This window comes from Herbiconiux sp. 320_LB (assembly GCF_059691755.1).
In genome coordinates, this window is the sequence record NZ_JCAWAD010000002.1 from 141,562 (window position 1) to 198,332 (window position 56,771).

Consider the following 56,771-nt stretch of genomic DNA (forward strand, 5'->3'; position numbering starts at 1 on the left):
CGTAGGTGCCCGTGGTCATCCACTTACCGTCTTCGACAACGGCGGCGGTGGTGCCGGGAACGCGGTCACCCGCGGGGGTGAGCACGTTGACGGTCGAACCGTCGGTTCCGGTACCGGTGAAGATCACCGTGCGGGAGTCGACGGTCTGACCATTGGTCGGGCTCGTCACCGAGAAGTTGTTCGACGGAACGACGGCGGGGAGGCTGAAGGTGACGGACTGCTCGCCACGGCCGGCGCCACCGGTGACCTGGTTGACGTTCACGGTCTGGCTGATCGCAGCGTCGTCGGCGTAGGTGCCCGTGGTCATCCACTTACCGTCTTCGACAACGGCGGCGGTGGTGCCGGGAACGCGGTCACCCGCGGGGGTGAGCACATTGACGGTCGAACCATCCGTGCCGGTACCGGTGAACATCACCGTGCGGGAGTCGACGGTCTGACCGTCGGTCGGGCTCGTCACCGTGAAGTTGTACGACGCGGGGAGGGAGAAGTTGACGGTGCGCTGCGGGATGCCGCTGCCGCCGTAGATGCCACCGACCACGATGGTCTGAGCGACCGACGCGTCCTCCGCGTACTCGGGGAGGGTGAGCGAGTAGGGGGTCGGCTGCCCGAAGGTGCCGCCCGGGTTGACGCGCGAGAGCACGGTGGTGCCGTCGGCCGCATAGACGATGACGGTCGCTCCGCCGAAGACGGATCCCGTCACCGTGACGGTGCGGGAGGCGACGGTCGTCCCCTCGCCCGGTGCCGTGACCGTGAGGCCGGCCTCAGCCGCGTTGGCGGCGGTGGCGGAGACCATGAGGCCGCCGAGTGCGAGCGCGGCGATCGCCGGCACAGCCAGCAATTTCCGCCATGAGAAACGTGTGTTCACAAGATTCCTTCTGCATCGAAGGAATGTCGTACTGCACACACGACACCCCGACCCGAGACACCGATCTGTTGACCAGTGCTAACTAGATCGAATCTAACAGGATGTTCCAAGGCGGCAAGACCATTGGTCTACAAATGACGAGGGCGTCACAGCGGGGCCGCGCATCCGGTCGTAGTTGGGGACGGGCGCGGAACGCACCGCGGCCGCACCCAACGGAAGGTTGACCATGTCCAGGATCGTCGTCATCGGAGGCACGGGCCTCATCGGCTCCAAGGTCGTCGCGAAGCTCACCGAGCACGGGCACGAGGCGATCGCCGCGTCACCGAACACCGGCGTGAACACCCTCACCGGCAAGGGTCTCGCCGAGGTGCTCGCCGGCGCCGACACCGTGCTCGACGTCTCGAACTCGCCGTCGTTCGCCGACGACGACGTGATGCGGTTCTTCACCACCGCGACCACCAACATCCTCGCCGCCGCCGAGGCCGCCGGGGTCGGGCACTACGTCGCCCTCTCGGTGGTCGGTGCCGAGCGGATGCCCGACAGCGGCTACCTGCGGGCGAAGGTCGCGCAGGAGAAGCTGATCCGCGAGTCGACGCTGCCGTGGTCGATCGTGCGGGCCACCCAGTTCTACGAGTTCGCCCGGGGCATCGCCGACAGCGCGACCATCGACGGCGAGGTGCGGCTGCCCAACGCGCCGGTGCAGCCGATGGCGGCCGAGGATGTCGCGACCGCGGTCGCGCGCACCACCGCGGGCGAACCCCTGAACCGCATCGTCGAGATCGGCGGGCCGGAGAGGTTCGGGCTCGACGAGTTCGTGCGCACGGGGATGACGTTCCGGGGGGACAAGCGCTCGGTGGTGACGGATCCCGAGGCGCCGTACTTCGGTGGGCACCCGGGTGCCGACACGTTGGTGCCGGGGGCCGACGCGACGCTGTCGACGCTGAGCTTCGAGGAGTGGCTGCGGGCGAACCCGGTGCCGGTGGGGCGGTAGGGGGTTCGTCGTCTCGCGGCTGGCGGCCAGCGTTTGGCGTGTGCCGAATGAAGTCGTGTCCGGTGGCGAGGTCAGCCCTCGGCATCGGGTGCCTCGACGCTTCGGCGCGCGGCCGGTCGCCGGCCGTGGGCGGATCCCTACCGGCCGGGCCCTCCAGTGTCGTCATCAGAATCGAGATCGGTCTTGACGCGTCTCTTGGGTGTGCCCGGGAGCATCAATTTGGCTCCGTTCTTCGTTGAACGGAGGGCACGGATCTCGTCGCGGCCACCGGCGATCCCGACAACGATCGCGACCAGAGCCCCGATGCCGATGAGCCATCCCATGACGCGGACAGTACGCCTTCTCCGTCTACCCGTACAGCTGACGCCGTGTGCCTCAGGCCTCAGCGCTCGCGGAGCGCTCCCTCCGGGGTGAGCTCGAGCGTCAGCGTCAGGCCGAGACGCGCGAGGAAACGGTCGTCGTGGCTGACCACGATCAGCGCACCCCGGTAGGCGGTCAGCGCGTCGACCAGCTGGTCGACACTCGTGACGTCGAGGTTGTTCGTCGGCTCGTCGAGGATCAGCAGCTGCACCGGCGGGTCGGCGAGCAGCTGACGGGCGAGCAGAACGCGGAACCGCTCACCGCCGCTCAGGGTCGCGACCGGGCGGTCGACCGCGTCGCCCTTGATCAGCAGCCGACCCAGACGATTGCGGATGATCGAGTCGGCGACGTTCGGCGCCACCGCCCGCACGTTCTCCAGGGCACCCGCGGTCTCGTCGATCCCGGAGAGTCGTTGGGCGAGGTAGCCGACCCGGTCGGTGTGCAGCACTCCCCCGGCTCGGGCGGGCTCGGCGCGCCCCGGGTCGCCGGCAGCTGGGCCGGGACCCGCGTCACCGCTCGCGACGAGAGCCTCGAGCAGCGTCGTCTTGCCCACGCCGTTCGCGCCGACGATCGCGATGCGCTCGGGGCCCTGGATGAGGTGGGTGCGGTCGGTGCCATGCAGCTCGGCGATGCGGCGGCCCACCGGCACGTCGGGATCCGGGAGCTCGAGCGTGATCCGCTGGTCGGGGCGGATGCGCGCGTTCGCCTCCTCGCGCGCCGCCTGAGCCGCGCTCATCCGGTCGTCGAGTCCGGTGCGGAGCTTGCCGGCCGACACCTCCGCGCGCGACGCGAGCCCGTTCATCAGGATCTTCGAGCCCCTCTTGTTCTCGTTCGCCGTCTTCGCGTTCTTCGCGCGCCGGGCCAGCCGCGACTCCGCCTCGGCGCGCTGCCGCTGCTCGGACTTGACCGCGTGCTGGGCAGCCGCGGCATCCTGAACCGCATCGGCCTGCTGCCGGTCGAGAGCGGCCCGCCACTCGCTGTACGGGCCGCCGAAGGTGGTGAGTCGGCCGCGGTAGAGCTCGGTCGTCTGGTCCATGCGCTCGAGCAGGTCGAGGTCGTGACTGACCACGACGAGGGTGCCCGGCCAGTCGTCGAGCAGCCGGGCCAGGCGGTCACGGGTGGCGCGGTCGAGGTTGTTCGTGGGTTCGTCGAGCAGCGTGATCGGGTGCTCGCGCACGCGCAGACCCGTGATCGTGATCAACATGGCCTCGCCGCCCGAGAGCGCGCTCGCCGGGCGGTCGAGGTCGGCGGCCGAGAAGCCGATCGCGTCGAGGGCGATCTCGGCCCGCGACTCGATGTCCCAGTCGTCGCCGATCGTGTCGAAGAGGGCTTCGGAGACGTCGCCGCCCTCGAGGGCGCGGAGCGCATCCCGCACCCCTCGGATGCCGAGGAGGTCGGTCACGGTCGCCGAGTCGTCCCAGGTGATCGACTGGCGGAGGTAGCCGACGTCGCCCGTGGTCGTGACGGTGCCGGATGCGGGGAGCAGGTCGCGCGCGACGAGGCGCAGCAGGGTGGACTTGCCGGCGCCGTTGTCGCCGACGAGGCCGGTGCGGCCCGGAGAGAAGCCTCCGGAGACATCGGACAGGACGGTCGTGCCGTCGGGCCAGGAGAAGGAGACGTGCGAAAGGACGATGGCGGATGTGCCGGTGGACATGCGAGAACCTCGACGAGAGAAGCGGACGATGAACAGCGTTCGGCCGCGCGGGGGCTGGATCAGCCTCCGGTGACCGGGACTACGCTTTGTCGATCTCGTCAGTCAGCACGCCTCGACTTTACCAGGGCCGCTTTTTCTGCACGAGTCGGACGGTGCGAACCCGATGACCATCGGCCGCTCTGCACCAGAGCCTTACGACCACTAACCCGCCGTCGGCGACCGGGGCGCTCGGGTCAGGGGGTGTTCCAGTGGCGGATCTTGGCGGGTGAGGCGACTACCCAGAGGGCCGTGATGGCGCCGGCGGGTTCGGTGGCGGTGTGGGCGGTGGTGGTGTCGACCGCGATGACGGCGATCGCGCGGTCGCCCTCGCGCGCGACCAGGCCCGCGCATCCGTTCACCGAGTGCTCGACGAAGGTGAGGGCCGGGGCGCCGGCGGTCGGACCAGCGAAGAGGCGGAGGAGGAGCGCGGAGGTGTCCTCGATGCCATGGGCAGTAGCCTCAGCAGCGATCCCGGGTGGGACGGCGGAGGAAGCGGCGGGCCCGCCGGGGGCGGAGGGAGCGGCGGGGTGGCCGGCGTCGAGGACGAGGGTGATCGCGGGGTCGAGGAGCGCCTCGATCGCCGCCGGGTCGCCCGCCTCGAAGGCCCGCTGCAACGCCCGCACCAGGTCGCGGTGCCGCGTCACGCGGGAGCCGGAGCCGTGCGGGTGAGCTTTGCGGGGCTCATCATCCACAGCACCTGCCGGATGCCGTCGCCGCCGGCCGTGACGGTGAGGGCGGTCGTGACGACGCCGTCCTCCTCGAGGAGTACCGCGGGCTGGCCGTTCAGCTCGGCCCAGGCGATCGACTTGCCGCGCCAGAAATGGCCCGAGAACGCGGCGATGAACTGGGCGACCCGGTGGCGGCCGAGGATCGGGACGCGGGCCGCGAGCTTCACGCCGTTGCCGTCGGAGTAGCTGACGACATCCGTCACGAACAGTTCCTCGAGCGCCGCGATGTCCCCCTCCTGCGCCGCCTGCAGGAACGCCGCCAGCAGCCGACGCTGCTCGGCCGACTCGACCGCGGCGCGCTTCTCACCGGCCAGGTGCTTGCGGGCGCGGCTGACCAGCTGGCGGGTGGCCGGCTCCTTCAGCTGCACGATCTGCGCGATCTGCGGGTAGGGGTAGTCGAAGGCCTCGCGCAGCACGTAGGCGGCGCGCTCGGTGGGGGTGAGCTTCTCGAGCAGCAGCAGCATCGCGAAATTCAGGGCCTCGCCGCGTTCGGCGCCGAGCGCGGGGTCGTCATCGGTGTTGACCGGCTCGGGCAGCCAGGGGCCGATGTAGGTCTCCCGGCGGGAGCGGGCCGACTGCAGCACGTTGATGGCCAGGCGCGTGGTCGCGGTCGCGAGGAACGCGGGCGGGTCGAGCACGACGCTGCGGTCGCAGGTCTGCCAGCGGAGCCAGACGTCCTGCACGATGTCCTCGGCCTCGGAGACGGTGCCGAGCATCCGGTACGCGATGCCGAAGAGGCGGCGGCGCACCGCGGAGAAGAGCTCGGTGGCCTCGGCGAGGTCGTCGGCCGGGGGTCGCTCGTCGATTGCGGGGTGCTCCTTCGCGTCGGGGTGGTCGGGGTGGCAGTGGTCTAGCCGGGCAGGGTTGCCGCGGTGGGGGCGGTCCGGCCGGGCGCGCTGGCCGGTGTGGCCGGCGTCGGCGGGGCCGTCGGGGTGGCCGGGGTCGACGGCGCTGCCGGCGCCGGCAGCGTGGCTCCACCGTAGGCCTGGTCGGGCATCCGTGTCCCGGGCACCGTGCGACATGGGTCTCCTTCTCGCCGAGGTCGCCGCCTGCGACCGCTCGACAGCTCTGACCGGATGCCCGGCCGATCTGTGACCGGATGTCACGGATCCGCGCCCCACCCGGTCGTAGCTGTCGTGACGCAGCCCGTCGGGCCGCGCGAGACGGAAGGGCCGCCATGAGAATCGTCGTCGTCGGAGGAACCGGACTGATCGGGTCGAAGGTGGTGGCCCGGCTGCAGGATGCGGGGCACGAGGTGACCGCGGCCGCTCGCCGCACCGGCGTGAACTCGTACACGGGAGAGGGCCTCGCCGAGGCGCTCGACGGAGCCGAGACGGTGGTCGACCTCTCGAACTCGTCGTACACCGACCAGGCCGGGGCGCTCGAGTTCTTCTACGCCTCCACGCTCAACCTCCTCACCTACGGCCGGGCCGCGGGCGTCGGCCATCACGTGGCGCTCTCGGTCGTCGGCACCGATCGCCTGGCGCAGACCGAACGCGGCTACTTCTTCGCGAAGGATGCGCAGGAGACCCTGATCCGGCGGTCGTCGATGCCGTACTCGCTCGTGCACGCGACCCAGTTCTTCGAGTTCGTGCGGAGCATCGCCGACGCCTCCACGCAGCACGGGCAGGTGCGGCTCGCCGAGGCATCGGTGCAGCCGATCGCGGGCGACGACGTGGCGGATGCGGTGACGACCACGGCGCTCGGGGAACCGACCGGCACGACCCGCGAGTACGCCGGGCCCGAGGTCTTCGCGCTGCGCGACCTCGTGCGGCTGGAGCTGCGGGCCCGGCAGGATCCGCGCGAGGTCGCGATCGAGACCGACCCGCTGGCCCGGTACTTCGGCACCACCCTCGCGCCGGACGAACTGCTCCCCGGCCCCGACGCGTTCCGCTTCCCGACGCGGTTCGAGGAGTGGCTGGGGGGCCGCCGGGCGGCGGAGAGCGTCGCCCTGAGGTGAGCTCGGCGCGATCGCGCCGGCCGGATCGGGTCCGGGCCGCCCCGCCCACCATCCTTTTCTGTACACCTGTCCAGAAGTGGCGTAGGGTCGCAGCATGAGCGCTGCCGCCGGATCCAACGACGAGCTCCGCCGCGGCCTCCAGGAGTCGCTCGATCCCCGGCCCTCCCGCACCCGCGCCCGCCTGGCCGACGCGGTGCACCAGCTCTCGGCCTCGGGCGAGGAGATCAGTGTCGCCGCGATCGCGCGCACCGCCGGCATCAGCCGGGCCAGCTTCTACGCCCACTACGCGAGCCTCCACGAGCTGGCCGACAGCCTGCGCCGCGACGCGTTCGCCCAGATCGCCGACCTCTACCAGCACGACCACCGCGCCGACGCGATGCACGCCTCCCAGGAACGCCTGGTCGCGCACTTCGCCGACAACCGCGCCCTCTACTCCGCGCTCGGCGCGCTCCCGGTCAGCAAGGATGCGTACCTCGCGGCCGTGCGCGCGATGGCCGCGGTGATCGAGGCGGCCCTGCTGACGCATCCCGGCCGCCCGCCCGGCCTCGATCCCGCCGCCACCGCGCGCTACATCGCCGGGGCCGCCTACGGGCTGCTCGACGCCTGGATCGCCGGCGAGATCGCGCTCGACGAGGAGGCGCTGGCCGACCACCTGACCAGCCTGCTGCCGAGCTGGTTCAGCGGCGTGGGCTGACATCCGCCACCGAACCGGCCGTCGAGCCCGCCACCGGCCGCCGAGCCCGCCGCCGACCGCGACCGCGACCACCACCACCGCCACCGCCCCAGGCGCCGCCATCCCCGCCACCGACTTCACCACCGACCCCACGGAGGCCACGAGCCTCACCCCGAGAAAGGAACACCCATGAAAGCCACCCTCGTCCGCGAGATCGGCGCCGGATTCGTCACCGAAGACGTCGAGCTCGCCGAACCGATCGGCCGGGAGGTGCTCGTCGACGTCAAGGCCTCCGGGCTCTGCCACACCGACCTGACCTACTCCCGCAACGATCTAGGCAGCCCGCTGCCGATGCTGCTCGGCCACGAGGTCGCCGGCGTCGTGGCCGCCGTCGGCCCCGACGTCACCGAGCTCTCCGTCGGCGACCACGTCGTCGGCTGCCTGGTGCAGTCGTGCGGCCGATGCGAGGCCTGTCTGACCGGTCGCACGTTCCAGTGCGAGCATCCTGAAGCCACCTTGCGCGCGGGAGACCAGCCGGCGCGCGTCGTCGACGCCCACGGTCACCGGGTGGAGCAGGTCTTCGGACTCGGCGGCTTCGCCCAGCGCGCCCTCATCCACGAGAACCAGCTGGTCGCGGTGAGCGACGCCATCCCGTTCGCGCAGGCGGCCCTGCTCGGCTGCGGCGTGGTCACCGGTGCCGGCGCGGTCATCACCACCTCGAACACCCAGGCCGGCGATGCCGTCGTGATCATCGGAGCGGGCGGCGTCGGGCTGAACGCGATCAACGGGGCGCTCGTCGCCGGAGCCACCCGGATCATCGCCGTCGACGTCGCCGACGACAAGCTCGAGAAGGCGAAGCGCTTCGGCGCCACCCACATCATCAACTCGACGAAGGTCGACGCGGTCGCCGAGGTGATGGCGATCACCGGCCGGGGTGCGGATGCGGCGTTCGACTTCGTCGGGATCCCCGCGGTGACCGCCTCCGGTCTCGAGATGATCCGCCCGGGCGGCGGCCTCTACCTGATCGGCATCATCGACCCGTCGGCGACGCTGCCGCTGCTGACCATCGGTCTGATCGGCACGCAGAAGCGCATCCAGGGCGTCTACATGGGCTCGACGACGCCGAAGCACGACATCCCGCTGTACGCCGACCTCTACCTGCAGGGCCGGTTCAACCTCGACGACCTGATGTCGCGCGAGATCGCCCTCGACGGGGTGGAGGCGGGGTACGAGCTACTGAGGGATCCGGAGGTGACCCGGGTGGTGATCACCTCGGGGCTCAGCTAGCGCGAGCGGGGTCGGGAACATGGAGCGGGGCATCGGCGTTGAGAAGAAGATGACCGTTCCCCTCTCGATTCTCGACCTCGCCCCGATCGCACCCGGCGAGACCGCCCGCGACAGCTTCGCCGCCTCGGTCGCGCTCGCTCAGACGGCGGAGGCGAACGGCTACCGGCGGGTCTGGTACGCCGAGCACCACAACATGCCCTCGATCGCGTCGAGCGCGACCGCGGTGCTGATCGCCCATGTGGCCTCCCAGACCTCCACCATCCGGCTCGGCGCCGGCGGTGTGATGCTGCCGAACCACTCGCCGCTGACGATCGCCGAGCAGTTCGGAACCCTCGAGGCCCTGCACCCCGGCCGCATCGACCTGGGGCTGGGTCGTGCACCCGGCAGCGACCAGGCGACCTTCCGCGCGCTGCGCCGCGACCCGGCGTCGTCGGAGCGGTTCCCGGACGACGTGCTCGAGCTGCAGGGGTTCCTCGCGGGCGAGTCCCGGCTGGCCGGCGTGAACGCGACTCCCGGGTCGGGTTCGCGGGTGCCCCTGTACATCCTCGGCTCGTCGCTGTTCGGCGCGCGGCTCGCCGCCGCCTTCGGGCTGCCCTACGCCTTCGCCTCGCACTTCGCTCCGGATGCGCTGCACGACGCGGTCGCCACCTACCGACGCGAGTTCACGCCCTCGGCGCAGCTCGATCAGCCGTACGTCATCGCCGGCGTGAACGCGATCGCCGCCGACGACACCGAGGATGCGGTGCGGCAGCTCGCCCAGGTGAAGCGCGCCCGGCTGATGATGCTGCTGCGCCAGAGCGGCCGCGTCTCGCTCGACCGCACCTTCGGCGACGACGAGCTCGACTACCTGCTCACCACGCCGGCCGGCGCGCACGTGCAGGCCATGACCACCTACACCGGGATCGGCACCGGCCCCGAGGTCTCCGACTACGTCGAGGAGTTCGCGCGCACCGCCGACGTCGACGAGGTCATCGTGGCGCACGCGTCGCAGGCGACCGAGGCGCGCCTGCGCTCGGTCGCGCTGCTCGCGGAGGCCCACGCCCGCGTCGCGGCCTAGGCGTCGCGGCGTCCGGCCTCGGCGTCGCGGCCTCGGCCGCGTTGCGTGACCGGTGTTGCGGGCTAAGCGTCGCGGCCTGGGCATCGCGGCGTGGGCCGAACCGAGCATCCGGCGACCATCGCCGTCAGACGCGCAGCGCCGCCTGGTGCGCGAAGCCCCTGAACGGGTGACAAATCGTCGGGCAATGCATACCCTCGATACTCAGCGGCCGATGGGGGCCCGACGAGTGAGGACGACGCATGAGCACCGTACCGACCACCCGCACCTGGGCCGCCGGCACCCGGGCCACCCGCACCCGGGTCGCGCGCACCAGGGCCACCCGCCCCTGGTCCCGTCGTCTCGCGGCCGCCGCGACCACCGGAATTGTCGCCACCGCACTGGCCCTCGCGGGCGCGACCGGCGCATCCGCCGCCGAGTCCGGGTCGTGGGGGTCGTTCGAGGTGTCGGGCTCGGCCCGCGCCTACTCGGGCACGATGACACTCGGCGGCGGCTTCCCCGCGACGACGTTCACCTCCACCTCGCGGCAGACCTCCGTGCCGAGCGGGTCGAGCACCTGGCAGGCGCCGGCCACTCCCCCGGGCGCGCTGTATGGCAGCAGCAAGGGCAGCGCCTACCTCAACCAGCGTCCGGCGCAGGACACCCCGAACCCGGCGGGCGCCGCCGTCACCACTTACCTGTTCGCGAGCCCGACACCCACGGCCGGCTGGTCGTTCGTGCTCGGCGACATCGATGCCGACCAGGTGACGATCACCGCGACCGACCCCGACGGGGCACTCGTCCCGGCCGAGGCCCTGGGCTTCCAGGGCGGGTACAACTACTGCCGCCAGGCCGGCGGCCCCTCCTGCGACTCGGCCGCGATCGGCGACGTGCCGCGATGGGATGCAGCGACCGGCACCCTCACCGGCAATGCGGCGGCCGCCGACACCGAGGGCGCCGCCGGTTGGTTCAGCCCCTCCGTGCCCCTGGGTTCGCTGACGATCTCGTTCCAGCAGCGCAGCGGATTCCCGATCTACCAGACCTGGTTCGCGACGAGGACGGTCTCGGCGAGCGGCACGGCCACCATCGGCGAGGGTACGGATGCGGTGCCCTACGCGGGTGCGGCCGTGACGGTCACCGACGCGGCCGGCCGGGTCGTCGCCGTGACCGAGACGAGGGCCGACGGCACGTATTCGGTGCCCGCGCTGGTCGCGGCACCCGGGTACCGGGTCGCGGTCGCGCCGCCGGCGGGGGCCGAGCCGGCGGACCCGCTCGGCTTCTCGCTGCAGGACGGCGACCGGGCGGGGCTCGACGTCGTCTTCACCACCTCCGCCGGCGCCCCGGCCACCACGACGGCTTCCGGCGTGATCACCGATTCGGACGGGCAGCCGGCGGCCGGGCGCGAACTGAGCATCATCGCCGAGGGAGCGACCGAGCCCTCCGACACGGAGGTCACCGACGCCGACGGCCGGTACACGTTCGCGGGGCTGGATCCTGCGAAGAACTACGCGCTCGTCGACGTCCCCACCGGCAACTCGACCGAGTTCGTCGCGCCCGCCGGACTCGGCAACCGCATGCTGCCCCCCGAGCCGGTGACGGTCGAGGTGACCGGCACCATCCTGGGTCCGGACGGGACGCCGGCCGCCGGCCAGACCGTCGACATCATCCCCGTCCCAACGGTTGCCGGGGTGCCGTCGGGCGCGCAGCCCACCGGCCCGGATGCGTCGGTCGTGACGGATGAGAACGGCGCGTTCACCGCCGACGGGCTCATCCCCTCGGCGGAGTACGTCGCGATCGTGGGAGACGACGCCGAGAACCCCATCCACTTCACCGCGCCGGCCGCGGGCGAACCGGTCACGCCGCTGGAACTGGAGGTACCCACGCCGAACGCCGTGTCCGTCGACGGCACGGTCGTCTCGTCGAGGGGGGTGCCGGTGCCGGACATCGAGGTCAGCGTGCTGCCGCCGTCCAGCTCGACACCCCTGGCGACGACCATGACGGATGCGGACGGGCGCTTCGTGTTCGACGGACTCGTGCCGGGCTCGGGGTATCGGCTGAGCATCGAGGGGATCGAGGGCACGACCGGGTTCAGCGCGTTCGCCGACACGGGACTGGGAGTGTTCGCGCTGCCGGCGCCGGTCGTGGCGCCGCCTGGGGCGGGGGGCGGGCCCGGGAGCACGGGGCCAGGAGGTTCTGGGCCCGAGGGTGCGGCTCCTGGGAGTGGGGCACCGGGAGCTGCGGCTTCTGGCGGGTCTCCGGCAGGCACGGGCGGGGCCCGGCTCGCTGCGACCGGGGGCACCCCCGTCGAGGCACTGGCCCTCGCCGGCCTGCTGCTCGCTTCGGGTCTGCTCGTCGCCGGCGCGCGTGCCACCCGGCCGACGAGGGCTTCGGGATGATCCGGAACTCGTCTCACCCCGGCGCCTGACCCGCGGCCCCCGGCGCCTGACCCGCGGCCCCCGGTGTCTGACCCGCAGCGATCAGCGACGCGGTCGCGGCAGCGGAGCAGCCGCGGGGACCCGGGCGAGCATCGCTGCCTGCCACCCGCCCGGGGCGACCCGGGACGCCGGCTTCAGAACTGGTACGGACGGACGGCCCGCGAATTGAGCCTCGGCGGACGGGTCATCGGCGAGCTGCCGGTCGGCCGACGGGAGAGCTGCAGGCGAGGGATCGGCCGACCGGAGATCGACCGACGGGTCTGCGGGCGCGAGACCGTCGGGCCGCGGGTCGGCGGGCGCGGGGTCGGGGTCGGCCACCAGGGCGTCGCGCACGATGCGGCGGGGGTCGTACTGGCGGGGGTCGAGGTCTTTCCAGTCGGCCGGGTCGAAGTCGGCGCCGAGCTCGTCGGCCAGGCGAACGCGGGCCGTGTCGGTGAAGCCCCGCAGCGCCCGGACCATCGTGGCGAGCTTCTCCGCATAGACCGGGAGCCGCTGCGGACCGATCAGGAACGCGGCCAGCACGCCGATGACCAGGAGTTTCTCGAACGTCAGCCCGAACATCCGCTCCTCCTCGCGGGCTCTCGGCGGAGGCCGGAGGGCGCCGCGGGCGCAGTCGCGGTCGCGGTTGCCGCCTTCGCCGCCGCTCTCGCTGCCCGCACCGGCGCGGAGAACACCGTCATGGCCTTGGAGCGGGTGCGGCGGTTTCGGCCGACTCGGTCGCAGGCACTGTTGACTCGGTCGACGGCACGGCCGGGTCGGTCGACGGTGCGGCAGCCCCGGCGCGGGCGGTCGATGGCGCCGCGGTCTCGGTCGGCTCGGCGACCTCGGACTTCAGGATGCGGGCCGACTGCCCGAGACTCCTCGCCAGGGCGGGGAGCTTGGCGGCGCCGAAGAAGAGGAGCACGACGGCGAGGAGGATGAGCGCGTGCCATCCGGTGAGATTCTGGAGGAAACCCATGACGAGATCTGCTTTCTGAGTGGGGGTGGATGGAGGAAGACGAGCTGGGTCAGGAGTTCGACATACCGCCCGCGCCACTACCGGACGGGGGCGTGCCACCGGCGCCGCCCGCGCCACCGGCGCCGCCCGGGCCGCCGGCCCCGCCCGGGCCGCTCCCGCCCGAGGGCGCTGAGCCGGCCGTGGGGGTGGTGCCCGTGTCGACGCGGGCCGTCAGCGAGACGCGGTAGCCCGCAGCCGCATCCCCACTCACGGTCGCCAGCTGCAGCGCTCCCCCGTCGTCGCCGAACACGTTGTCGGAGTCGAGGCTCACCTGCGCGAGGTTCTGGCTCGACCCCGCATACTCCGAGCGGGCGTACACGGTCTCCGCCGCATCCTGAGGCAGGGCCACCTGCGAGGTGGCGATCGCGTTGGCCGAGTCGCCGATGTCGTCGACGCTGCGATAGACCTCGAAGTGGATGTGCGGCCAGCGCCCGGTGTAACAGGCCGGGACGATCGAGGTGTACGACACGACACCGCTCGCATCGGCGACCTGCACGCCGCGGAGGTAGGTCTCGTTCTCGATGCCGCTGGAGTACATCGAGTAGCCACCGGCCGCGTCGCAGTGCCAGACGTAGACGGCCGCGTTCGCAAAGGGCACGTCGCCGTTCGCGGTGTCGAGGATGGTCAGCGTCAGGGCCATCGGAACGCCGGCCGCGGTGGTTCCGCCACCGATGCTCGAGCGGATGTCGCTGCGCACCACACCCGACTCGGCGAGCACGTCGGCCCCGTTCGAGCCGTCGCCGGGGTACGGGCCGGCGGTCTCGTCGGGGATCTCGCCGGCCGGGAGGCCTGTGGCTGTCCCGGATGCGGAGCTACCTCCGGTCGAGGTCGGTGACGGATTCGCCGTCGACGTCGCCGCCCCGGCTGCGGCACCTGTGCTGCCGCCGGTGGGGGTGCACGCGGCCAGCGCCATGGCCCCCGCGCCGAGGCCGACGACACCGAGCACGGCGCGCCGGCTGATCAGCGTGCGGATGTCGAAGGCGACCCCCTGGTCGACGACCTCGTCGTCGGCCCGATCGAGCAGGCGGCCTTCGTAGGAGGGGCCTCGGGGGGTGGAGTCGGGTTCGGGGATCCTGCTCATGGCGTGACGTCCTTTCGGGTGCGGCTGGGGGGTTCGCTCCAGTGTCGGCAACCGAGAATTGCGCCTGCTATGCCATCCCTATGAGCCCTCCATGAGCGTCCGGGGCCGGTGCCGGTGCCGTTTAGGCGGTGGGCGTCGGGTCAGCGGAGGCTCGCCAGGAAGGGGTCGAGCACCGCCCAGGTCGCCTCGGGGTTCTCGAGGTGAGGGAGATGGCCCGCTGCGGGGACCTCGGCGAACCGAGCGCCCGGGATCGCCGCGGCGACCGCGCGGCCATAGGCGGGAGTCACCACCCGGTCGCTCTCGCCGTAGACGACCAGGGTCGGGACGGCGATCGTCGCGAGGCGGCCCACCAGGCTCGGGTCGTTCATCCCGCGCCCGGCGACGGCCGCCATGGTCTGCCCGTTCGACTGCTGGATGGCCCGCTGCTCGGCCGTGAAGCCGGCCGGGTCGAGGTACCCGCGCTCGGGGTCGTGCCAGGCGACCTCGGCGAGCCCGCGGGCGTCGAGGGCGAAGAAGTCGACGATCGGCTCGCCCTCGATGAGCGCGCCGACGCCGTCGATGTCGATCACGGCGCCGATGAGGCCGGCGTACCGGTCGGGTGCGGACGCGGATGCGGGCGCGGATCCGGATGCAGCTGCGGGCGCGGGCGCGGATCCGGATGCGGATGCGGATGCGGATGCGGGCACGGTCGCGAAGGCGCCGGCCGACACGGGGGCCGCCGCATCCCGAGCCGAGGCCGCCGCCTGCGTCGCCATCTCGAGGGCGATCCAGCCGCCGATCGACGAGCCGACGACGGTCACGTCGCGCACCCCGTCGGCGGCGAGCCGGTCGAGGTACAGGGCCGCGAGCGCCGCGACCGAGTCGATGTCGTCGGGGCGCGGCGTGCCCTGCCACCCCGGATGCGTAGGGGCGAGCACGGTGAACGACGACGCCAGGTGGGCGACGACCGGCGCGACGGTCTGCGGACCGCCTCCGCCGTGCAGCACGAGGGCGACGCGGTCGCGGGAAGGAGCGTGATCCATGGTCTTCCGCCTATCTAAATATGTTTATATAAGAACGTTGATACGGTAGCACGATGACGACGCATCTCGAACCCCTCGGACAGGCGATCAAGCGCGCGCAGTACCGCAACCACCGCACGATGGATGCCGCACTGCGCGAGCTCGGCATCTCGCTCGTGCAGTGGGACGCGCTGCGGGCGATCGAGCGGATGCCCGGCGCATCCGGTCACGATCTCGCGGTGACGACGTTCCAGAGCGACCAGGCGTTCGGCACCCTGGCGACCCGGCTCGTCGACCGCGGGCTGGTCGCGCGGACGGCGGGCCGCGGCCGCCGCATCGAGCATGAGCTCACCGACGAGGGCCGGCAGGTGCTCGCCGACGGGCACGCGATCGCGGGCGGGGTGCTCGCCGAGCTCTTCGCGCCGCTCGACGAGCCCGAGCGGGCCACGCTGCTGCGCCTGCTCCAGACCCTGGCCGGCCCGGGCAGCCCCGCCGATCCCGCCGACCCGGACGACCCGCGCGGCCCGGCAAGCGCGGTCGCCTCCGCGTAGACGCGCCCGCGAACGCGGCGGTCTGACACGATGAACGGATGAACCCGACCCCGCCTGCGACCCTGCCGGACCCCGCACTCGTCCCCGAGCTCCTCGTCACCGATGCGCCGGCGAGCCTCGCGTTCTGGTGCGGGCTGTGCGGTTTCGGGTCGACTACGAGCGTCCCGAGGAGGGCTTCGCCTTCATCTCACTCGGCTCGGCCCAGATCATGCTCGAGCAGCGCGGGATCGGCCGCAACTGGGTGACCGGGCCACTCGAGCCACCGCTCGGGCGTGGCGTCAACTTCCAGATCAGCGTCCCGGCTCTGCCACCGATCCTCGCCGCGTTGCGCGAGGCGGGGCATCCGCTCTTCATGGAGCCCGAGACGAAGTGGTACCGCATCGACGAACGAACCGAAGCGGGCGTCGAGCAGTTCCTCGTCGCCGATCCCGACGGCTACCTCATCCGATTCCAGACATCGCTGGGCCGCCGACCGCTCGACCGGTGAGGCACGCCCGCGGTCGGGGCGCCCGAGGCAGGGGGCCTCATCGGGACCGGTTCGACGGCACGGCCATCGGGCTCTCGACGCAGGGTCGGGTGAGGAGACCCACGCCCCGACCCCCGCTACCTAGGTACTACCTACGGGCCGGGGCCGGCGGTGCGCAGGGCGGGAGTCGGGATAGAGTGGCGAGTACCCCCGTTCGGGGGTTGAACGGGAACGGTGGGTGTGACGGTGGACAGCGACGAGGCCTTCCGCATCAATCTCGAGAGCGTGCGCCCGGGGCAGTTCGTCGAACCGGATGCCGCCGCCAAGCACCACCCGAAAGGCCGCTTCTACCGCCCCGAGCTCTACAGCCGGCGCGAGCGGATCATCGACAGCACCGGGTTCCGCGTCGGCGCCGTCGTGGCGCTGGTCGTGGCCCTCGGCGGCCTGATCGTCGGCCTCGCGAACGCCTCCGCCATCCTCTGACCCGCGACCCTGAGCGGGACGTGTGAACCCGCGAGCGGGGCGGCGGGTGTTGGGAGACTGGCGGGAGTTCACCGAAGCGGAAGGACACACCATGGACCCCATCGTGATCGCCCTCATCGTCGTCGCCGTGATCGTCGTGGCGCTCGGCGTCGTGATCGGCGTGCGCCGACACCGGGCCGACGACTACCGCCCGTCACTCGACGCCCGCGACCAGCTGGGCGGACACTCCAGCGACGGCCTGGCCTCAGCCACCCGACACTCCGACCGAAGCGGCTCAGGCGCAGGCCCGGGCTTCTGACTCCGATCTTCTCGGCAGCGGTAGCGGCCGCGACTCGCCACTCCGGTGCACGGTCTCGAGAGCTACGGGTGACCCGCTATGCGGACGACCCCTCCTAGCCCCGTAGCCGTATGCTCCGCGTGGCCCGCTGCGGCCGGACGGTTCGCCGTCAGCTTCGAGCGGCGTCGATCGCCGTCCGGGAGAGCGTCACGAACTCGGCGGCGTCCACGATTTGACCCTGCGGTGCGGTGGCCTGCGTGAAGACGACCGCGTCTCCTGCGGTCGCAACCAGGAAGGGAACGCTGATCGGACCGGAACTCGCCGAGACCGTCGTGGCCGCACCGAAGGTCGAGCCGTCGGCGGCCGCATCCGAACCGGGCAAGGGCTCGTAGGTCACCGTCATGCCCGCGTCCTGGCCGGGCAACGGGGTGTCGACCCCGAAGCATGCCGTGACTGCCGCGCGGAGCCCGTCGACCACCGCCTGCGGGTCGGCGCTCGGGATCAGCTGCTCGGTGAACCCGTGGCCGCCGCGTTCGAATGCCGCGGTGAGCGGGTCCCCGGAGATCCCGAGCAGCGACCGGAAGTCGCCCTGACAGACCGTCGCCGAGCCCGAGCCCGAGCCCGCGCCCTCGGACGGAGCAGCGGAGGTCGCGGCCGGCACCACGGCCCACCCCTCGCCCGGCAGCTGATCCACGGTGAGGATGCGGGACTCAAGCGGGCGCGTCGACCCGGCTGGCGACCCTGGTGATGGGGAAGCGGAGGCGGACGGGGGCGCGGTCGACCCGGCCCCCGCGTCCGACCCGCCGTCGGACCCGGACGACGTGGTGCACCCGGCGAGCGCCAAGGAAACAGTCGCCGCCGCCGCGAGTGCGACCAGGGCGAACGGGCGGGAGGACCTCGGCGTGCGGCGCATGCAGTCAGCCTGGTCCACCCGCGCGCCAGTGACAACCGCGCCCGCCCCGCCGCGGGTCGCTTCCCCCGTTCGACGACCGCGGCCGCCGGCATCACCGCCGATTGACCGGATCACCACCGGGCGACCAGACCGCCAGCAGGAGCCCCGCCGACGGGCGGGAGCTCAGGTCACCAGCGGTCGTGCACGGCCGCCCGGAAGGAGCGGTCGTAGATCTCGTGCACCGTGGCGTCGAGACCCTCGGGCAGCTCGAGCAGACCCGCGGCCGCATTCGACTCGGCCTGGGCGCGGTTGCGGGCACCGGGGATGACGCTGGTCACGCCATCCTGAGCCGCCACCCACGCCAGAGCGGCAGCGGCCGGCTCCACACCCTCGGGCAGCGCAGCGGCGAAGGCCTGCGCGGCCTCGACCCCGGTGCCGAAGTCGACGCCCGAGAAGGTCTCGCCCACGTCGAAGGCGCTGCCGTCGCGGTTGTAGGTGCGGTGGTCGTTCGCCGCGAAGGTGGTGTCGCGGGTGTACTTGCCGCTCAGCAGCCCCGACGCCAGCGGCACCCGGGCGATGATGCCCACACCGGCCTCACGGGCGGCCGGGAGCACCGCGTCGAGCGGCTTCAGCCGGAAGGCGTTGAAGATGATCTGCACCGAGGCCGTGCCGGGCCGCGCGATCGCCGCCAGCGCCTCGTCGGCCGTCTCGACGCTCACGCCGTAGTTCGCGATCGCACCCTCCGCCACCAGTGTGTCGAGCGCGTCGTAGACGGCGTCGTTCGAGAACACGGGCGTGGGCGGGCAGTGCAGCTGCACCAGGTCGAGGGTGTCGACACCGAGGTTCGTGCGCGAGCGGTCTGTCCACTCCCGGAAGTGGTCGAGCGTGAACTCGGCCGGGTCTTGCGGGGCCCGGCGACCCATCTTGGTGGCGACGAACACCTCCGCATCCGGATTCTCGCGGCGGAAGGTGCCGATCAACGTCTCGCTGCGGCCGTCGCCGTAGACGTCGGCCGTGTCGAAGAAGGTGACACCGGCGTCGACGGATGCGGCGAGCACGTCGAGCGCGGCGCTCTCGTCGACGTCGCCCCAGTCGGCGCCGAGCTGCCAGGTGCCGAGACCGATGATGCTGACGGGGCGGCCGGTACGGCCCAGGATTCGCTGCTGCATGCTCCGACCCTAGCCCGAAGCCCCGACACCGCCTCCCCTCGACCCGAGGGCGCTCGAGCGAGGAGAGCGCCGAACCGCAGAGACCGGGGAGATCGCGGCGACCTCAGCGACGCATCCAGATCCCCCGGAACGCGGGCAGGAAGGTCACCGTCCCGACCAGGAGCGCCGACGCCACCAACGTGAGCGACCCGGCCTCGGGCAACCAGGGCGACTCGCTCGCCGCGCCGAGCGCGATGACCAGCCACGCGCCCGCCGTGCCGATCACGAGCAGCACCCCGAAGGTGGTGATCACCCGGGCGGCACCGACGGAGACGCGCCCGCGGGCGACGATCAGCATCCCGACGAGGGTGCCGAGCATGACCAGGAACAGCCCGAGGAACGCGACTCCGAAGAGCACTCCGGCCGCGTCGATGTCTCCGCTGTCGCCGGACGAGGTGCTGGGGCCCGCCCCGAAGAACAGCAGGCCGAGCTGCGAGAGGGACACGAGTTCGTCGTCGCGCTGGGAGGACGTCACGGTCACGAACGGGAGGAACAGCGAGAGGATGAGCAGTGCCCCCGCCGCGACCACCGGCAGGACGACGGCGATCCTCTCGAGGCTCGCGATCCGGTCGTCCAGGCGCAGCCGAGATGCCTCGGTGGTCGAGTCGTGTGTGTCGGTGCTCATCGAATCCCCCGTCGTTCCCAACCCCTGAACCGCTCGTGCCGTCGAGCCTAGGACGAAACGCGCCGATCAGGGCGCGGGGTGCAGGCCGGTGTCGTCGGGGAGTGTCGGCCAGGAGGTGAGGAGCCACGAGAGGAACGAGCCACGAGCTCAGACCGCCCGCCCCCGCGTGAGCGCCGCGATGAACCCGCCCACGAACGAATCCCCGAGCCCGATCGTGGTCGGCGACGGGTCGTCGAGCAGGAAGGCCGGCACGCACACCGCCGCGGGGTCGAGCTCCCGCAGCGCCTGCGCCATCGCGACCCCGGCCGGATTGTGCCGCTCCTCCGCCATCCCCTCGTAGTCGGCCGGCGTGAAGCCGTCGCCGAAGCGGTAGCGCGTGCTCGCCATCAGCACCCCGCCGAGCAGCGCCTCCCCCAGCTCCTGGGCCTGCTCGCCCCGCGCCACCGACCAGTACTTGGTGTGGATCACGAGCGTCCGCGCGGGAACAACCGAGGCGATCGCCGCGAGAGCCTCCGCCACGGCGGCCGGGTCGAGCAGATCGACCGGGCGGCCGAGGTGCGTCTCGAGCTCGTCCTCGTTCATCGAGTACACGTCGATCCGGTCGAGCAGCGCCTCGCGCACGTGCCGGCTGAGTTCGGGCCGGTGGAACCCCGAGTCCTCGTAGAACACGGTCGCCGACGGCGGCAGCGAGACCATCGCCTCCCGCAGCTCGAGCAGTCTCAGTCGCAACGCCGCCTCGTCCTGCATCGAGTTGAAGCCCGAGATGAGGAACACCCGCGCCGGCCGCAGCGCCTCCGGCAGCTCGTCGCTCAGGTACAGGGTCTGGTTCGGCGGGTCGTTCGAGAAGATCAGCCGGTTCGGATGCGTCGCCGCCAGCGTCGTGCCGCCGATCCGCACGCTCGCCCCCACCGGGTACTGGATGATCAGGTGCGGGTCGAGCGTGTCGCGCTCCGCGCTGCTGACGTAGGCACTGCTCGCCGGCAGCAGCCGCCGCACCGTGTCGTCGATGCTGACCAGGTGCAGCGTGCTCGGGATGCCCAGCACATCCATCGCGATCGCCGCTCGCACCCCGGTTCCGCCCAGGGTCACGCGGCGCCGGAACCGCTCGGCGAAGGCCTCGACGATCCCGGACGACCCGACGAACCGCTCCCCGCCCGTCCCGCTCCGCACGAAGCCGAGCACCGCGAGGAGCAGATCGCGCTCGCTCCGGATCGGCCGGTCGGTGCCGAGCTCCGAGACGTCCACCTCGTACGTCACCGCGAGGTCTTCGAGCACCGCCGAGTCCCAGTCGATCTCGAAGTCGACGGTTCCCCCCAGGCCCAGGACGATCTCGGAGCCCGCCGCCATCAGTAGAGCCTGGCCTTGTCCGCCGCGCCGAACAGGTCGATCTTGTGCGCGGCGACGGCCTTCATCGCGGCGATCGCCGGGGGCTGGATCGTGTTCGGCTCCCGCAGGCCCTTGTTCTCGAGTTCCTTGCGCATCGCGTCATGATAGGCGGCCTTGATGTCGCTCGAGATGTTGATCTTGTTGATGCCGCCCTTGACCGCCTCGGCGATCTCGCTGTCGGGGTTGTTCGATCCGCCGTGCAGCACCAGCGGGATCGGCAGGAGCGCCTTGATCTCCTTCAGCAGGTCGATCCGCAGCTTCGGGTCGAGATCCTTCGGGTACAGGCCGTGGCTGGTGCCGATCGCGATGGCGAGGCTGTCGACCCCGGTCTGCTCCACGAACTCGAGCGCCTCGGAGGGCACGGTGTAGATGATCTCGCCGCCCTCCTCGGCCTCCTCGTCGAGCTTGCCGATCGTGCCGAGCTCGCCCTCGACCGAGAGCCCCACCTGGTGCGCGGTGTCGACCACGCGCTTGGTGACGGCGACGTTCTCCTCGAACGGGCGCATCGACATGTCGATCATCACCGAGGTGAAGCCGGCCTGGATCGCGGTGAGCATCTGCTCGTACGATCCGCCGTGATCCCAGTGGATCGCCACCGGCACGCTGGACTTGTGGGCGCGCTCGCGGATGGCGAGCACCGCCTCGGCCCCGAGGTGGCTGACCTCGTCCGGGTGGATCGCGATGATCATCGGCGCGTTCTTCTCCTCGCTGATCTCGAAGAGGCCGTTCATCATCGCGTAGTCGCTCACGTTGAACGCCGGGACGGCGAAGTTGTTCTCGTTCGCGACGGCGAGCAGGTCGTTACCGTTCATCAGCATTGCTGGTGTTCTCCTTTGTTGGTGGTCGGGGTGGGTGGGGCGCGCGGGATCAGCTCTTGACGGAGCCGGCCGTGAGGCCCCCGATGAAATACCGCTGGAAGATGAGGAAGAGGATGAGGACGGGCACGCTGCCGAGGATCGAGATCGCCATCATCTCGTTCCAGTGGTAGCTGTTCTGGCCGATCAGCAGTTGGATGCCGACGGGCACCGTGCGCAGGTCGTTGGTGCGGGTGAGGGTCAGCGCGAACAGGTACTCGTTCCACGAGATCATGAAGGTGTAGACCGCGACCGACACGATGCCGGGCACCGAGATCGGCACCAGGATGCGCCACAGCGCCGTCCACGCACCCGCCCCGTCGACCTTGACGGCCTCGTCGAGCTCCTTCGGCAGGGTGTTGAAGTACGCGGTCATCATGATGATCGCGTAGGGCAGCGTGAACACGATGTAGGTCAGGATGAGGCCGGCGTAGGTGTTGTACAGCCCGAACGCCACCATCAGCCCGAAGAACGGGATGATCAGCGCGATCGGCGGCACGGCCTGCGTGCCGATGATCACGACGTTCAGCACCTTCTTGCCGCGGAACTCGTACCGGCTGAAGGCGTAGGCCGCGAGGATCGCCAGCAGCACGGTCAGCGCCGTGACGGCGAGGGCGACGACGTAGCTGTTGATGAAGAAGCGGATCTGCTCCGGGTCGCTCAGCACCGCGGCGTAGGCGTCGAAGCTGAAGCCCTCGGTGATGATGCGCGGCGGGTACTCGAAGATCTCGGTGTTCGTCTTGAACGAGCTGACGAGCATCCAGAACACGGGGAAGCCGGCGAAGACGGCGCCCAGGACGAGGCCGACCAGGAGCGCGATGCGCAGCCCGGTCTTGCGCGGGGGCCGGCGGCGGACTGTGGCGGTGGTGGTGGTCATGCTCAGCTCTCCGATCGCTGCGAACGGACGTAGAAGACGGCGACCCCGAGGGAGAAGATCAGCACGATCACGGCGCTGGCCGAGGCCATCGAGAAGTCGAAACCGGTGAAGGCCAGCTTGTAGGTGAAGGTGCTCAGCATCTCGGTGACGCTGATCGGGCCGCCGCCGGTGGTGAGCCAGATCAAGGCGAACTGCTGGGTGGTCCAGAGCACGTCGAGCATGGCCATCGAGATGATGATCGGCTTGAGGTGGGGAAGGGTGACGTTGAGGAACTGCTGGAACGGCGAGGCGCCGTCGACGCGGGCCGCCTCGTAGAGGTCGCCCGGCACGCCCTGCAGTCCGGCCAGCAGGCTGATCATGAAGAAGGGGTAGCCGGCCCAGATGTTCATCACGATCACCGCGAACATCGCGGTGCCCGGGTCGCCGAACCAGGCGATCGGGCTGCCGGTGAGGTGCACGGCCTCGAGCAGGTAGTTGATGACACCCTGCGGGTCGAGCAGCAGCCGCCAGAGCACCGCGATGATCGAGGCGGTGAACAGCCACGGCAGGATGTAGATCACCCGGAAGATCGCGCGGGGCACGGCCCCGAGCAGCTTCGAGTTGAGCATCATCGAGAAGCCGAGGCCGATGACGAGGTGCGCGGCGACGCTGCAGACGGTGAACAGCAGCGTGTTGAGCGTCGCGTTCCAGAAGTCGCCGTTCGTCAGCAGTTCGACGTAGTTGTCGACGCCGGTGAAGCTCGCCGACTTCGAGGTGATCGACCCCGTCTGCACCGAGTAGCTGATCACCAGCACGATCGGTACGATCATCAGCGCCGTGAGGATGACCACGGTGGGGGCGACGAAGCCGTAGGGGGTGGCGGTCTTCGCCAGCCGGGCCGAGCTGAACCGCGGCGGCTTCGGCGCTGTTCGGAGAGCTGTCATGTCAGAACTTTCTTGAGAGGTGAAGGCCGCGCCACAGGGGAAGGGATCCCTGCGTCCCTGTGGCGCGGCCGGTCTGCACCGTTACCCGCAGTGGCCGATCAGAAGGCCTTCTTCCAGGTGTCCTGCGTGGTCTGCAACATGTCGGTGACGCTCTCGTCGCCGTTCAGCGTCTTCTGGAACTCGGTGTCGAAGTCGCGCATCAGCTGGTCCGAGGTGGGCAGGCCGACGAACTCGTTCGCCGGGTAGCCGGCCTGGTAGATCTCGAACGCCTTCTCGTACAGCGGGTCGGCCCCGGTGAAGTCCGGCGTCGCGGTCGTGTTGGCCGGGAAGCCGTGCGCGAGGCTGGAGATGTTCGCGTTGACGTCTTTGCTCATCAGGTACTGCACGAACTTCCAGGCCTCGGCCTTGTGCTCGGACTTGTCCGAGACGCCGATGCCCCAGGAGGCGTAGGGGATGCCGCGCTTGCCGGTGAAGCCGTCCTCGGCCGGAATGGCCGAGATGCTGAACTTGAGGTTCGGGTTGGCCTCACGGATGGTCGAGATGTGCGCGAGCGAGTCGACCATCATGCCGACCTGGCCGTTGGTGAACTGGGTCACCTTGTCCGGCTCTTGGAGGGTGAAGGTGCCGTCGGCGACGACGTTCGCGTCGTAGAGCGACTTGACGTAGTCGACCGCGCTGGCGACGTCGGGGTTGGTGAGGTCGGGCTGGCCGTCCTTCAGCATGCTGCCGCCCGAGGCCCAGAGCCACGACATCACGTCGTTCTGCACGCCGTTCGGGTTCGTGGTGCCCAGCGGCAGGATCCAGCCCTTCGCCGAGGTCTTCTCGGTGATCGCCTTCGCCGCCGTCATGAAGTCGTCGCGGGTCGCCGGCGGGGTGCTCACGCCGGCCTGGGCGAGCAGGTCGTCGTTCGTGAAGAGGGGGTAGACGAAATTGACGACCGGGATGGCGTAGGTCGATCCATCCACCTGCACCTGGCTCGACAGGGTGCTGTCGTCGAAACCGGTGGAGGACATCTCGCTGCTGAGGTTGTCGAGGGCGCCCTGCTTGACGAGGTTGTTGACCCAGGCGCCGTCGAGGCCGACGACGTCGGCGAGGGTGCCGGAGACGCCGGCGGTGGTCGTCTGGTCCTGCAGCGAGGAGTAGGGCTGCGTGAGGAGGTCGACGGTGATGTTCGGGTTGGCGGCCTCGAAGTCGTCGACGATCTTCTGGAGGTCTCCGTCGGGGAGCTCGGAGCCCCACCACTGCGAGAACTCGATGGTGACCTTGCCATCGGCGCTCGTGGAGTCGCCACTGCCACTGCAGGCACTGGTGAGGAGGACGGCCGTCGTCGCGAGGGCCACCCCCGCGATCTGGGCCACGCGGCCTCGAGCGACATTGCTCATAGTGATCCAATCTTCGGTGATTGCGTCATTCTCAGCGTTTTTGCTGTTTTGTGCGCTTTTGCGCGTTCACTGATAGTAGATCGGCTTTTGAACGGCGTCAACCACAAGAATGTGGCGAAACCAGCGCGAATAGATTCCGATATGTGCACGTTTGTGCAAGACCTGGTAGAAATGGCTGTATGGGGCAGGAATCATCGGGGACGACGACGTCCAGCACAGGCCAGCCGCGGCTTCCCGCCGGCCGGAAGGCCGAGATCGCCGCGTTCGTCGCCGAGATGGAGCAGGTGACCGTCGCGATGCTGTCGTCGCGGTTCGGGGTCTCCTCCGACACGATCCGGCGCGACCTGGATCAGCTCGACGCCGACGGCGTCCTGGTTCGCACCCACGGCGGCGCCGTCAGCCGGTCGGCGATGGCCGTGACCGAGAAGCGGCTCGACGTGCGCCTCCAGCTGCACACCTCGGCGAAGGAGAAGATCGGCGCGCTCGCGGCCACGCTGGTCGAGGATGCGTCGGTCATCATGATCAACGCCGGCACGACGTGCCTGGCGCTCGCCAGGCACCTGGGCGACCACCGCGAGCTCACGATCGCGACGAACAATCTGCGCATACCGGCGGAGGTCTCGCCGAAGGCGGTCAACGACCTGTACCTGTTCGGCGGAGCGGTGCGGTTCGCGGGGCAGTCGACTGTGGGCCCAGTGAGCTTCCGGGTGCCGGGCAGCAGCAGCGACCTGGAGCTGCGCTGCGACCTGGCCCTGATCTCGGTCGGCGCGGTGTCGGCCGACGGCGGCTACTCCACCAGCAACGTGAACGAGGCGATCATGATGGGCGAGATGATCGCGCGGGCCAACCGGGTCGCCATCCTCGCCGACTCGTCGAAGTTCGGCTCGCCGTTGTTCGCACGGGTGGCCGATCTGGGCAGCGTCGACTACCTGGTCACCGAGAAGGCGCCGCCGCCCGAGCTCGCCGCCGCGCTCCAGCGGCACGGCGTGCAGGTCATCCTTCCGGAGTGATCACGGGTGGGGAGCCGGACCCGCCCCTCGGGCAGGGGCCCGGCTCACCCGGTTCAGGAACTGAACGTCAGGAACCGAACGTCAGGAAGCGAAGCTCAGGAGCTGAAGCTCAGCAGCACCTTGCCGGCGCGACCCGGCTTGGCGCTGGCGGCCGCCGCATCCCGTGCCTGCTCGAACGGGAAGACCGCCTCGACGGGCAGCTCGACCTCGCCCGAGCCGACCCGCTGCAGCAGCTCGCCGAACAGCGCGCCGCGCTTGGCGGCCTCCATCTCGCGGCTGACCCGGCTGCCCCAGAAGCCCTTGACGGTGACGTTCTTGAAGATGAGGCCGCCGGAGGGGATCTGCAGGTCGCCGGAGCCCATGGCGCCGAACGAGACCAGCATGCTGTCCTCGCCGAGCAGCGAGACGAGGTCGGCGGCGGCGGAGCCCCCGACCGAGTCGACCGCCGCTACGGGGTGGGCGTCGCCCAGGATCGCAGCCGCGGCATCCTGCCAGCCGTCGTTCTCGGTCGAGACGACGTCGTGGATGCCGATGGCGGCGAGCTCGTCGACGCCGGCGTCGCGACGCACCAGGCCGAGCACGCGCATGCCTCGGGCTCGGGCGAACTGGGCGACCAAGCGGCCGACCGCGCCGTTCGCGGTGTTCTGCACGATCCAGTCGCCCTCGGCGACGTCGAGGAAGTCGAGCAGGCTCAGGGCGCTGAACGGCATCGAGATCAGCTGGGCGGCGGTCTCGTCCGAGATGCCGTCGGGCACCGGGATGAGGCCAGCGGCCTTGGCGACGAAGTACTCGCCCCAGGCGCCGAAGGTGCCGCCGCTGGCGACGCGCTGACCGACCTGCAGCGTGGTCACGCCTTCGCCGAGCGCGTCGACGACTCCGACGGCCTCGGTTCCGGATGCGGCGGGCAGCTCGGGCTTGAAACCGTAGGTTCCGCGGATGGTCCAGAGGTCGTGGTTGTGGATCGGCGAGAGGAGGGTGCGCACGCGCACCTCGCCCGCGCCCGGCTCGGGGGTCGGGTGCTCGGTGACCTCGAGGACCTCGGAGGCTTCGCCGAAGACGGGGTGGGTGAGGGTGCGCATGATGCTCCTTGTTCGTGGTTCGTGGGTTCGTGGTTCGTGGGGTGGTTCAGGTATGGGTGGGGCCGGGATTCGCGGGCCGTGCTCGGAGGGGCGGGCGCGGTGGCCCGGGGTCAGGATCGGGGTCAGGCGAGGAGGAGGGCCGTGGTGCGGAGGGCTCCGGTGAAGGGCGAGCCGTCGCGGGCGATGCGGTCGAGCAGGGCGGCGCCGAGCCAGAGCTCGTAGAGCGATTCGGCGATCTCGGCCGCGGGGCGGGTCGAGGTGATCGAGCCGTCCTCCTGGCCGCGGGTCACCGCATCCGCCATCAGCGCGATCAGCCGGGCGACGCCGTCGGCGAGCACCAGGCGCATCGGCTCGGAGAAGCTCGACACCTCGGCGGCGAGCTTGACGACGAGGCAGCGGTCGGCCGAGGCCTGGCCGGCGTGACCGGCCCAGGCGTCGCCGAGACGCTGGAGCCGGGCGCGGCCGGTGCCCGTGCTTTCTGGGTTGCCGGTCCCCGTGCCGTCAGCGCCGCCGACCAGCAGGGCGCCGACCGCGTCGAGGTAGGTCTCGACGTAGCGCTCGAGCACGGCGACGCCGAAACCCTCCTTCGACGCGAAGTAGTGGTAGAACGAGCCCTTCGGCACCCCGCACGCGGCGAGGATCTGCTGCAGGCCGACCCCGGTGAAGCCCTGGGCGAGGATGAGGTCCTCCCCCGCGGCGAGGATCGATTCGCGGGTCAGTTCGGCTTTGGCGGTCAGGGTCATGCGACGAGTCTACGCCCGAATAGACCGGTCGTCTAGAGCCGCCTCCTCAGCCGCATCCGTCGCTGCAGTCGTCGCAGCCGTCGCATCCGCGGGAGCGCGCCTGGCGGCCGTGATCATCGCGTTCGCCGTCGCGATCAGGGGCACCGCGAAGAACGCGCCCGCCACCCCGGCGACCGCGGTGCCCGCCGTGACGCCGAGCACGATGCCGAGCGGATGCACCTTCACGGCCGACCCGGTCAGCAGCGGGTGCAGCACGTGGCTCTCGAGCTGCTGCACCAGGATGACGATGCCGAGCATGATCAGCGCCTGCACCCAGCCGTTGAAGACGAGGGCGATCACCACGGCGATCGCTCCGCCGACGATGGCGCCCACGACCGGCACGAAGGCTCCGAAGAACACCACGACCGCGATGGGCAGCGCGAGCGGAACCCCGAGGATGGCGGCGCCGATGCCGATGCCGATCGCATCCGTGACCGCGACGACCAGCTGGATCCGCACGAAGGCGGTGAGCGTGGCCCAGCCGGCGGCGCCCGCGACCGCGATGCGGGGCTGGGCGCGGCGGGGGAAGATGCGGGTGGTCCACTGCCAGATGCGCTTGCCGTCGATCAGGGTGAACAGGGTCACGAAGATCACGATGAACAGGCCCTCGAGCACGTGAACCGCGCCGGTGCCGACCTTGAGGGCGCCGGCCCCGAGATCCGAGGCGTGCTGCTGCAGCCAGGTGATGGCGTCGGTGACGTAGCCGTTCACCGCATCCGTCGTCAGACCGAAGGGCTGGGTCGCGAGCAGCGACTGGGCCGACTGCACCGCCTGACCGGTCTGGGTCGTGAGGGCGGGCAGCTGGGTGCGGATCTGCTCGGTCACCACGAGCGCGAGGGCCGCGATGACCGCGAACACGACCACCCAGGCCGTGATGATCGCGACCCACTTGGGGAAGTGGTGGCGCTGCAGGAAGGCCGACAGCGGCACGAGCAGCGCCGAGAGGATGAGCCCGATCAGGAACGGGATGACGATCTCGGAGAGCCGCGCGACGAGCAGCAGCACCACGGCGATCGCCGCCCCGATCACGAGCAGCCGCCAGGCGAACCCCGCCCCGACCTTGAGGCCGGGTGGGATTGGGTCGGAGGCGGCAGGAGTAGAGGTGCCGGGGGTGGCGGCGGTGAGGGGGGTGGTGCCGGGGGTGGCGGCGCCGGCGGTAGTGGTGGCGCTGGGGGTGGTGGCAGCGGCGGCCGACGCGGGCGCGAGGGCGGGGGTCACGGCGGGGGCGGCGGATGAGGCGGGTCGCCTCCGACGGAATGGGCTCATGCTGGGAAACTATTCCCGGATCGCTGAAAGCGGGCTGCGTACCTCCTGAATCGACAATCTCGGTATTCGTCGACGCGTGCGGGCCATCGGGTCATCCGCTGCGCGTGGCGGGGCGGCGGGTCAGTCGCAGCGGTAGAGCGTGAAGGTGGTCGGGGAGTCCTCCGAGGGGGCCGGGTCGGTGGCGGGGCCGGTGGCCCAGGTGCCGAGCGGGGTGCAGGATCCGTGGGCGGCGGCCTCGCGCACCGGGTCGGTGGGCGACGCCGACTGCTTGACCGCGACGAGGTGCACCCCCGACCGGATGGCCGAGTCGACCTGCGCCTCGGTCAGCACGGGCACCGTGCCCGAGTAGCCGCCGTCGGCGAGCACCTCGGCTCCCGAGTCGTCGATCACCTCGGCCGCCAGCGCCCACGAGTCGGTGACGAACAGCGCGCTGCCGTTCGCGCCGCCCCCGGCCGCGCGGGCCGCGTCGACGAGCTTCTGCACCTGCGGCGGAACCGACGAGTGCCCGCCGACGAGAGCGGGGGCCGAGGGCTGGAACGCCTTGGCGGCCGTCGGGTTCTCCCCCGACGACGGATGCACGCCGACGTACGCGTCTCCCCCGCTGCCGTCGCGGGTCGCGTCGAGCACCTGCGCGCTGAACAGCGCCGTCCCCGCCAGCACCGCCACCGCCACGGCTCCCGCCACCGCCCGTCGCCCCACCCGCCCCGGTCCCAGCACCCACGGCCGTACAGCCGCGACCACCACGACCGCCGCGGCGAGCGCGCTGACGACGACCATCGGAGCGGCGAGCACCGCCGGAAGCTGCCCCACCACGGCCAGCCCCACCGCCCACGCGACCTGCACCACGACCACCCCCGCGGCGACCCACCGCCCGAGGCGGGTGCGCCCGCCCGTCGAGCGGGCGGCCCGGTCGCCGCCGGGGTGCGATGCGAGATGCGGCCCTCGCTCCGGCGCGAGACCCGGCGCAGGTTCCGGTGGGAGCCCGGCGACCGACGCCGTCCCGTGGCCGGTGCCGCGGAGGAGGCGCACGACCTGGGTCCAGCCGAGTGCGGCGAGCAGGGCGAGCTGCGTGCCGATCGCCGCGACGTAGGCGGTGTGCGGCACATGGGCCGCGCTCAGCACGCCCGCCGCCGTCACCAGCCACACCACCACGACGACGAACGTCGCCCGCTCGACCGCATCGCCTCCATCGCCACCGACGAGCGCGACAGACCGGCGGCCACGACCACGATCACGGGCCCTGCCACGACGGGGCCACCAGCGGATGGCTCCGAAGACGATGGCCGCGAGCGCAATCGGGTAGAGCCAGCCGACCTGGGTCACGTAGAAGGGGTCGAGCAGCTTCGCCACGGAGGTTCCCGCCGACGACCCCGAGACCTTCGTCACGGCCGACGCCGCCAGCTGCGCGCCCGCACCGGCGACCGCACCCACACTCCCACCCGCACCCCCGCCCGCCCAGACGCCCGACACACCCGCGACTCCCGGCACACCCACCGCGCCCAGCACCCCAGACGCTCCCGGCACACCCACCGCACCCAGCACCCCAGACACCCCCGGCACCCCCGCCGCACCCACCGCACCCAGCGCCCCGACCGCCCCCGGCACCGCGTGCGGCAGCAGCCGGTCGATGCCGTTGTAGCCGAAGACCATCGCGAACAGGTTGTCGTCGGTCGAGCCGTCGACGTAGGGGCGGCCGGACGCCGGGATCAGCTGCACCACCGTCATCCACGCCACCGACGCCACCGCGGCCACCACCGTGACCACGGCGGCCCGCCCCACCCGCCGCCGGAGCGGCAGCCCCGTCAGCACCACGGTGCCCAGCGCCAGCGCCGGGAGGATGAACCACGCCTGCATCATCTTCGCCTGGAACCCGATGCCCACGAACACCGCCGCCACCAGCAGCGGCCAGGCGCGCCCCGTGACCGCGGCGCGCTGCCACCAGAGCAGCGCCACCGTCAGCGCCATGGTGAGCAGCCCGTCCTCCATCGGGTGCGAGAACATCGAGACGAAGATCGGCGTGCTCGCCGCGGCCGCAGCCGCCAGCAGCCCCGCGCCCGGCCCCAGCCACCGCAGCCCGATCAGCGAGACCGCCCACACGGTCACCAGCCCCTCGATCACCTGCGGCAGCACGAGCGACGCCGTCGACATCCCGAACAACCGGATGCTCAGCGCCTGCGGCACCGCGAACCCGCTCAACTTGTCGAGGGTCACCGTGGCCGCCGGGTCGAAGGCGCCGAAGACGAGGGCCCGCCACGACTCGGACATCGAGCGCGCCGAGGCCTCGTAGAACGAGAAGTCGCCGCCGCGAGCGAGGTTCCAGGCCATGAGGGTGGCCGACAGCAGCAGGATGACCGCGAGCCCGACCCCGAACCGGCGCGGCTGATGGCGCCACCCCACCAGGGTCATCGCTCCCCCTCCGGCGCCGACTCCCGTTCCGGCGCAGGCTCCGGCGCCGACTCCCCCTCCGGCGCCAACTCCCGCGCCGACTCCCCCTCCCGCACAGACTCAGGCACCGACTCGCGCCCCGGCGCACCCTCGGGCCGGCCCGCCGCCCGACCCGACCGCAGGTGCGCGGCGGTGAGCGCATCCATCTCGTCGTCGCTGAGGTCGTCGAGGCTCTTCGCCTCGCGCCGGTCGTGCCGCGCCCAGCGGATGAAGAGGAACACCAGCACGGGGATGTCGGCGATCTCGGCGATGAACCAGAGCAGGTCGCCGGAGAGCTGCTGATCGCGCAGCGCGCTCGGGAACCAGGCCGGGCCGCCGACCAGCGGCGCGACGCCGTCGAGCACGGTGTCGCTCAGCCGCAGCACGATGCCCGGGATCGCGTCGAGCACGAGCTCGACGAACGCGAGCAGGAACTCGGCCACGATGAACAGCCCGCTCGACAGCGCCGCGGCACCGGCGAGCGGCACGACGACGATGGCGCCGAGAAGGGGGACGAGGATGCCGAGGGACTCCGAGATCCATGGCGTCGTGCGGGCCACGCCCGCCAGCGGGGTGAGGAACGCGGAGAACACGACGAGCGCGAGGATCGTGCCGAACACGGCGTTGCCGGTGATCCGGGCGAAGCGCGACGAAGCGACCGCCGTGAGCAGGGCGAGCGGACGACCGCGGAGCGTGCCGGCGGCCAGCTCGAGCGGCCGGCCGGTGGCCAGCAGAGCCGGCACGAGGAACAGCAGAAGCGCGATCCGCGTGCTGAAGGCGTAGCGGAGGTCGGCGCTCTCGGCGCCCGGGAACCCGAACTCCACGACCGCGAACGACCCGAGGCCGAGCAGCACGAACCCGAGCGTGCGGCGTCGGGGCCAGCGCGCCGGGACCGGCCCTCCGCCCCGTGCCTCATCCCCTCCGGCGCCCCGCCCGTTCCGGTCGTACCGACGCACCGCGACGAGGTAGGCGGCGGCCAGGGCGACGATGATCAGGGCGGCGACCGGGTCGAACCGCCAGATCGACAGCGCGGTCGGGATGTCGGGCGTGGTCGTCTCCTCGTTCGTGACCCCGAGGGGCGTACCGGTCGGAGCCAGGATGCGCATCCGACGGCCCAGACGAACAGTGCACCCGCTCGCGGGGTGTCAGCCGTGAACCCGCCGCGAACCGACCGCGAAAAGCAGAAGAGCCTGCCCAGACGAAGCGGCGAGCAGGCGAACCGAGCCGGGCCGGGCCGGAGTTCTGCCGAACGCCCGCCGCTCAGGCGTTGTGCAGTCGCCCGTACCCCGAGCCGATGTGCGACTCGATCAGGCTCTCGAAGTGGTCGTCGTGCGCGACGAGGATGTCGTCGACCAGCGACCCGTGCTCCCGCACGATGATCTTGTGGTAGTCGTCGACCTTCACCCGGCGGGCGAGGAGGAACAGCGCCACCTGCCACTTGATCGCCGTCCACGCCGTGTAGAGGCGCGAGTGATCGGCCATCAGGAAGACGCGATCGTGGAAGTCGAGGTCGAGCCGCACGAGCTTCGCCTTCTGGTTGCTCCGCACCGCGGACTCCATCTCGGCGATGATGCCCCGGAGCGCCTCGATGTGCTCCGGCGTCGACCGCTCGATCGCCCTGGTCCAGGCGAGCTTCTCCAGCGCGATGCGCAGCGTCGACAGCTCGAGGAAGTCCTGCTGCGACAGCGTGACGACCGAGGCCCCTTTATAAGGGAGGGAGACGACCAGCCCCTCCTGCTCGAGATGCAGCAGCGCCTCGCGGATGGGCGCACGGCTGACGCCGAGCGTGCTCGAGAGACTGACCTCGCTCAGACGCTCCCCCTGAACGAGCCTTCCCTCGAGGATGGCCTCGCGGAGTTCGTTGACGGCGGCACCGGAGAGGCCGGACCGGGCGAGTGTTTCCATGGGGCCACCATAGCGGAATCGGATCGTGAACAGTAGATTGTCGACAGTCGGCAAACCTGTGCTAGCGTGTCGTCATTCAGCGGTTCGTGACCATGTCGGTGCTCGTTCTTGGAGATTCCGACTCCTACAGACAGGGAATTCTGTGAAACGAAATCTACGAGTGGCACTGGTGGGTGCGGCCATGGTTCTGGCCCTCACCGCCTGCACGCCCGCCGGTGGATCCGGCACCTCGCCCGACAACTCCTCCGGCTCGTCGGAGACCGCTCTCTACGGTGGCACGATGACCACCGCAGCGGCATCCGATCCCGAGACCTTCGACCCCGCGGTCTGCACCGGCGCCACCTGCTGGAACATCATGCGGATGGTCTTCGACCGGCTGTACGACTACGACGGCGACACCAGCAACCTCAAGCTGCAGGCCGCGGAGGACTTCCCGCAGGTCAGCGACGACGGCCTCACCTACACGATGAAGCTCAAGGAGGGACTGACCTTCTCCGACGGCAAGCCGGTCACCGCCGCCGACGTGGCCTACTCCTACGCCCGTGTGCTCGACCCCGCCACGAAGGCCGGGCTCGCGGAGTTCTGGAAGGGCATCGCCGGCGCCGAGGAGTACGCCGCGAACCCCACCGGCCTCCCCTCCGGCATCAAGGTGGTCGACGACCTCACCCTGTCGGTCACGCTGACCGCGCCGAACTCGTCGTTCAAATACATCATGGCCATGCCGGCCGGCTCGATCATCCCGGAGGGCTCCGGCTCGACCGTCGCCACCGCCCCGATCGGCTCAGGCCCATTCACCCTCGCCGACTTCACCCCCGGTGAGCAGGTCATGCTCGACCGCAACCCCGACTACTGGGACGCGCCGCGACCCTATGTCGACCACGTGCACATGATCCTCGGCGTCGACCCGGACAACCAGGTGCTGATGCTGCAGAAGGGCGACATCGACCTGATGGGCAGCCCGATCCCGCCGGCGAAGTTCCTGCAGGTCACGAGCGACCCCAAGCTCAAGGACCAGGTCATCTCGATCGACAAGCCGAGCACGTACTACCTGACGATGAACATGGACACGGCTCCCTTCGACAACCCGAAGGTGCGCGAGGCCATCTCCTACGCCTTCGACCGCGACGGTCTGCTCAAGCTGGTCAACGGTCAGGGCACCCCCGCGACCGAGTTCATCCCGCCGGGAGTGCTCGGCCACTCCGGTGACGACCTCACCCATGGCAAGGACGTCGAGAAGGCCAAGAAGCTGCTCGCCGACGCGGGCTTCCCGAACGGCTTCGACACCCAGATGTACGCCTGGAACGTCGCGCCCTTCTCGGCCCTCGCGCCGCAGATGCAGCAGGACCTGAAGGACATCGGCATCACCGTCGACCTGCAGACCCTGGCGCCGAACACCTTCGCCGAGCTGGCCGGTTCGGGCAAGGCCCCCCTCGCCCTCACCTTCTGGGTCGCCGACTACCCCGAGGGCTCGGACTTCCTGCAGGCCCTGCTCTCCTGCGCCACCGCGGTGCCCCAGGGCCAGAACTTCGCCTACTACTGCAACCAGCAGATGGATGCAGACGTGCAGGACGCCCTCGCGGCCACCGACGAGAGCGTCGCAGCCCAGAAGTACTCCGACGCCACCAAGGTGATGCTCGCCGACAACCCGGTGGTGCCGCTGTACTTCGGCACCAAGACCGAGATCCGTGGAGCGAGCGTCGGCGGCTACTACCCGCAGCCGATCTGGGCCTGGGACATGGCGTTCTACTGGAAGACGGACGGCGCCGCCTCGCGCTAGCCGCTCCGCCCCCGGGTGCGGTGCCGCCGTCGCACGGCCGACCGGCAGCACCGCACCCGATCACGCTCGAAGGAGAACGTATGACCGCCCTACTCGAGGTCACCGACCTCGTCGTCGACTTCCCGACGTCGTCCGACGAGGTGTTCCACGCCGTCGACTCGGTCTCGTTCACGGTGCAGGCCGGCGAGCGGGTCGGCATCGTCGGCGAGTCCGGTTCGGGCAAGTCGCTCACCTCGCAGGCGATCATGCGCCTCATCCCCTCCCCCGGCACCATCGCCTCCGGCTCGGTGCGCTTCCAGGGCGAGGAGGTGCTGGAGTACTCCACCTCCACGCTCCGCTCCTGGCGCGGCGCCCAGACCGCGATGGTCTTCCAGGACCCGATGTCGAGCCTCAACCCGCTCATGCGCATCGGCCGCCAGATCACCGAGACCCTCCAGGAGCACCTGGGGCTGTCGAAGGCCGAGAGCCGCACCCGGGCCATCGAGCTGATGCAGCAGGTCGGCATCCCGGATGCGGAGGCCCGCCTCCGCGACTTCCCCGGCGCGTTCTCCGGCGGCATGCGCCAGCGGGTCTGCATCGCCATCGCCACCGCGTGCTCTCCCCGGCTCCTCATCGCCGACGAACCCACGACCGCGCTCGACGTCACCGTGCAGGCCCAGGTGCTCGACCTCCTCGACACCATGGCGACCGACTCGAACACCGGCGTCATCCTGATCAGCCACGATCTCGGCGTGATCTCGAGCTTCTGCGACCGCATCCTGGTCATGTACGCCGGGCGGATCGTGGAGCAGGGCACGGCCGAGCAGATCGTCGGCGACCCCCAGCATCCGTACACCAAGGCCCTGCTCGAGTCGATCCTCAAGCTCGACCAGCCCGTGCCGCACCGGCTCACCTCGATCTCGGGCACCCCTCCCGTCGCCGGACGTCGCCCGGCCGGCTGCTCGTTCGCGCCGCGCTGCGCCCTCGCCGTCGAGACCTGCGCGATGATCGACCCCGCGCTCGTCCCCGCCGAGAACGGCACCCCGGGCCAGCAGGTCGCCTGCGGCGTGACCTCCCCGGCCGCGTTCGCCCGCGGCGAGGAGGTGACGGCGGCATGAGCGCTCCCCTGCTCGAGGTCGACGACCTCCACGTGACCTTCCGCCGTTCCGGTGGGCCGGGACGCAAGAGCCAGACCGTGCGTGCCGTGCGCGGCGTGAGCTTCGAGCTCCAGGCCGGCCAGACCCTCGGCATCGCCGGGGAGTCCGGCTCCGGCAAGAGCACGATCGCCCGCACCCTGATGGGCATCAGCAAGCCGGCCGAGGGCAGCATGCGGCTGGACGGCGTCGACGTCACCAACCGGCGCGGCTCCTCCCTCGCGGCCTACCGGCGCACGATGCAGATGATCTTCCAGGATCCCTACGACTCGCTCGACCCGCGGATGACCGTAGGCGCCACCCTGCTCGAGGCCGTCCGGCTGCGGCAGACCCGCGTCGCCGACCCGCGCGGCGAGGTGAACCAGCTCCTGGACAAGGTCGGGCTCTCGCGCAGCTTCGCCGATCGTCGGCCGCGCGAGCTCTCGGGCGGCCAGCGGCAGCGCGTCTCGATCGCGCGCGCCCTGAGCGTCGACCCGCGCCTCATCCTCTGCGACGAGGCCGTCTCGGCCCTCGACGTCTCGGTGCGCGCCCAGGTGCTCAACCTGCTGAAGGATCTGCAGGAGGAGCTCGGGCTCGCCTACCTCTTCATCTCGCACGACCTCTCGACGCTGCGGTTCATGGCCGACCAGGTCGGCATCATGTACCTCGGCGAGATCGTCGAGCTGGGCTCGCGCGACGAGGTCTTCGAGCGGCCGCAGCACCCATACACCCGCGCCCTGCTCTCCGCGGTGCCCGAGCCGGTCGTGATCGACCGCACCGTGCGCCTGCCCCGGGTGCGGCTGAGCGGCGAGCCGCCGAGCCCGACCAACCCGCCGACGGGCTGCAGCTTCCACCCCCGGTGCCCGCTGGCCCAGGAGGTGTGCCGCACCACCGCGCCCGCGGCGCGCGTGACGGCGAGCGGCCAGATCGCCGCCTGCCACTTCGCCGAGCCCGCGACGGTGGTGCCCGCGTCGGCCGGGTCGTCCGAGCCCACGACGGCGGTGACCGAGTCATGACCGAAGCCATCCCCGCCGCCGCGGCCATCGATCCGGAAGCCCTCGGCGACAAGCCGATGCGCATCCGGGAGGTCTGGCGGAGCCTCCGCCACGACCCCGCCGCGCTGATCTCGATCCTGGTGCTGCTGCTGCTCGCCCTGATCGCCCTGCTCGCACCGCTGATCTCGCCGCACGACCCCCTGCAGACCTTCCCGGACACCGGTCTCGGGCCGCAGGGCCAGCCGCTGCCGCCGGGCACCCCGGGCTTCCTGCTCGGCACCGACGCCCTCGGCCGCGACGTGCTCTCGCGCCTGATCTACGGGGCGCAGGTCTCGCTCGTGATCGGCGTGGTCGCGAACGGTCTCGCCACGGTGTTCGGCGTGCTCGTCGGCATCGTCGCCGGGTACTTCGGCGGGGTCACCGAGTCGATCCTGATGCGGATCACCGACGTCGTGATCTCCTTCCCCATCCTGCTGCTGTGCACCGCCCTGATCGCGGTGACCACCCGCAGCACCGTCAACGTCATCATCGTGATCGCGCTGATCTACTGGACGACGCTCGCCCGGATCATCCGGGGCATGGTCATCTCGCTCAAGGAGCGCGAGTTCGTGGTCGCCTCGCGCACCCTCGGGCTCTCGCACCGGGCGATCATGTGGCGGCACATCCTGCCCCACCTGGTGCCGGCGATCATCGTCTACACGACCCTCGGCGTCGCCTCGTCGATCCTGATCGAGAGCGCGCTGTCGTTCCTCGGCATCGGCGTGCCGATCCCGCAGGCCTCCTGGGGGCAGATGATCTCCGACGGCAGCACCTACTTCCAGGTCGCGCCGTGGATGCTCTTCATCCCCGGCATCTGCCTGATCGTGACCGTGATGGCGTTCAACCTCATCGGAGACTGGCTGTCCGACATGCTCAACTCCTCGACCCCGACGGCGCGGTGACCGCATGATCTGGTGGATCCTCCGACGACTCGGACAGATGGCGATCGTGCTCTTCGGCGTCGTCAGCCTCGCCTTCCTGCTCGTCTACGCCGTGCCGGCCGACCCCGCGAGCACCCTCGCCGGTCCCAACGCGAGCGCGGCGACGATCGCCTCCATCCACGAGCAGCTGGGGCTGGACGCCCCGCTCTGGCAGCAGTACCTCGGCTTCATCGGCCGGCTGCTCTCGGGCGACCTCGGCACCTCGTACGTGCTGCGCGAGACACCCGTCTTCGGGCGGATCATGGCGGCGCTGCCGACCACCCTCCTCGTGGCCGTGGGCGGCATCGTCTGGCAGGTCATCCTGGGCGTGCCGGCCGGCATCTACGCGGCTTATCACCGCGGCAGCTGGATCGACCGGGTGATCACGTTCATCTCGCTGATCGGCCTGTCGGCCCCGCCGTTCTGGCTCGGCCTGCTGCTGATCTACTACTTCGCCTTCACCTGGGGCGTGTTCCCGCTCAACGGCCTCGGCGACCCGGTGCTCTGGTACCTCGTGCTGCCCACCTTCACGCTCGGCGCCGGCGGCGGGGCGTGGTACGCCCGGATGACGCGCACCAACATGATCGAGACGCTCGACTCGCCGTTCGTGCGGATGGCGCGGGCCAAGGGCATGCCCGAGCGCGTCATCCTCTGGCGGCACAGCTTCCGGCACATCTCGATCCCGCTGCTGACCATGATCGGGCTCGACTTCGGCTACTTCCTCGGCGGCGTCGTGATCGTCGAGACCGTCTTCGGGCTGAACGGCATCGGCCGCCTCGCCTTCGACGCCATCTCGAACCTCGACACCCCGATGATCGTCGGAACCGTGCTGTTCGCCGCGATCTTCATCGTGGTCGTCAACTTCATCGTCGACCTCCTCTACTCGGTCATCGACCCGCGGGTCCGGCTCAGCACCTGACCCGCCCGCGGCGCTGCGGTGCCGCACCCCTCCGCGGCGCCCCGCACCGCATCCCGACTCGCTCACCTCGTTCCCGTTCCACCTCAAAGGAGATTCACCATGGACACCCCTCAACTCCGCGTGGCAGTCGTCGGCGCCGGCCGCTGGGCCGTGCAGTCGCACATCCCCGGATGGCAGCGCGACCCCCGGGTCGAGGTCGTGGCCCTCGCCGAGGTCGACGAGGACGCCCTGCGCTCCGCCGCCGAGAAGTTCGGCGTCGCCCGGGCCGTGACCGACTACCGCGAGCTGCTCGACGACCCCGACATCGACGTGATCGACGTCGCCACCGGCAACGCGATGCACTTCGAGATCTCGATGGCCGCGATCCAGGCCGGCAAGCACGTGCTCTGCGAGAAGCCGGTGAACAGCGACTACCGCGAGACCCGCCGGGCCGCCGAGCTCGCCGCCTCGAAGGGCCTGAAGACGAAGCTCGGCTTCACCTTCCGCTTCGCCCCCGCCATCCAGTACGCCAAGCACCTGATCGACACCGGCTGGATCGGCGAGCCCTACATGTTCAACGGCTACGAGCAGAACAGCCAGTGGCTCGACCCCCAGACCCCGCTGCGCCAGGTCGACCCCGACGCCACGCCCGACCGGATCGCCGTGTCGTCGATCGAGGGCTACGGTGCCCCGATCATCGACATCATGCACTGGTGGCTCGACGCCCCGATGACCTCGGTGGTCGGCACGATGCGCAACTTCGTGCCCGAGCGCATGGTGCGCGACACCGGCCGGATGCAGCGGATGAACATCGACGACGGCGACATGTGGATCGCGGAGTTCGAGAAGAACCGGCTCGGCAGCATCCAGTCGTCGTACGTGACGGTCGGCAACTTCCCCGGCATCGAGGCGCGCATCTACGGCTCCGAGGGCGCCATCATCGTGCGCCTGGTCGAGGAGGCCGGCATCTGCCAGACGATCAAGGTCGCCAAGAAGGACTCGGTCGAGTTCGTCGAGATCGAGATCCCGCAGGAGTACTTCCCGGAGGGCGGCGCCTCGACCGAGCCGTGGCCGTTCCTGTTCTACTCGAACCTGGTCAAGGACTTCACCACCGAGATCCTGAGCGGCGAGCCGATGAACCAGGGCGACTTCGGGCAGGGCGCGCTGGTGCAGGAGACGATCAACGCCTTCGAGAAGTCGTTCCGCACCCGCGCCTGGTGCGACTTCCCGCTCGAGGCTCCGGCCGGCCAGGCGGAGTCGGAGTCGTCGCTCGACGCAGCACCCGTCGCCTCGTGACGGCCCACTCCTGGGGCGACCTCGCCGACGACGCCGCTGCGGCGGCCCTGCTCGCCGAGGCCCTCGACGCGGTGAGCGTCCCCGGCGTCGGGTACGCCGACGTGCGGCTGATCGAGGCCGAGGAGCTGCGGCTCTACTCGACCCTGGATGCCGGCGTCGACGAGCGGGTCGAGAACAACCTCGGCATCGGCATCCGGGTGCTCTACAACGGCAGCTGGGGCTTCGCGTCGCTGCCGCTGTGGTCGAGCGCCGACATCCGCACCGCCGCCGAGCGGGCGGTGACGAACGCGCGGGCGGCCGACTCGGTGAGCGGCGCCTACCGCACCGAGTTGCCCCCGATGCCCGCCGCGAGCGGCCGCTACCAGACCGAGGTCGTCGTCGACCCGTTCGGCGTCGGCGCCTCGGCCCGCTACGAGCTGCTCGCGGCCGTGCTCGCCGCCGCGAGCGCGCCCGAGCAGATCGTGACGGCCCAGGCGGGGCTGAACGCCAAGCGGCAGCACCGGCACTTCGCCAGCACCGAGGGATCGGTGCAGCACCAGCACTTCATCGAGAGCGGGGCGATGGCGCTCGTGAACGCGGCCGGCAACGGCACGCTGCAGCGCCGGTCGTTCCCGAACTCGTTCCACGGCAACACCGCGCAGGCCGGCTGGGAGTACGTCGAGGGGCTGCGGATGGTCGAGGAGGCCGACCGGATCGGCCGCGAGGCCGTCGAGCTGCTCACGGCCCCGCTCGCCCCGAGCGGCTACGCCGACTTCATCATCGGCCCGGCCCAGATGGCGCTGCAGATCCACGAGTCGACCGGTCACGCCCTGGAGCTGGACCGCATCCTCGGCGACGAGGCGAACTACGCCGGCACCTCCTTCATCACGGCGGATGCCGCCGGCTCGATGAAGTACGGCTCCCCGGCGGTCAACATCACCTCGGACCCGACCGTGCCCGGCACCCGCGGCTCGTTCGGCTTCGACGACGAAGGGGTCCCGGCCTCGCGGCAGCCGCTGATCACGGAGGGGATCATCCAGAACTTCCTCTCCACGCGCGACTCCGCCGCCCGCATCGGGGCGGAGTCGACCGGCGCCGCCCGCTCGGACGGCTGGGGCTACCTGCCGGTCTGCTTCTCGACCAACGTGTTCCTCGAACCCGGGGAGGGGTCGACGGCCGAGCTCGAGGAGCGCCTCGGCGACGGCTACTACATCGACGACAACCGCAGCTGGTCGATCGACGAGCGTCGGCACAACTTCCAGTTCGGCACCGAGGTGGCCTACGAGGTGAAGAACGGCCGTCGGGGCCGCCTGCTCCGCGGGTTCTCCTACGGCGGCACCACTCCCCAGTTCTGGCAGTCGGTCGAGGCCGTCGCCGGACCTGAGGAGTTCAAGGCCTTCGGCATGCCCTGCGGCAAGGGCGAGCCGAAGCAGTGGGGCTTTCTCGGGCACGGGGCGTCGCCGACGCTCGTGCGCGACGTTCGGATCGGAGTGGACAGATGACGGATTCAACCCTCGAGAATCGGGCCGGCGCCTTCGCGCCCGCCCTGGACGGCGACCGGGCCACGGCCGCCCTGGAGGCGGCGCTGTCGTCGGCCCCGGCCGATCGCGTCGAAGCCTTCGTCACCGCGCGCTCGGGTGACTTCACCCGCTTCGCCGGGTCGCGCGTGCACCAGAGCCAGGCGATCTCGGAGGTGCAGATCATGGTGCGCGCCGAGGTTGACGGGCGGGTCTCCCGGGCCGCGGCGAGCTCGTTCGAGGGGCTGCAGGAGGCGGTCGCCCGCGCCTGCCGCTCGGCCGCCGAGCAGGCCGCCGCCGGGGTCGCCCCCGCGCCCGAGCGCACGCCGCTGCCGATGCCCGGCTCCGAGCCGGGCGTCGAGGCCGTCGCCCCCGCCCTGCTCTGGGGCGGGGACACCGCGGCCTGGACCGTGGCCGACCACGCCCGCCTCGCCGACCGGGCGATGGCTGAGGCGCACGCCCTCGGGGGCGAGGCGGCCGGCATGTTCGGCCGCGCCGTCACCGAGGTGGCCTTCCACGATCGGGAGTCCACGCTCTCCCGCTACGCCGCCGCCTCCGAGGCGCAGGGCTCGCTCACGGTCCGCGTCGAGGACGGCTCCTCGCACTGGAAGGACCTCACCCGGTTCTCCGACCGCCTGGGCGCGGAGGCCGCGGTCGACCGCACGCTCTCCGAGGCGTCGCGCACCCGTGGTCGCGCGAAGCTCGAGCCGGGCGAGTACGACGTCGTGCTCGGGCCGCTCGCGGCCGGCGAGCTGCTCGACTTCTTCGGCGCGTTCGGCTTCACCGGCTCGGCGCTCGGCGCCGGGTTCGGCGCGGTCGCCACCCGGGGCGGCGAGCAGGTCGCCTCTCCGCTCGTCTCGGTGCACGACGACGCCACCCAGGACATCGGGCTGCCGTTCCCGTTCGACTTCCAGGGCGTGACCAAGCGCGACGTGCCGCTGATCGCCGAGGGCTATGCCCGCGGCGTCGTCACCGACCGCGAGACCGCGCACACCCTCGGGGTCGCCTCGACCGGCAACTTCCACATCGCGCGGGAGGAGGCGCCGCACGCCATCCCGATGAACGTCGTGCTCCGCGCATCCGACACCGGCGAGGAGGAGCTGATCGCCGGCATCGAGGACGGGGTGTACCTGCAGCGCTTCTGGTACACCCGGACGGTCGACCCGGTGCGGACGACCATCACCGGCGTCACCCGCGACGCCTGCTTCCTGATCAAGAACGGCCGCATCGCGCATCCGGTCGAGCCCATGCGCTTCACGATGAGCGTGCTCGACGCGCTGGCGCGGGTCGACGGCGTGGGCCGCGACTCGCTGAGCCAGCCGCTGATGAACGTGTTCAACGGCTCGGCGTCGGCCCCGGCCATCCGGGTGCGCGGCTTCTCGCTCGGCACCGCCCCCGTCATGAGAGGACGATCCTGATGTCCCTGCGCACCAACGCCGACCGGCTGGTGACCCAGATCCTCACCGGGGAGGTCTGGCCGCCGCTGGCCGACCGCCACGGCTACCGGGTCGACCCCGACGGCCACCCGTTCCTGCTTCCCGGCATGGGCGGGGTGAGCATGGCGGCGCACATCGGCGAGGCCGCGACCGGGTACGCGAGCGACCACCTCGAGCCGGGCCTGTCCATCCGGCACCGCGACGAGCAGGCCAACGCGGCGCTGCAGTTCCTCTCCTGCGTCGGCAACGTCGTGACCGTGCGCTCCGGCCCCGCCGCGGGGGCCCGGGGTGTGGTGCTCGGGCAGCACGCCTACGTGCTCGCCGACTTCGCCGACGAGGAGCTGCGCGAGATCACCACGGGCGACGCGGTGAGCGTCGAGGCCGTGGGGCAGGGGCTGGAGTTCCTCGACCACCCGGAGATCCGGGTGAAGAACCTGGCGCCCTCCCTCGTCGACCGCCTGCCGTTCCGCACGGCGGAGGACGGTACGCTGCACGTCGAGGTCGCCGTGCGCGTGCCCGCCGCGGCCGCCGGAGCCGGGGGCGGCATGCTCTCGGAATTCGCCAACACCGACCTGATGGGCGCCTACCCCGGCCTGTCGGAGGATCTGTCGCTCGGTCTCGAGTCGCTCCGCATCGGCGACCTGGTGCTGCTGGAGGACCAGGACCACTCCTACGGGCGCGGCTACCGGCCCGGCTGGGTCACCGTCGGCGTCATCTCGACCGGCGAGTGCCGGCTGTTCGGCCACGGGCCGGGGCCGTCGACCCTCCTGTCGGGGCCGGCGTCGGCGTTCAGCGTCGAGGTGCGCGACACCGCCAACCTCGGCACGGTGCTGGCCGCCGGGGCATCCCGATCGACCCCGTCGACCCGTTCCACCCCGGAGGACCTCCATGCCTGACCTCGTCATGAACAACCTGCTCGGCATCGTCGAGCACGCCGAACTCACCCCCTGGGTCGCGTACCGCATCGACCGGGACGGGCACCCCTACGTGCCGGTCGGCGACGGCGGGATCGTGCTCGGCGTGCACCTCGGCGACTCGGTGTTCGCCACCGACGGCGACCACGTCGCCGCGGGCGTGACCCTCGTGCATCCCGACCCCGCCGCCCGCTTCGGGCTCACCGCGTTCTCGTGCCTCGGCAACGAGGTCGTGGTGCGCTCGGGCGCGGCGACCGGCGCAGTGGGCCGGGTGATCGGCAAACGCGGCGAGAGCGGGCGCGTGATCGTCGCCTTCGCCGACGAGGTGCTCGAACGGATGCTGCCGGGCGACCGCGTGACCGTGCGGTCGGTGGGCCAGGGCTTCCACCCCGCGCAGCTGGCGCCCGAGATCGCGGTGCTCAACGTCGACCCGGCGCTGTTCGCGCTGCTCCCGGTGCGGGTGGAGGGCGGAACGGGTGGCGGGTCGGACGATGAGCCGGACGGTGGAGCTGCCGGTGGCGTGGCTGGGTCGGCTGGCGGGGCGGCCGGGTCCGCGGCCGTCACGGTCTCCGGCGTGCTGCCGAGCGCCGTGTGCGGCAACGGCATCGGCCGGCCCGCGCAGATGTGGGACGTCGACCTCGCGCTCGTGGCCGACTCGCCCGACCTCGGCGGCGCCGACATGCGGCTGGGCGAGCTCTGGGCGATCGCCGACCTCGACGTGCGCCACAACATGGGGTACCGCGGCGGCTGGATGACCATCGGCGTGATCTGCCACGGCGGCTCGCCGCAGCCCGGCCACGGCCCCGGCCTGGTGCCGCTGCTGAGCGGTCCGGCCGAGCTGCTCCGGGCCGTCGTCGACGCCTCGGCGGGACCGGCGCTGACCGAGGAGCTGCTCGCTGCGCTCGGGGGTGCCTCGACCGGTAGCGGGTCGGCCGGTGGCGGGTCGGCCCGTAGCGCTTCGGCCGGTAGCGCGTCAGCCGGTAGCGGGTCGGCCGACTCGGGTGAGGGGGCGGCGCTGTGACCGAGCCCCTGAACATCCTGATCTCGACCTACCTCGACCCCGAGCTGGTGGCCGAGATCGCCGCCGCGTCGCCCGGTGACACGGTGCTCTACGAGCCCGAGCTGCTGCCGACGCCGCGCTATACGGCCGACCACGGCGGCGTCGCTCCCGAGCTCGACGACGCCGGGGTGGCGCGCTGGCTCGAGCTGCTCGGCCGCGCCGACGTGGCCTTCGACTTCGACTGGCGCGATCCGGCGGCGCTGCCGACCACGGCTCCGCAGCTGAAGTGGGTGCAGGCGACCAGTGCCGGCATCGGCGGTTTCATGGCGCGCACGGGACTGGATCAGAGCGGCCTCGTCGCGACCACGGCCGCGGGCGTGCACGCGGTGCCGCTCGCCGAGTTCGCCCTCACCGGTGCGCTGCACTTCGTCAAGGGCATCCCGCACCTGCAGGCCGCGCAGCGGGCCCACCGGTGGGAGCGGTACACCACGCGGCAGCTCGCGGGTCTGAACGTCACCGTGGTGGGCGTCGGCGGGATGGGCGGCAACGTCGTCGCCGTCTTCGACGCGCTCGGCGCGCACGTCACCGCGGTGGGGCGCCCGGGAGGAACCTACTCGCTCGCCCCCTCCGTGAAGCAGGCCGACACCGAAGGCCTGGACGCCGTGCTGCCCGACACCGACGTGCTCGTGCTCTGCACGGCGCTCACCCCGGCGACGGAGGGCCTGATCGGCCGCGAGCAGCTCGCGCTGCTGCCCGAGGGCGCGATCCTCGTGAACATCTCCCGCGGACAGGTCGTCGACGAGGAGGCCCTGATCGAGGCGCTGACCTCCGGGCACCTGCTCGGTGCCGCGCTCGACGTCGTGGCGCAGGAGCCGCTGCCGGCCGGGTCGCCGCTGTGGGAGCTGGAGAACGTGCTGATCTCGCCGCACTCCGCCTCGACGGTCGCGAGCGAGAACCGTACGCTCACGACCCTCTTCCTCGAGAACCTGCGCCGCTACCGCGCCGGCGAGCCGCTGAAGAACCTGTACGACAGCGGTCGGGGCTACTGAGCCGCACTGGTCGGTGAGGGCTGGGGCCCGTGGGCGAAGGCTCGCGGGCCTCGCCGCGTGCTCCTCAGCTCCCAGTCTCAGTTCAGGGGCTCGGCTGGTGCGCCTCACCTTGCAGGGCGCGTGGCGCGGCGCATGGCGCGTGCTCGCGGTGAGTGCTCCTGCTGGTTCTTCCTGGCGGGTGCTCGCAGCTACTGTGCCGGCTGCTCGGCGGGCGACGGACGGTGGGTGGCCGTGAGCTGCACCTCGACCGGAGCGCCGCCGGGGAGCGACGCGACCCCGACCGCGGCGCGCACCGGCAGGGCCGCGTGCGGCAGCCGCGAGACGATCGCCGAGCTCGCCGCGTCGGCGATGCGGCTGTGCGCGGCGTACTCGGGGGCTGCGGCCACGAAGACGGTCAGCGACACGACCTCGTCGAGCTCACGGCCGGCGGGCAGAGCAGAGCGGGCGGCCTCGAGGGCACGCTCGGTCGCCACTCGCGCCAGGCGGGCGCCCTCCTCGTCGGAGATCTCCCGGCCGAGTCGACCGCGCGCCAGCAGAGCGCCGTCGTCGCCGCGCGGGGTCATCCCGGCGGTGAGCACGAGGTCGCCGACGAGGCGGGCCACCTGGTAGGTGCCGGCCGGCTTCGGGGCGGTGCCCGCGTCGGTCGCGTCGTTCATCCGTAACCCGGCCCCGTTCATCCGTGAGTCGGCCCCGTTCATCTGCGGGTCGTCGACGTTCATCGTAACCCGGCCCCGTTCATCCGTGAGTCGCCGGTGTTCGCCAGTGGATCGTCGGCGCTCGCCCGTGGGGCGGGTGCGTCAGACGGCAAGGCCGGCCCGGGAGGCGAAGCCGGTGAGGCAGGTGACCATGCGTGCGAGGGCCTGGTCCCACTCGCCTTCGTCGCGGGCGAAGCAGATCCGGAAGTGGCCGGTGCCCGAGGGCCCGAACTGGTACCCGGGCGAGACGATCACGCCGGCCTCGCGCTGCAGGGCGCCGGCGATCGCGACGTCGGTGACCCCGAACGCCGAGACATCGACGAAGAGGTAGGCGGTGCCGTTCTGCGCCTGCACGCGCAATCCCGGCACCGCCCGTAGTGCGGCGAGGCTCTGCTCGCGCAGTTCGTAGAGGTCGGTGATGCGCTCGGCCAGGAACTCGGCGTCGTCGACGAGCCACCGGCCCAGGAGGTGCTGCGAATACGCCGGGGCGCGCAGCGAGGTCATGGCGATGCACTGCTCGATCGACTGCACGACGGGTGCCGGGGCGACCACGACGCCGATGCGGAAGCCGCTCATCGACTCGGTCTTCGAGGGTCCGAGCAGGGTGATCGAGCGTTCGGCCATGCCGGGCTGCGCGCGCAGATGCGGGAAGACGGTGTCGCCGTAGACGAGGCGGCTGTAGAGCTCGTCGACCATGACGAGGAAGCCGTGCTCGACCGACAGCTCGGCCACCCGGCGGATGACCTCCGCGGGGAACACCGCGCCGGTGGGGTTGTTCGGGTGGCTGAACATCAGCAGCACCGGCTTCTGGGCCGCCAGCTCGGCGACCAGCTCGAGGTCGAGCGCGGGCTCGCCGTCGGCGAAGGTCAGCGGGATGCGCTCGATGCGCGCGCCGAGGAACTGCAGGATGCGCTCGCAGAACAGGTAGTCGGGGTCGGCCAGCAGCACGAGGTCGCCCTCGTTGACCAGGGAGGAGAGGGTGGTGAAGAGGGCGCCCTGGGTGCCGGGGGTCAGGGCCAGCTCGGTGGAGGCGACGGGCGAGCCGAGGAAGTCGGAGATCCGCGGGGCGAGCGACTCGAGCACGGCGGGGGTGCCGCGGTAGGGCGAGTAGGCGACGCTGCCGTCGGCGATGGCGGTCTGCATGGCGGCGTCGATCCAGGGGGGCGGGGGGAAGCGCACGGTGTCGAAGTGGGTGGTGTCGAGCAGGCCATTGCCGCCGCCGTCGAGTCGGAGCGAGACGTCCGCCTCCCGCACCGAGACTCCCGGTGCGGCTTCGCGGTCGGGGAGGTGGGTCCGGAGGATCCGGTCGCTCGGCGACACGTCGAGGCCGTTCGGCGTCTCGACGGGGGAGAGAGCGTGGGTCATGGAGGCTCCTCAACAGGATCGTGCGAACGCGACGCACAGTCGGGCGCCAGAGATAGAAGACTGTCGGTTGTCGACAATACTCTATCCGACTGCTGCGGTCGACAATGGTCGGGTGGGGCTACCAGGTCCCCCTACCCGGTCGGCGGCCCCAGCGGTCCCAGCCCGGGCTGGCCCCGGCCCCCCGCCTCGCCTCGCCATGGGAGGGGGGCTTAGCCGACGGATGATCGGCCCCTTCTTCGGACTGAGCCTCCGACGCGAGCCGCCTCGAACCCATTTCTCCGACGCACCTGACGGGGCCCTTCGTGCGCCAGTCTCCGCAGCCGATGGGGCACCTCGGGCACACCTCGTCGCACGCGACGGAGGCAGGGCGCGGTGCCGGCTAGGGGTTTCTCGGGGAACGCCGGTCGCCGAGGGCGGGGCCGGGCCGGCGGCGGTTGCGCACGGCCGCGACGGCGCGGGCGACGCCGGCGTCGAAGGCGGCGAGCTCTTCCGACTCGGCCGCGGTCGGAACGAACGGGCGGCGGTCGATCTGCTCGCCCTGCTTCCAGACCCGATCCACTCTGCCGAGAGCAGTGATGTCGGTGAGCGGGTCGCCCGCCACGAGCACGAGGTCGGCGCGCGCCCCTTCGTCGATGCGCCCCCGGTCCGCGAGGGCGAACACCCGGGCAGCCTCTGAGGTGGCCGCCGCGAGCGCGGCCGTGGGCGCCACCCCGGCGCCCATGAGCAGTTCGAGCTCCCGATGCAGGCCGGTACCGAACCCGACCCCCGGATTCGGCGCATCCGTCCCGGCCAGCAACGTCACCCCGGCGTCGGCCAACCGCCGCACGTTCTCCTCCGCGACCGAGTACGACGGCCCGAACCCCACCGAGGGTCGAGTGCCACCGGCGGCGACTCCCCCATCTGCGACACTTCCCCTATCGCCGGCGCCACCATCTCCGCCGGCGCTGCCACCGAGGGCGGCGGCGAGGGCCGCGAGGGTGGGGCCGACCGCGATGCCCGCCGCCGCTATTCGGGCGACGAGGTCGGGGGCGAGCGGCGCATCCGCCGGCACGTGGGCCATTACGTCGACACCGGCCGAGACCACCTCCTCGACGCCGGCCACCGAGCTGACGTGGGCGACGACGCGGAGCCCGGCGGCGTGCGCGGCACTCACCAGCGCCTCGATCGTCGGGCGGTCGAGGGCAGGCCAGAGTCCGCCGACGGCCGAGAAGATCTTGAGCACGTCGGACCCCTCGGCGACCCGGGCCGCCACGAATGCCTCTGCCTCCTCAGGCGCGCCCACCGTCGGGAACTCGCCGTACACCAGCGACGGATGCCCGCCGGGCACTGTGGCCCCGATGCCCGCCGACCGCAGATCGGCTCCGGGCAGCCCCGCGCTGAGCTGTCGTCTGGGCCGCGCGACCACCTCCGGCAGGCTGAACAGGTCGAGCACGGTTGTCACCCCGGCATTCAGCGATTCCTGCAGCGCGCCGGGGACGAGGTGGATGTGCGAGTCGATCAGGCCCGGGATGAGGGTGCCGCCGCGGGCGTCCACGATGAGATCGCCGTGCTGGGCGATCGACTCGGGTCCGCAACCCGTGACGACTCCACCGGCGAAGCGCACGCTCGTCCAGTCGCGAAGCGCGACGCCGTCGAAGACCCGCGCGTTCACGATCGTGGTCGCACCGTTCATCGCTCGCCCCTCCCGCCGCGGATGGTCACGCCGGTCATCGCTCGCCTATCCTCATCGCTCACCCATCCCGCCACGCCTGTCAGCCGTCCGATGTAGTTCGGTCGCCGCGCGTCCTGGATCGCTCGGCCGTCGCCGAGCACCGCGGCCATTCGATCATGTCTGCGCACCCGGCCGCATCGAACGGAATGAAAAAGTAAGTGCTCGAGTGGAATACATCGATGAGGGGGCACATTTTCATTCCGTTCGTCGCCATGAGGTGCGGCGCCGCGCAGGGTGGCGGGCAGTGGGTCGCGTGCGCATCCCCAGGCGCGGTCAGAGGGGTTCACGTTTGCACCCCCCTTCGGGGGTCAGGTAGTCTCGACTGGGCAACGGGTGTCAACGTTGTCACACTGCACCCGCGCGCCGATGCCGGGTGATCGCAAGGGAGCGCACCACCGTATGAAGACCGCCAGAACCAGCCCGACCCCCCGCGACCCGGGCCGATCCCGCGACCCGGGCCGATCCCGCGACGGGGGCCCCACCCGCGACCGGAGCTCCTCCGGAGCCCGCACCACCGGCATCCTGCTCGCCGGAGCCCTCGTGGTCCCCGGCATCCTCGGGCTCGGCGCCGCCGCCCCGGCCCTCGCCGCGGACGCCCCGGCAGCCACCCAAGCGGCCGCACCCGCAGCCGCCCAAGCAGCCGTCGCCGACGGCGACTACGCCTCCCTCGTCAACCCCTTCGTCGGCACCGAGAGCGAGGGCAACGCCTACCCCGGCGCCACCGTCCCCTTCGGCATGGTGCAGCTCAGCCCCGACAACACGAACACCTACTCCTCGACCTCGTACAGCAAGAACGCCGGGCGCGTCTGGGGCTTCAGCCACCAGCACGTCAACAGCGCCGGCTGCCCCGCCGCCGGCGAGGTGCTCGTCACCCCCACCACCTCGGCCGTGCCGGCCACCACTCGCGCCTTCATCGGCCTGAGCGACCCCGAGAACACCGAGAAGGCCTCGGCCGGGTACTACACGGCCCTGCTCGACAACCAGGTCACCGCCGAACTGACGGCCACCACCCACGTCGGCGAGCACCGCTACACCTTCCCCGCCGGCACCCCGGGCAACATCTCGTTCAACGTCGGCGAGACCCTCAACACCGCCGCCGAGAGCTCGGTGACCTGGGTCGACTCCCAGACCCTCGAGGGCTACGTCTACAGCGGCGGCTTCTGTGGCGGCACCTCCACCACGCCGTTCTTCTTCAGCGCCCACTTCGACCGCCCCGCCCAGAGCTTCGGCACCTGGGGAACGGATGGCTCCTTCGTCGCCGGCTCCACCGCCAGCACGGTCAGCCAGGGCTCGAACGGCGCCGCGGCGACCTTCGACACCACCACCGACACCACGGTCGAGGTCAGCGTCGGCGTCTCGTTCGTCGACGCCGCGGGCGCCCGCGCGAACCGCGTCGCCGAGACGGATGCGGACACGGCCGCCTTCGACACCCTCCACGACCGGGCCACCCAGGCCTGGAACGACCAGCTCGGCCGCTTCGACGTCACCACGAAGACCCCCGAGCAGCTGCGCGTGTTCTACACCCAGCTCTACAAGAGCGTGATCTCCCCCACGATCGGCAGCGACGTCGACGGCCGGTACCGCGGCATGGACCAGCAGGTGCACACCGCCGACGGCTGGACCTACTACCAGCGCTTCTCGCTCTGGGACACCTACCGCACCCAGGCCACCCTGCACGCCCTCTTCGAGCACGACCGGGCGACCGACATCGTGCGCTCGATGTACCAGGCGCGCGTCGAGGGCGGCTGGCTGCCCCGCTGGTCGCTCGGCTCGATCGAGACGAACGTGATGGCCGGCGACCCGGTCACCCCGTGGCTCTCCGAGAACTTCGCGCTCGGCACCGTGCCCGACGACATCCGCGACCAGCTCTGGGACTACCTGATCGAGAACGCGACGACCACGCCCCCGGCCGACGTCGCATCCGTCGGTCGTCGCAGCGCCGACTACTACCTCGCCAACGGCCACGTGCCCTACTACCCCGAGAACGGCGGGGGCCTCGGCGGGCAGTACGAGGAGTACCGCCACGGCGGCTCGGCCACGATGGAGTTCGCCCTGGCCGACGCCTCGATCGGCGCCGCCGCCCAGCGCACCGGCCGCACGGGCGACGCGAGCACCTTCCTCGCCCGCGGCACCAACTGGCAGCGCCTGTGGAACCCGGACGTGCAGTTGACCGGCGGCTTCACCGGCATCGTGAACGCGGTCGACCCGCAGGGCGCCTTCGTCTCGGCTCCCGAGCTCGCGCCCGTGCAGGAATCCGGCTTCCACGAGGGCACGCCCTGGAACTACCAGTGGATGGCCCCGCAGGACGTCACCGGCCTGACCGAGAAGATGGGCGGCCGCGACGCGTTCCTCACCCGCCTCGACTACTACTTCGACATGCCGGCCCTCCAGGCGAACCCCGGGGTCTCCCCCGCGCACTGGGCCAGCGGCGGCAGCGACTACTACAGCGGCATCGGCTACAACCCCGGCAACGAGCCCATGCTCGGCGACGCGTGGCTGTACTCCTACGTCGGTGAACCGGCCAAGACGAACGACGTGCTCGCGGCGAACCTCAACCGGTTCCCGGACAGCCCCGGCGGCGGCGTCGGCAACGACGACCTCGGCACGCTGTCGTCATGGTACGTGCTCGCCTCGCTCGGCATGGAGCCGGTGCAGCCGGGCTCGGGCATCATGGCCCTGAACGCGCCCCGGGTGACCTCGGCGTCCATCGCGCTCGACAACGGCTCGACGGTCTCGATCCAGGCCCCGGATGCGACGGGCGACGCCCCGGCGTACGTCTCCGGCGTGACGGTCGACGGCCAGGAGCACACGAAGACCTGGCTCGACGCCTCCGAGCTGCAGGACGGCGCGACCGTCGAGTTCTCGCTCGCCTCCGACTCGGCGGGCCTGACCTGGGGCACCGCGCCGGAGGACTGGATCCCCAGCGTCTCCGACCCCGCGGTCTCCGACATCGCGCTCAGCGGCGCGCAGGGCCTCACCGCGGTGACGGGCCAGGAGTTCGGCGGCACCCTCGCCACGGCGGCCCCGGGTGCACCCGAGGTGCCGATCGCGGCCTCCGTCAGCTGGGACGGCGGAGCCGCGGTCCCGGCGACGGCGACCCTGGCCGACGGCCGGTGGACGATCTCGGGCGCGACGACCTTCGCCGCATCCGGAACCCACACCGCCACCGTCACGATCGCGCCGACCGACGTGCCGGCGTTCGCGCCCGACCCCTTCGAGGCGCAGACCGTGCAGGTCGCGGTCGTGGTGACGGATGCGGCGACGGGCACGCCGGCCCCGACCGACCCGGCCGGCCCGGCCGGTCCCGGTGCGGGCACCCCGGCGGGCTCGGTGCCCGCGGGCACCGGCTCCGGCACGGGCACGGGCGGCTCGGGCTCAGGAACCGGCCACCTGGCATCGACCGGAGCCCCCGCGCCCTGGCCCCTCGCCGGCCTGGGTCTGCTCACCCTGCTGGCCGGCGCCGCACTGGCCGTGGGGACCCTGCGCCGCCGGATGCAGACCCGCTAGGCGGACATCGGCCGTAGCCGGCACAGAGGCGCCGCGCACCCCGGGATCACCGGGCTGCGCGGCGCTTCTTCGTCGTGACCACGGCGCCCGGGACCCGGACCGTCAGGCCGTGGTGATGTACCGACAGCTCCGCGGCGACGACCTCGCCCTGGGGATCGCCGTCGAGCTGCAGCTCCTGGGGCACCTCGAGGCGCACCCGGAGCCTCTTCGCCTGCGACCAGGTGATCGCCCGCGGAACAGGCGTCAGCCGCACGACCAGCCGGCCGAAGCGGGTGCGGTGCAGCAGCCGGTTGAAGGTGAGCCGATAGCCGATGTTGGTCCAGCCCGGCCCGCGACCCGGCCGGAAGACGACCGCGTCGAGCAGACCGTCGTCGATGACCGCGTCCGGGAGCAGCAGCAGTCCCGCCGGCAGGCTGCCGGAGTTGCCGACGATGGCCGTGTGCGCCCGCGACACCACCTCGGGGCCGTCGTCCAGCGCCGAGGTCATCTCGAACTGCCGGTTGCCGATGACGCTCCGGGCGATCGGGTCCGAGTACGCCAGCCAGCCGATCCGCTTCTTCAGCCGCTCGTTCGTGTGCGCGGCCATGTGCGCATCCACACCGATCCCGGCCATGACGAGGAAGGCGCTCACCGACTCCGTGCCGTCCTCTCGGCGAAGCACCGCCGAACCGACGTCCACCGTCCGGTCGACGCCCGAGAACGCCACCGCCACCGAGGCGGCCAGATCGCTCATCGGGAGCCCGAGCTCGCGCGCGAACAGGTTCGCCGTGCCGACCGGGAGGAGTCCGAGCGGGATCCCGGTGCCGTCCACCGCCTGGGCCGCCGCGCGCAGGGTGCCGTCGCCCCCGGCGACCAGGATCAGATCGGCGCCGGACTCCACCGCGCGCACGGCGGCCGCGAGCCCGTCGTCGTCGGCGCTCGTCTCGAACCAGGCCGCCGTCGACCAGCCGGTCCGGGCGGCCTCGTCCTCGACGGCCCGCCGCAGGGCCGCCGGGTCGCCTTTCACCGGATTGAACACCACGGCCGCCCGCCGCGGCCCCTGCATCGCCTGCCGTCCCTGCACACCCCCATGATCGCACCGCGTCCGGCCCGGCGGCGCCGTGCCCCACACCACCGCCCGGGGACAGGCCAGTGTGGCCTACGTTGTCATTCGACTGTCGATGTGGAAGCATTCGGGATGTTGTGCCTCGTCGGGGGGCCATCGACGGCGACCCCGACCGGCCGTTCCACCAGTCAAGGGAGACCATCCATGAGAGCTGCTGCCACGCGCAGACGAACGCTCCTCGCCTCATTCGTGACCGCAGCACTCGGCGCCTCGGTGCTGGGCTTCGGCTCCGTCGGCGCCGCCTCGGCCGCCGCACCCGCCGCACCGGGCGACCCCGGCGCCACCGGCGCCGTGCCCGCCTCGCAGACCGTCGTCTCGGGCGACGCCCGCTTCGAGGTGCTGTCGCCCACCCTCATCCGCACCGAGTTCGCCGGCGACGGCGCCTTCGACGACGAGGCCACCTTCAACGCGATCGGCCGTGACGGCTTCGCGCCCACGCCGTTCACCGCGAACGAGGCCGACGGCTGGCTGACGATCGACACCGGCCAGGCGGTCCTGCGCTACCAGGTCGGCTCGGGCGCCTTCGGCACCGACAACCTCTCGCTCGCCCTGACCACCTCGACCGGCCAGCAGGTCGCCGCGGCGCCCTGGCAGACCGAGGAGCTCCCCTCGTGCACCATCGGCGTGCTGTGCGAGGCCGAAGACCTCTCGCTCGAGGGCCTCGGGCTCGCCACGAACCACAGCGGCGCCACCGGCAAGGGCTTCGCGGCCGGCTTCGAGCGCGTCGGCAACGCCGCCTCGTTCACCGTCACCGCGGCCCAGGCCGGCCCGTACGACCTCTCGCTGCGGTACGCCAACAACCGCGCCGGCGACGGTCAGATCACGAACCGCACCCTCACGGTGACGGTCGACGGCGCCTCGGCCCGCACGATCACCCTGCCGCCGACGGCGAGCTGGGACGACTGGGCCCTCGTCACGACCGCCCTCCAGCTCCCGGCCGGTGAGCACACCGTGCGCATCGAGCGCACCGACGCCGACAGCGGCAACGTCAACCTCGACAGTCTGGCCCTCACCACCCCCGGCGCCGCCTACCCCGGCGTGACGCCGCCCACCCCCGCCGACTGCGCCTTCGGCACGGTCTGCGAGGCCGAGGCCACGGGCCTGGCCGGCGGCGCGACCGCGGCGACCGACCACAACGGAGCCTCTGAGGAGGCCTTCGTCGCCGGACTCGGCACGGGCGCCAGCCAGACCACCCACCTCACCGGCGTCCCGGCGGCCGGCGACTACACGCTCCAGGTGCGCTACGCCTCAGGCCAGCCCGCCGACCGCACGATCTCGGTGCAGACCCCCGGCGCCGACGCGGCCCTGGTGCCGCTCGCCCCGACCAGCGGCTGGGACTACTGGCGCACCGTCGAGGTGCCCGTCACCCTCGCCGCCGGCACGAACGACGTGACCATCGGATGCCCGGACGACGCGAGCTGCCAGCTCAACATCGACACGGTCGCCGTGGTCACCGTCGGCAGCCCGCTGCTCGCTCCGCACGCCGCCCTCGGCGGCTACCGTCGTGATCTCGACACCGCGAACGGCAGCGTGCCGACCAACCCGGGCCTGCTGTTCCAGGACGGCTGGTCGCTCGTCGACGACACCGCATCCGACCTCTACGACGGCACAGACGAGAGCCTCACGCCCCGCGACCACGGCGACCAGCCGTACCAGGACGGCTACGTCTTCGCCTACGGCACCGACTACACGGTGGCGCTGAAGGATCTCGCGACCCTCACCGGCCCCTCGCTGCTGCTGCCCCGCTGGGCGTACGGCGTCTGGTACTCGGAGTACTACGACCGCACCCAGGCCGACTTCGAGGACACGATCGTGCCCCGCTTCGGCACCGAGGGCGTGCCGCTGGACGTGCTCGCGGTCGACACCGACTACAAGGCGCCGGACAAGTGGGACGGCTGGGAGGTCGACGAGAGCCGGTTCCCCGACCTCTCGGGCTTCCTCGCCGGGCTGCACGCGCAGGGC

50 protein-coding genes (1 of these 50 running past the window's edge) are annotated in these 56,771 nt (G+C 71.5%); 24 read left to right on the forward strand and 26 right to left on the reverse strand.

The window, feature by feature from the left end; translation table 11 throughout:
• The coding region (locus tag AC59HU_RS04820) for a hypothetical protein (RefSeq protein WP_497222220.1) at window positions 1-829 on the reverse strand (829 nt) is incomplete at its 3' end.
• Between the two features lie 262 nt (window positions 830-1,091).
• On the opposite strand from AC59HU_RS04820, the gene AC59HU_RS04825 reads away from it, so the two are divergent.
• Window positions 1,092-1,856 carry an SDR family oxidoreductase gene (locus AC59HU_RS04825; protein WP_497222221.1) on the forward strand — a complete coding sequence of 255 codons (765 nt, stop codon included), beginning with the start codon at window positions 1,092-1,094 and terminating at the stop codon, window positions 1,854-1,856.
• A gap of 382 nt (window positions 1,857-2,238) precedes the next feature.
• Here the strand turns inward: AC59HU_RS04825 and AC59HU_RS04830 are convergent, their stop codons facing one another.
• From AC59HU_RS04830 to AC59HU_RS04840, 3 genes are all read right to left on the reverse strand, one after another.
• Complete coding sequence (locus tag AC59HU_RS04830) at window positions 2,239-3,870, reverse strand: ABC-F family ATP-binding cassette domain-containing protein (protein ID WP_497222222.1); 1,632 nt, start codon at window positions 3,868-3,870, stop codon at window positions 2,239-2,241.
• Window positions 3,871-4,103: 233 nt separating this feature from the next.
• Complete coding sequence (locus AC59HU_RS04835; protein ID WP_497222223.1) at window positions 4,104-4,553, reverse strand: sigma-70 family RNA polymerase sigma factor family protein; 450 nt, start codon at window positions 4,551-4,553, stop codon at window positions 4,104-4,106.
• A complete protein-coding gene (locus AC59HU_RS04840) occupies window positions 4,550-5,659 on the reverse strand; it encodes an RNA polymerase sigma-70 factor (protein ID WP_497222224.1) in 1,110 nt (369 codons plus the stop codon). Before AC59HU_RS04840 ends, AC59HU_RS04835 begins: the two co-directional genes overlap by 4 nt.
• Window positions 5,660-5,814: 155 nt before the next feature.
• Between AC59HU_RS04840 and AC59HU_RS04845 the strand changes: the two genes are divergently transcribed.
• The 5 genes from AC59HU_RS04845 (at window position 5,815) to AC59HU_RS04865 (ending at window position 11,986) form a co-directional block, all read left to right on the forward strand.
• Window positions 5,815-6,597: an SDR family oxidoreductase gene (locus AC59HU_RS04845; RefSeq protein ID WP_497222225.1), complete on the forward strand. Its 783-nt coding sequence runs from the start codon at window positions 5,815-5,817 to the stop codon at window positions 6,595-6,597.
• Window positions 6,598-6,691: 94 nt separating this feature from the next.
• Entirely contained in the window at window positions 6,692-7,291 is a 600-nt protein-coding gene (locus AC59HU_RS04850) for a TetR/AcrR family transcriptional regulator (protein ID WP_497222226.1), read from the forward strand.
• 168 nt (window positions 7,292-7,459) lie between these two features.
• Window positions 7,460-8,557, forward strand: coding sequence for a zinc-binding dehydrogenase (locus tag AC59HU_RS04855; protein WP_497222227.1), 1,098 nt, complete (start codon window positions 7,460-7,462; stop codon window positions 8,555-8,557).
• 49 nt (window positions 8,558-8,606) lie between these two features.
• Window positions 8,607-9,614, forward strand: coding sequence for an LLM class flavin-dependent oxidoreductase (locus AC59HU_RS04860; RefSeq protein ID WP_497222228.1), 1,008 nt, complete (start codon window positions 8,607-8,609; stop codon window positions 9,612-9,614).
• 239 nt (window positions 9,615-9,853) lie between these two features.
• Entirely contained in the window at window positions 9,854-11,986 is a 2,133-nt protein-coding gene (locus AC59HU_RS04865) for a carboxypeptidase regulatory-like domain-containing protein (protein ID WP_497222229.1), read from the forward strand.
• 81 nt (window positions 11,987-12,067) lie between these two features.
• Here the strand turns inward: AC59HU_RS04865 and AC59HU_RS04870 are convergent, their stop codons facing one another.
• The 4 genes from AC59HU_RS04870 to AC59HU_RS04885 all read right to left on the reverse strand — a co-directional run bounded on the left by AC59HU_RS04870 (window position 12,068) and on the right by AC59HU_RS04885 (window position 15,125).
• Window positions 12,068-12,586: a twin-arginine translocase TatA/TatE family subunit gene (locus tag AC59HU_RS04870; RefSeq protein ID WP_497222230.1), complete on the reverse strand. Its 519-nt coding sequence runs from the start codon at window positions 12,584-12,586 to the stop codon at window positions 12,068-12,070.
• 115 nt (window positions 12,587-12,701) lie between these two features.
• Window positions 12,702-12,983: a twin-arginine translocase TatA/TatE family subunit gene (locus AC59HU_RS04875; RefSeq protein WP_497222231.1), complete on the reverse strand. Its 282-nt coding sequence runs from the start codon at window positions 12,981-12,983 to the stop codon at window positions 12,702-12,704.
• Window positions 12,984-13,032: 49 nt separating this feature from the next.
• Window positions 13,033-14,103 carry a dioxygenase family protein gene (locus AC59HU_RS04880; RefSeq protein WP_497222232.1) on the reverse strand — a complete coding sequence of 357 codons (1,071 nt, stop codon included), beginning with the start codon at window positions 14,101-14,103 and terminating at the stop codon, window positions 13,033-13,035.
• Window positions 14,104-14,243: 140 nt separating this feature from the next.
• Window positions 14,244-15,125: an alpha/beta fold hydrolase gene (locus AC59HU_RS04885; protein ID WP_497222233.1), complete on the reverse strand. Its 882-nt coding sequence runs from the start codon at window positions 15,123-15,125 to the stop codon at window positions 14,244-14,246.
• Between the two features lie 53 nt (window positions 15,126-15,178).
• Here AC59HU_RS04885 and AC59HU_RS04890 point away from each other — a divergent pair, with 53 nt between their 5' ends.
• The 4 genes from AC59HU_RS04890 to AC59HU_RS04905 all read left to right on the forward strand — a co-directional run bounded on the left by AC59HU_RS04890 (window position 15,179) and on the right by AC59HU_RS04905 (window position 16,902).
• Window positions 15,179-15,655 (forward strand): MarR family winged helix-turn-helix transcriptional regulator, encoded by a 477-nt coding sequence (locus AC59HU_RS04890; RefSeq protein ID WP_497222234.1) that lies wholly within the window; start codon window positions 15,179-15,181, stop codon window positions 15,653-15,655.
• Window positions 15,656-15,791: 136 nt separating this feature from the next.
• Window positions 15,792-16,142: a VOC family protein gene (locus AC59HU_RS04895; RefSeq protein WP_497222235.1), complete on the forward strand. Its 351-nt coding sequence runs from the start codon at window positions 15,792-15,794 to the stop codon at window positions 16,140-16,142.
• Window positions 16,143-16,367: 225 nt separating this feature from the next.
• Window positions 16,368-16,604, forward strand: coding sequence for a hypothetical protein (locus AC59HU_RS04900; RefSeq protein ID WP_497222236.1), 237 nt, complete (start codon window positions 16,368-16,370; stop codon window positions 16,602-16,604).
• A gap of 91 nt (window positions 16,605-16,695) precedes the next feature.
• Window positions 16,696-16,902 (forward strand): hypothetical protein, encoded by a 207-nt coding sequence (locus tag AC59HU_RS04905; protein WP_497222237.1) that lies wholly within the window; start codon window positions 16,696-16,698, stop codon window positions 16,900-16,902.
• 148 nt (window positions 16,903-17,050) lie between these two features.
• On the opposite strand, the gene AC59HU_RS04910 is transcribed toward AC59HU_RS04905, so the two are convergent.
• The 8 genes from AC59HU_RS04910 to AC59HU_RS04945 all read right to left on the reverse strand — a co-directional run bounded on the left by AC59HU_RS04910 (window position 17,051) and on the right by AC59HU_RS04945 (window position 25,028).
• A complete protein-coding gene (locus AC59HU_RS04910; RefSeq protein WP_497222238.1) occupies window positions 17,051-17,575 on the reverse strand; it encodes a hypothetical protein in 525 nt (174 codons plus the stop codon).
• Between the two features lie 386 nt (window positions 17,576-17,961).
• Window positions 17,962-18,942, reverse strand: a complete 981-nt coding sequence (locus AC59HU_RS04915) for an aldo/keto reductase (protein ID WP_497222239.1) — start codon at window positions 18,940-18,942, stop codon at window positions 17,962-17,964.
• Between the two features lie 103 nt (window positions 18,943-19,045).
• Complete coding sequence (locus AC59HU_RS04920) at window positions 19,046-19,606, reverse strand: hypothetical protein (RefSeq protein WP_497222240.1); 561 nt, start codon at window positions 19,604-19,606, stop codon at window positions 19,046-19,048.
• A 147-nt stretch (window positions 19,607-19,753) separates the two neighbouring features.
• Entirely contained in the window at window positions 19,754-20,953 is a 1,200-nt protein-coding gene (locus AC59HU_RS04925; protein WP_497222241.1) for an ADP-dependent glucokinase/phosphofructokinase, read from the reverse strand.
• Window positions 20,953-21,810, reverse strand: a complete 858-nt coding sequence (locus AC59HU_RS04930) for a ketose-bisphosphate aldolase (RefSeq protein ID WP_497222242.1) — start codon at window positions 21,808-21,810, stop codon at window positions 20,953-20,955. Before AC59HU_RS04930 ends, AC59HU_RS04925 begins: the two co-directional genes overlap by 1 nt.
• A gap of 49 nt (window positions 21,811-21,859) precedes the next feature.
• Entirely contained in the window at window positions 21,860-22,723 is an 864-nt protein-coding gene (locus tag AC59HU_RS04935) for a carbohydrate ABC transporter permease (RefSeq protein WP_497222243.1), read from the reverse strand.
• A 2-nt stretch (window positions 22,724-22,725) separates the two neighbouring features.
• A complete protein-coding gene (locus AC59HU_RS04940) occupies window positions 22,726-23,646 on the reverse strand; it encodes a carbohydrate ABC transporter permease (protein ID WP_497222244.1) in 921 nt (306 codons plus the stop codon).
• Between the two features lie 98 nt (window positions 23,647-23,744).
• The gene (locus tag AC59HU_RS04945; protein WP_497222245.1) at window positions 23,745-25,028 is read right to left on the reverse strand and encodes an ABC transporter substrate-binding protein; all 1,284 of its coding nucleotides are present in this window, start codon (window positions 25,026-25,028) and stop codon (window positions 23,745-23,747) included.
• Window positions 25,029-25,207: 179 nt separating this feature from the next.
• Between AC59HU_RS04945 and AC59HU_RS04950 the strand changes: the two genes are divergently transcribed.
• Window positions 25,208-26,038 (forward strand): DeoR/GlpR family DNA-binding transcription regulator, encoded by an 831-nt coding sequence (locus AC59HU_RS04950; RefSeq protein ID WP_497222246.1) that lies wholly within the window; start codon window positions 25,208-25,210, stop codon window positions 26,036-26,038.
• 95 nt (window positions 26,039-26,133) lie between these two features.
• Here AC59HU_RS04950 and AC59HU_RS04955 read toward each other — a convergent pair whose 3' ends face one another.
• The 6 genes from AC59HU_RS04955 to AC59HU_RS04980 form a co-directional block, all read right to left on the reverse strand.
• Window positions 26,134-27,117: a zinc-binding dehydrogenase gene (locus tag AC59HU_RS04955; RefSeq protein WP_497222247.1), complete on the reverse strand. Its 984-nt coding sequence runs from the start codon at window positions 27,115-27,117 to the stop codon at window positions 26,134-26,136.
• Between the two features lie 122 nt (window positions 27,118-27,239).
• Window positions 27,240-27,860 (reverse strand): TetR/AcrR family transcriptional regulator, encoded by a 621-nt coding sequence (locus tag AC59HU_RS04960; protein ID WP_497222248.1) that lies wholly within the window; start codon window positions 27,858-27,860, stop codon window positions 27,240-27,242.
• Between the two features lie 9 nt (window positions 27,861-27,869).
• The gene (locus AC59HU_RS04965; protein ID WP_497222249.1) at window positions 27,870-29,165 is read right to left on the reverse strand and encodes an AI-2E family transporter; all 1,296 of its coding nucleotides are present in this window, start codon (window positions 29,163-29,165) and stop codon (window positions 27,870-27,872) included.
• Window positions 29,166-29,285: 120 nt separating this feature from the next.
• Window positions 29,286-31,571 carry an ArnT family glycosyltransferase gene (locus tag AC59HU_RS04970; RefSeq protein ID WP_497222250.1) on the reverse strand — a complete coding sequence of 762 codons (2,286 nt, stop codon included), beginning with the start codon at window positions 31,569-31,571 and terminating at the stop codon, window positions 29,286-29,288.
• Entirely contained in the window at window positions 31,568-32,695 is a 1,128-nt protein-coding gene (locus AC59HU_RS04975) for a cytochrome c oxidase assembly protein (protein ID WP_497222251.1), read from the reverse strand. The genes AC59HU_RS04970 and AC59HU_RS04975 overlap by 4 nt, the downstream gene beginning before the upstream one ends.
• A gap of 154 nt (window positions 32,696-32,849) precedes the next feature.
• Window positions 32,850-33,494, reverse strand: a complete 645-nt coding sequence (locus tag AC59HU_RS04980) for a GntR family transcriptional regulator (RefSeq protein WP_497222252.1) — start codon at window positions 33,492-33,494, stop codon at window positions 32,850-32,852.
• A 181-nt stretch (window positions 33,495-33,675) separates the two neighbouring features.
• Here AC59HU_RS04980 and AC59HU_RS04985 point away from each other — a divergent pair, with 181 nt between their 5' ends.
• The 11 genes from AC59HU_RS04985 (at window position 33,676) to AC59HU_RS05035 (ending at window position 46,426) form a co-directional block, all read left to right on the forward strand.
• A complete protein-coding gene (locus AC59HU_RS04985; RefSeq protein ID WP_497222253.1) occupies window positions 33,676-35,271 on the forward strand; it encodes an ABC transporter substrate-binding protein in 1,596 nt (531 codons plus the stop codon).
• An 80-nt stretch (window positions 35,272-35,351) separates the two neighbouring features.
• Complete coding sequence (locus tag AC59HU_RS04990) at window positions 35,352-36,368, forward strand: ABC transporter ATP-binding protein (protein ID WP_497222254.1); 1,017 nt, start codon at window positions 35,352-35,354, stop codon at window positions 36,366-36,368.
• Window positions 36,365-37,399, forward strand: coding sequence for an ABC transporter ATP-binding protein (locus AC59HU_RS04995; protein WP_497222255.1), 1,035 nt, complete (start codon window positions 36,365-36,367; stop codon window positions 37,397-37,399). Before AC59HU_RS04990 ends, AC59HU_RS04995 begins: the two co-directional genes overlap by 4 nt.
• On the forward strand, window positions 37,396-38,319 hold the full coding sequence (locus tag AC59HU_RS05000) for an ABC transporter permease (protein ID WP_497222256.1): 924 nt from the start codon (window positions 37,396-37,398) through the stop codon (window positions 38,317-38,319). Before AC59HU_RS04995 ends, AC59HU_RS05000 begins: the two co-directional genes overlap by 4 nt.
• A gap of 4 nt (window positions 38,320-38,323) precedes the next feature.
• A complete protein-coding gene (locus tag AC59HU_RS05005; protein WP_497222257.1) occupies window positions 38,324-39,256 on the forward strand; it encodes an ABC transporter permease in 933 nt (310 codons plus the stop codon).
• Between the two features lie 99 nt (window positions 39,257-39,355).
• Entirely contained in the window at window positions 39,356-40,531 is a 1,176-nt protein-coding gene (locus AC59HU_RS05010) for a Gfo/Idh/MocA family protein (protein ID WP_497222258.1), read from the forward strand.
• Window positions 40,528-42,012, forward strand: a complete 1,485-nt coding sequence (locus AC59HU_RS05015) for a TldD/PmbA family protein (protein ID WP_497222259.1) — start codon at window positions 40,528-40,530, stop codon at window positions 42,010-42,012. The genes AC59HU_RS05010 and AC59HU_RS05015 overlap by 4 nt, the downstream gene beginning before the upstream one ends.
• Window positions 42,009-43,445 carry a TldD/PmbA family protein gene (locus AC59HU_RS05020; protein ID WP_497222260.1) on the forward strand — a complete coding sequence of 479 codons (1,437 nt, stop codon included), beginning with the start codon at window positions 42,009-42,011 and terminating at the stop codon, window positions 43,443-43,445. The genes AC59HU_RS05015 and AC59HU_RS05020 overlap by 4 nt, the downstream gene beginning before the upstream one ends.
• A complete protein-coding gene (locus AC59HU_RS05025) occupies window positions 43,445-44,359 on the forward strand; it encodes a DUF4438 family protein (RefSeq protein ID WP_497222261.1) in 915 nt (304 codons plus the stop codon). The genes AC59HU_RS05020 and AC59HU_RS05025 overlap by 1 nt, the downstream gene beginning before the upstream one ends.
• The gene (locus AC59HU_RS05030) at window positions 44,352-45,398 is read left to right on the forward strand and encodes a DUF4438 family protein (protein ID WP_497222262.1); all 1,047 of its coding nucleotides are present in this window, start codon (window positions 44,352-44,354) and stop codon (window positions 45,396-45,398) included. The genes AC59HU_RS05025 and AC59HU_RS05030 overlap by 8 nt, the downstream gene beginning before the upstream one ends.
• On the forward strand, window positions 45,395-46,426 hold the full coding sequence (locus AC59HU_RS05035; protein ID WP_497222263.1) for a D-2-hydroxyacid dehydrogenase: 1,032 nt from the start codon (window positions 45,395-45,397) through the stop codon (window positions 46,424-46,426). The genes AC59HU_RS05030 and AC59HU_RS05035 overlap by 4 nt, the downstream gene beginning before the upstream one ends.
• Window positions 46,427-46,614: 188 nt before the next feature.
• Here AC59HU_RS05035 and AC59HU_RS05040 read toward each other — a convergent pair whose 3' ends face one another.
• The 3 genes from AC59HU_RS05040 to AC59HU_RS05050 all read right to left on the reverse strand — a co-directional run bounded on the left by AC59HU_RS05040 (window position 46,615) and on the right by AC59HU_RS05050 (window position 50,158).
• The gene (locus AC59HU_RS05040) at window positions 46,615-47,145 is read right to left on the reverse strand and encodes a RidA family protein (protein WP_497222264.1); all 531 of its coding nucleotides are present in this window, start codon (window positions 47,143-47,145) and stop codon (window positions 46,615-46,617) included.
• Between the two features lie 78 nt (window positions 47,146-47,223).
• A complete protein-coding gene (locus tag AC59HU_RS05045; protein ID WP_497222265.1) occupies window positions 47,224-48,486 on the reverse strand; it encodes an aminotransferase class I/II-fold pyridoxal phosphate-dependent enzyme in 1,263 nt (420 codons plus the stop codon).
• A 379-nt stretch (window positions 48,487-48,865) separates the two neighbouring features.
• On the reverse strand, window positions 48,866-50,158 hold the full coding sequence (locus AC59HU_RS05050; RefSeq protein ID WP_497222266.1) for an amidohydrolase family protein: 1,293 nt from the start codon (window positions 50,156-50,158) through the stop codon (window positions 48,866-48,868).
• Between the two features lie 438 nt (window positions 50,159-50,596).
• Here AC59HU_RS05050 and AC59HU_RS05055 point away from each other — a divergent pair, with 438 nt between their 5' ends.
• Complete coding sequence (locus AC59HU_RS05055; RefSeq protein ID WP_497222267.1) at window positions 50,597-53,704, forward strand: GH92 family glycosyl hydrolase; 3,108 nt, start codon at window positions 50,597-50,599, stop codon at window positions 53,702-53,704.
• 46 nt (window positions 53,705-53,750) lie between these two features.
• Here the strand turns inward: AC59HU_RS05055 and AC59HU_RS05060 are convergent, their stop codons facing one another.
• Window positions 53,751-54,767 (reverse strand): diacylglycerol/lipid kinase family protein, encoded by a 1,017-nt coding sequence (locus tag AC59HU_RS05060; protein WP_497222268.1) that lies wholly within the window; start codon window positions 54,765-54,767, stop codon window positions 53,751-53,753.
• A 231-nt stretch (window positions 54,768-54,998) separates the two neighbouring features.
• Here AC59HU_RS05060 and AC59HU_RS05065 point away from each other — a divergent pair, with 231 nt between their 5' ends.
• Window positions 54,999-56,771, forward strand: the 5' portion of a protein-coding gene (locus AC59HU_RS05065; protein WP_497222269.1) for a TIM-barrel domain-containing protein. Its footprint extends 1,734 nt past the window's final position; 1,773 of the gene's 3,507 nt are visible here — the first part of the coding sequence; the start codon lies at window positions 54,999-55,001; the stop codon falls past the right edge of the window.

Coding starts and splice junctions, on each gene's coding strand:
- AC59HU_RS04825 (WP_497222221.1), top strand. CDS start 1,092: ATGTCCAGGATCGTCGTCATCGGAGGCACGGGCCTCATCGGCTCCAAG.
- AC59HU_RS04830 (WP_497222222.1), bottom strand. CDS start 3,870: ATGTCCACCGGCACATCCGCCATCGTCCTTTCGCACGTCTCCTTCTCC.
- AC59HU_RS04840 (WP_497222224.1), bottom strand. CDS start 5,659: ATGTCGCACGGTGCCCGGGACACGGATGCCCGACCAGGCCTACGGTGG.
- AC59HU_RS04845 (WP_497222225.1), top strand. CDS start 5,815: ATGAGAATCGTCGTCGTCGGAGGAACCGGACTGATCGGGTCGAAGGTG.
- AC59HU_RS04850 (WP_497222226.1), top strand. CDS start 6,692: ATGAGCGCTGCCGCCGGATCCAACGACGAGCTCCGCCGCGGCCTCCAG.
- AC59HU_RS04855 (WP_497222227.1), top strand. CDS start 7,460: ATGAAAGCCACCCTCGTCCGCGAGATCGGCGCCGGATTCGTCACCGAA.
- AC59HU_RS04860 (WP_497222228.1), top strand. CDS start 8,607: ATGACCGTTCCCCTCTCGATTCTCGACCTCGCCCCGATCGCACCCGGC.
- AC59HU_RS04865 (WP_497222229.1), top strand. CDS start 9,854: ATGAGCACCGTACCGACCACCCGCACCTGGGCCGCCGGCACCCGGGCC.
- AC59HU_RS04870 (WP_497222230.1), bottom strand. CDS start 12,586: ATGTTCGGGCTGACGTTCGAGAAACTCCTGGTCATCGGCGTGCTGGCC.
- AC59HU_RS04875 (WP_497222231.1), bottom strand. CDS start 12,983: ATGGGTTTCCTCCAGAATCTCACCGGATGGCACGCGCTCATCCTCCTC.
- AC59HU_RS04880 (WP_497222232.1), bottom strand. CDS start 14,103: ATGAGCAGGATCCCCGAACCCGACTCCACCCCCCGAGGCCCCTCCTAC.
- AC59HU_RS04885 (WP_497222233.1), bottom strand. CDS start 15,125: ATGGATCACGCTCCTTCCCGCGACCGCGTCGCCCTCGTGCTGCACGGC.
- AC59HU_RS04890 (WP_497222234.1), top strand. CDS start 15,179: ATGACGACGCATCTCGAACCCCTCGGACAGGCGATCAAGCGCGCGCAG.
- AC59HU_RS04905 (WP_497222237.1), top strand. CDS start 16,696: ATGGACCCCATCGTGATCGCCCTCATCGTCGTCGCCGTGATCGTCGTG.
- AC59HU_RS04915 (WP_497222239.1), bottom strand. CDS start 18,942: ATGCAGCAGCGAATCCTGGGCCGTACCGGCCGCCCCGTCAGCATCATC.
- AC59HU_RS04920 (WP_497222240.1), bottom strand. CDS start 19,606: ATGAGCACCGACACACACGACTCGACCACCGAGGCATCTCGGCTGCGC.
- AC59HU_RS04925 (WP_497222241.1), bottom strand. CDS start 20,953: ATGGCGGCGGGCTCCGAGATCGTCCTGGGCCTGGGGGGAACCGTCGAC.
- AC59HU_RS04930 (WP_497222242.1), bottom strand. CDS start 21,810: ATGCTGATGAACGGTAACGACCTGCTCGCCGTCGCGAACGAGAACAAC.
- AC59HU_RS04935 (WP_497222243.1), bottom strand. CDS start 22,723: ATGACCACCACCACCGCCACAGTCCGCCGCCGGCCCCCGCGCAAGACC.
- AC59HU_RS04940 (WP_497222244.1), bottom strand. CDS start 23,646: ATGACAGCTCTCCGAACAGCGCCGAAGCCGCCGCGGTTCAGCTCGGCC.
- AC59HU_RS04945 (WP_497222245.1), bottom strand. CDS start 25,028: ATGAGCAATGTCGCTCGAGGCCGCGTGGCCCAGATCGCGGGGGTGGCC.
- AC59HU_RS04950 (WP_497222246.1), top strand. CDS start 25,208: ATGGGGCAGGAATCATCGGGGACGACGACGTCCAGCACAGGCCAGCCG.
- AC59HU_RS04955 (WP_497222247.1), bottom strand. CDS start 27,117: ATGCGCACCCTCACCCACCCCGTCTTCGGCGAAGCCTCCGAGGTCCTC.
- AC59HU_RS04960 (WP_497222248.1), bottom strand. CDS start 27,860: ATGACCCTGACCGCCAAAGCCGAACTGACCCGCGAATCGATCCTCGCC.
- AC59HU_RS04965 (WP_497222249.1), bottom strand. CDS start 29,165: ATGAGCCCATTCCGTCGGAGGCGACCCGCCTCATCCGCCGCCCCCGCC.
- AC59HU_RS04970 (WP_497222250.1), bottom strand. CDS start 31,571: ATGACCCTGGTGGGGTGGCGCCATCAGCCGCGCCGGTTCGGGGTCGGG.
- AC59HU_RS04975 (WP_497222251.1), bottom strand. CDS start 32,695: ATGCGCATCCTGGCTCCGACCGGTACGCCCCTCGGGGTCACGAACGAG.
- AC59HU_RS04980 (WP_497222252.1), bottom strand. CDS start 33,494: ATGGAAACACTCGCCCGGTCCGGCCTCTCCGGTGCCGCCGTCAACGAA.
- AC59HU_RS04985 (WP_497222253.1), top strand. CDS start 33,676: ATGGTTCTGGCCCTCACCGCCTGCACGCCCGCCGGTGGATCCGGCACC.
- AC59HU_RS04990 (WP_497222254.1), top strand. CDS start 35,352: ATGACCGCCCTACTCGAGGTCACCGACCTCGTCGTCGACTTCCCGACG.
- AC59HU_RS04995 (WP_497222255.1), top strand. CDS start 36,365: ATGAGCGCTCCCCTGCTCGAGGTCGACGACCTCCACGTGACCTTCCGC.
- AC59HU_RS05000 (WP_497222256.1), top strand. CDS start 37,396: ATGACCGAAGCCATCCCCGCCGCCGCGGCCATCGATCCGGAAGCCCTC.
- AC59HU_RS05005 (WP_497222257.1), top strand. CDS start 38,324: ATGATCTGGTGGATCCTCCGACGACTCGGACAGATGGCGATCGTGCTC.
- AC59HU_RS05010 (WP_497222258.1), top strand. CDS start 39,356: ATGGACACCCCTCAACTCCGCGTGGCAGTCGTCGGCGCCGGCCGCTGG.
- AC59HU_RS05020 (WP_497222260.1), top strand. CDS start 42,009: ATGACGGATTCAACCCTCGAGAATCGGGCCGGCGCCTTCGCGCCCGCC.
- AC59HU_RS05025 (WP_497222261.1), top strand. CDS start 43,445: ATGTCCCTGCGCACCAACGCCGACCGGCTGGTGACCCAGATCCTCACC.
- AC59HU_RS05030 (WP_497222262.1), top strand. CDS start 44,352: ATGCCTGACCTCGTCATGAACAACCTGCTCGGCATCGTCGAGCACGCC.
- AC59HU_RS05040 (WP_497222264.1), bottom strand. CDS start 47,145: ATGAACGTCGACGACCCGCAGATGAACGGGGCCGACTCACGGATGAAC.
- AC59HU_RS05045 (WP_497222265.1), bottom strand. CDS start 48,486: ATGACCCACGCTCTCTCCCCCGTCGAGACGCCGAACGGCCTCGACGTG.
- AC59HU_RS05050 (WP_497222266.1), bottom strand. CDS start 50,158: ATGAACGGTGCGACCACGATCGTGAACGCGCGGGTCTTCGACGGCGTC.
- AC59HU_RS05055 (WP_497222267.1), top strand. CDS start 50,597: ATGAAGACCGCCAGAACCAGCCCGACCCCCCGCGACCCGGGCCGATCC.